This is a genomic window from Pseudomonas sp. 9.2(2024) (genome assembly GCF_039695385.1).
Taxonomy (GTDB): Bacteria; Pseudomonadota; Gammaproteobacteria; order Pseudomonadales; family Pseudomonadaceae; genus Aquipseudomonas; species Aquipseudomonas paraglycinae.
The window spans coordinates 2812501-2870171 of sequence record NZ_CP155585.1 but is presented as its reverse complement, the minus strand read 5'-3'; the positions used below and the strand labels follow the sequence as shown (position 1 = coordinate 2870171).

Annotated in this window: 40 protein-coding genes, 2 rRNA genes and 1 pseudogene (2 of these 43 only partly in view); 18 read left to right on the top strand and 25 right to left on the bottom strand. The window is 61.5% G+C overall.

Going from position 1 to position 57671, the window contains the following annotated elements; genetic code table 11:
- Both ABFB52_RS12820 and ABFB52_RS12815 read right to left on the bottom strand, forming a co-directional pair.
- A protein-coding gene (locus ABFB52_RS12820) for a non-ribosomal peptide synthetase (protein WP_129973862.1) crosses the window boundary here: on the bottom strand, positions 1-3069 show its 5' portion. 1044 nt of this gene lie to the left of the window's left edge; 3069 of the gene's 4113 nt are visible here — the first part of the coding sequence; it begins with the start codon at positions 3067-3069; the stop codon falls past the left edge of the window.
- Positions 3066-12074 carry a non-ribosomal peptide synthetase gene (locus ABFB52_RS12815; RefSeq protein WP_129973861.1) on the bottom strand — a complete coding sequence of 3003 codons (9009 nt, stop codon included), beginning with the start codon at positions 12072-12074 and terminating at the stop codon, positions 3066-3068. Before ABFB52_RS12815 ends, ABFB52_RS12820 begins: the two co-directional genes overlap by 4 nt.
- An 812-nt stretch (positions 12075-12886) precedes the next feature.
- Between ABFB52_RS12815 and ABFB52_RS12810 the strand changes: the two genes are divergently transcribed.
- The 3 genes from ABFB52_RS12810 to ABFB52_RS12800 all read left to right on the top strand — a co-directional run bounded on the left by ABFB52_RS12810 (position 12887) and on the right by ABFB52_RS12800 (position 15318).
- The gene (locus ABFB52_RS12810) at positions 12887-13291 is read left to right on the top strand and encodes a hypothetical protein (protein ID WP_085747537.1); all 405 of its coding nucleotides are present in this window, start codon (positions 12887-12889) and stop codon (positions 13289-13291) included.
- A 40-nt stretch (positions 13292-13331) separates the two neighbouring features.
- A complete protein-coding gene (locus tag ABFB52_RS12805; protein ID WP_085747538.1) occupies positions 13332-13748 on the top strand; it encodes an organic hydroperoxide resistance protein in 417 nt (138 codons plus the stop codon).
- A 136-nt stretch (positions 13749-13884) separates the two neighbouring features.
- Complete coding sequence (locus tag ABFB52_RS12800; protein WP_085747539.1) at positions 13885-15318, top strand: catalase; 1434 nt, start codon at positions 13885-13887, stop codon at positions 15316-15318.
- A gap of 70 nt (positions 15319-15388) precedes the next feature.
- Here ABFB52_RS12800 and ABFB52_RS12795 read toward each other — a convergent pair whose 3' ends face one another.
- Both ABFB52_RS12795 and ABFB52_RS12790 read right to left on the bottom strand, forming a co-directional pair.
- Positions 15389-16138, bottom strand: coding sequence for a creatininase family protein (locus ABFB52_RS12795; RefSeq protein WP_011333687.1), 750 nt, complete (start codon positions 16136-16138; stop codon positions 15389-15391).
- Between the two features lie 134 nt (positions 16139-16272).
- Positions 16273-17088 (bottom strand): helix-turn-helix transcriptional regulator, encoded by an 816-nt coding sequence (locus ABFB52_RS12790; protein WP_129973860.1) that lies wholly within the window; start codon positions 17086-17088, stop codon positions 16273-16275.
- A gap of 134 nt (positions 17089-17222) precedes the next feature.
- On the opposite strand from ABFB52_RS12790, the gene ABFB52_RS12785 reads away from it, so the two are divergent.
- Positions 17223-18437 carry an MFS transporter gene (locus tag ABFB52_RS12785; RefSeq protein WP_129973859.1) on the top strand — a complete coding sequence of 405 codons (1215 nt, stop codon included), beginning with the start codon at positions 17223-17225 and terminating at the stop codon, positions 18435-18437.
- Positions 18438-18483: 46 nt separating this feature from the next.
- On the opposite strand, the gene ABFB52_RS12780 is transcribed toward ABFB52_RS12785, so the two are convergent.
- The 4 genes from ABFB52_RS12780 to ABFB52_RS12765 form a co-directional block, all read right to left on the bottom strand.
- Entirely contained in the window at positions 18484-19260 is a 777-nt protein-coding gene (locus ABFB52_RS12780; RefSeq protein WP_129973858.1) for an alpha/beta hydrolase, read from the bottom strand.
- Positions 19261-19284: 24 nt separating this feature from the next.
- Positions 19285-19794, bottom strand: a complete 510-nt coding sequence (locus ABFB52_RS12775) for a cytochrome P460 family protein (RefSeq protein WP_129973857.1) — start codon at positions 19792-19794, stop codon at positions 19285-19287.
- A gap of 24 nt (positions 19795-19818) precedes the next feature.
- Entirely contained in the window at positions 19819-20862 is a 1044-nt protein-coding gene (locus tag ABFB52_RS12770; protein ID WP_129973856.1) for an alpha/beta hydrolase, read from the bottom strand.
- Positions 20863-20933: 71 nt separating this feature from the next.
- Positions 20934-22268, bottom strand: coding sequence for an epoxide hydrolase family protein (locus ABFB52_RS12765; protein ID WP_129973855.1), 1335 nt, complete (start codon positions 22266-22268; stop codon positions 20934-20936).
- Positions 22269-22484: 216 nt separating this feature from the next.
- Between ABFB52_RS12765 and ABFB52_RS12760 the strand changes: the two genes are divergently transcribed.
- Positions 22485-23714: an MFS transporter gene (locus ABFB52_RS12760; protein ID WP_129973854.1), complete on the top strand. Its 1230-nt coding sequence runs from the start codon at positions 22485-22487 to the stop codon at positions 23712-23714.
- Here the strand turns inward: ABFB52_RS12760 and ABFB52_RS12755 are convergent.
- On the bottom strand, positions 23701-24666 hold the full coding sequence (locus ABFB52_RS12755; protein WP_178082634.1) for a quinone oxidoreductase: 966 nt from the start codon (positions 24664-24666) through the stop codon (positions 23701-23703). The genes ABFB52_RS12760 and ABFB52_RS12755 overlap by 14 nt on opposite strands.
- Before the next feature lie 338 nt (positions 24667-25004).
- Between ABFB52_RS12755 and ABFB52_RS12750 the strand changes: the two genes are divergently transcribed.
- The 3 genes from ABFB52_RS12750 to ABFB52_RS12740 all read left to right on the top strand — a co-directional run bounded on the left by ABFB52_RS12750 (position 25005) and on the right by ABFB52_RS12740 (position 28030).
- Complete coding sequence (locus ABFB52_RS12750) at positions 25005-26966, top strand: PAS domain-containing sensor histidine kinase (protein ID WP_256656684.1); 1962 nt, start codon at positions 25005-25007, stop codon at positions 26964-26966.
- Positions 26966-27337, top strand: a complete 372-nt coding sequence (locus ABFB52_RS12745) for a response regulator (protein ID WP_102686655.1) — start codon at positions 26966-26968, stop codon at positions 27335-27337. The genes ABFB52_RS12750 and ABFB52_RS12745 overlap by 1 nt, the downstream gene beginning before the upstream one ends.
- Before the next feature lie 78 nt (positions 27338-27415).
- Complete coding sequence (locus ABFB52_RS12740; RefSeq protein ID WP_129973851.1) at positions 27416-28030, top strand: response regulator; 615 nt, start codon at positions 27416-27418, stop codon at positions 28028-28030.
- Here the strand turns inward: ABFB52_RS12740 and ABFB52_RS12735 are convergent.
- The 3 genes from ABFB52_RS12735 to hchA all read right to left on the bottom strand — a co-directional run bounded on the left by ABFB52_RS12735 (position 28017) and on the right by hchA (position 32615).
- Complete coding sequence (locus ABFB52_RS12735; protein ID WP_129973850.1) at positions 28017-30899, bottom strand: winged helix-turn-helix domain-containing protein; 2883 nt, start codon at positions 30897-30899, stop codon at positions 28017-28019. The two genes, ABFB52_RS12740 and ABFB52_RS12735, sit on opposite strands and share 14 nt — an antisense overlap.
- 121 nt (positions 30900-31020) lie before the next feature.
- A complete protein-coding gene (locus tag ABFB52_RS12730) occupies positions 31021-31740 on the bottom strand; it encodes a PA1136 family autoinducer-binding transcriptional regulator (RefSeq protein ID WP_129973849.1) in 720 nt (239 codons plus the stop codon).
- Complete coding sequence (gene hchA, locus ABFB52_RS12725) at positions 31737-32615, bottom strand: glyoxalase III HchA (protein ID WP_129973848.1); 879 nt, start codon at positions 32613-32615, stop codon at positions 31737-31739. The genes ABFB52_RS12730 and hchA overlap by 4 nt, the downstream gene beginning before the upstream one ends.
- A gap of 164 nt (positions 32616-32779) precedes the next feature.
- On the opposite strand from hchA, the gene ABFB52_RS12720 reads away from it, so the two are divergent.
- On the top strand, positions 32780-34639 hold the full coding sequence (locus tag ABFB52_RS12720; protein ID WP_129973847.1) for an ABC transporter ATP-binding protein: 1860 nt from the start codon (positions 32780-32782) through the stop codon (positions 34637-34639).
- 40 nt (positions 34640-34679) lie between these two features.
- Here the strand turns inward: ABFB52_RS12720 and ABFB52_RS12715 are convergent, their stop codons facing one another.
- The 4 genes from ABFB52_RS12715 to ABFB52_RS12700 all read right to left on the bottom strand — a co-directional run bounded on the left by ABFB52_RS12715 (position 34680) and on the right by ABFB52_RS12700 (position 38145).
- Positions 34680-35060 carry a nuclear transport factor 2 family protein gene (locus ABFB52_RS12715; RefSeq protein WP_039771019.1) on the bottom strand — a complete coding sequence of 127 codons (381 nt, stop codon included), beginning with the start codon at positions 35058-35060 and terminating at the stop codon, positions 34680-34682.
- A 73-nt stretch (positions 35061-35133) separates the two neighbouring features.
- Positions 35134-36237: an alkene reductase gene (locus ABFB52_RS12710; protein WP_129973846.1), complete on the bottom strand. Its 1104-nt coding sequence runs from the start codon at positions 36235-36237 to the stop codon at positions 35134-35136.
- 109 nt (positions 36238-36346) lie between these two features.
- Positions 36347-37606 carry a cation:dicarboxylase symporter family transporter gene (locus tag ABFB52_RS12705; protein ID WP_129973845.1) on the bottom strand — a complete coding sequence of 420 codons (1260 nt, stop codon included), beginning with the start codon at positions 37604-37606 and terminating at the stop codon, positions 36347-36349.
- Between the two features lie 113 nt (positions 37607-37719).
- Positions 37720-38145: a VOC family protein gene (locus ABFB52_RS12700; RefSeq protein ID WP_085747586.1), complete on the bottom strand. Its 426-nt coding sequence runs from the start codon at positions 38143-38145 to the stop codon at positions 37720-37722.
- A 104-nt stretch (positions 38146-38249) separates the two neighbouring features.
- Between ABFB52_RS12700 and ABFB52_RS12695 the strand changes: the two genes are divergently transcribed.
- Positions 38250-39128: a LysR substrate-binding domain-containing protein gene (locus tag ABFB52_RS12695; RefSeq protein ID WP_039771013.1), complete on the top strand. Its 879-nt coding sequence runs from the start codon at positions 38250-38252 to the stop codon at positions 39126-39128.
- A gap of 11 nt (positions 39129-39139) precedes the next feature.
- Here the strand turns inward: ABFB52_RS12695 and ABFB52_RS12690 are convergent, their stop codons facing one another.
- A complete protein-coding gene (locus ABFB52_RS12690; RefSeq protein WP_256656683.1) occupies positions 39140-40123 on the bottom strand; it encodes an alpha/beta hydrolase in 984 nt (327 codons plus the stop codon).
- 190 nt (positions 40124-40313) lie between these two features.
- Here ABFB52_RS12690 and ABFB52_RS12685 point away from each other — a divergent pair, with 190 nt between their 5' ends.
- A complete protein-coding gene (locus ABFB52_RS12685) occupies positions 40314-41147 on the top strand; it encodes an oxidoreductase (RefSeq protein ID WP_129973844.1) in 834 nt (277 codons plus the stop codon).
- 21 nt (positions 41148-41168) lie between these two features.
- Entirely contained in the window at positions 41169-42107 is a 939-nt protein-coding gene (locus ABFB52_RS12680) for an AraC family transcriptional regulator (RefSeq protein WP_129973843.1), read from the top strand.
- Positions 42108-42111: 4 nt separating this feature from the next.
- Here ABFB52_RS12680 and ABFB52_RS12675 read toward each other — a convergent pair whose 3' ends face one another.
- Complete coding sequence (locus ABFB52_RS12675; protein WP_085747560.1) at positions 42112-43044, bottom strand: AraC family transcriptional regulator; 933 nt, start codon at positions 43042-43044, stop codon at positions 42112-42114.
- A 588-nt stretch (positions 43045-43632) separates the two neighbouring features.
- Between ABFB52_RS12675 and ABFB52_RS12670 the strand changes: the two genes are divergently transcribed.
- The 4 genes from ABFB52_RS12670 to ABFB52_RS12655 all read left to right on the top strand — a co-directional run bounded on the left by ABFB52_RS12670 (position 43633) and on the right by ABFB52_RS12655 (position 47567).
- Positions 43633-44982, top strand: a complete 1350-nt coding sequence (locus ABFB52_RS12670) for an MFS transporter (RefSeq protein WP_102717362.1) — start codon at positions 43633-43635, stop codon at positions 44980-44982.
- Between the two features lie 99 nt (positions 44983-45081).
- The gene (locus ABFB52_RS12665) at positions 45082-45774 is read left to right on the top strand and encodes a fumarylacetoacetate hydrolase family protein (protein WP_039771001.1); all 693 of its coding nucleotides are present in this window, start codon (positions 45082-45084) and stop codon (positions 45772-45774) included.
- A 39-nt stretch (positions 45775-45813) separates the two neighbouring features.
- Positions 45814-46578 (top strand): SDR family oxidoreductase, encoded by a 765-nt coding sequence (locus ABFB52_RS12660; protein ID WP_129973842.1) that lies wholly within the window; start codon positions 45814-45816, stop codon positions 46576-46578.
- A gap of 32 nt (positions 46579-46610) precedes the next feature.
- Positions 46611-47567 (top strand): 2-hydroxyacid dehydrogenase, encoded by a 957-nt coding sequence (locus ABFB52_RS12655; protein ID WP_085747564.1) that lies wholly within the window; start codon positions 46611-46613, stop codon positions 47565-47567.
- A gap of 56 nt (positions 47568-47623) precedes the next feature.
- Here ABFB52_RS12655 and ABFB52_RS12650 read toward each other — a convergent pair whose 3' ends face one another.
- Both ABFB52_RS12650 and ABFB52_RS12645 read right to left on the bottom strand, forming a co-directional pair.
- Positions 47624-49750 carry a TonB-dependent siderophore receptor gene (locus ABFB52_RS12650; protein ID WP_129973841.1) on the bottom strand — a complete coding sequence of 709 codons (2127 nt, stop codon included), beginning with the start codon at positions 49748-49750 and terminating at the stop codon, positions 47624-47626.
- Between the two features lie 145 nt (positions 49751-49895).
- The gene (locus ABFB52_RS12645; protein WP_134023107.1) at positions 49896-50480 is read right to left on the bottom strand and encodes a TetR/AcrR family transcriptional regulator; all 585 of its coding nucleotides are present in this window, start codon (positions 50478-50480) and stop codon (positions 49896-49898) included.
- A 209-nt stretch (positions 50481-50689) separates the two neighbouring features.
- Here ABFB52_RS12645 and ABFB52_RS12640 point away from each other — a divergent pair, with 209 nt between their 5' ends.
- Both ABFB52_RS12640 and ABFB52_RS12635 read left to right on the top strand, forming a co-directional pair.
- Positions 50690-51367, top strand: a complete 678-nt coding sequence (locus ABFB52_RS12640) for a type 1 glutamine amidotransferase domain-containing protein (protein ID WP_102686638.1) — start codon at positions 50690-50692, stop codon at positions 51365-51367.
- A gap of 117 nt (positions 51368-51484) precedes the next feature.
- A complete protein-coding gene (locus ABFB52_RS12635; protein ID WP_129974367.1) occupies positions 51485-52609 on the top strand; it encodes an alkene reductase in 1125 nt (374 codons plus the stop codon).
- Here the strand turns inward: ABFB52_RS12635 and ABFB52_RS12630 are convergent.
- The 5 genes and pseudogenes from ABFB52_RS12630 to ABFB52_RS12610 all read right to left on the bottom strand — a co-directional run.
- Positions 52588-52833, bottom strand: a pseudogene (locus tag ABFB52_RS12630) (diguanylate cyclase); the annotation flags it as partial. The gene ABFB52_RS12635 and the pseudogene ABFB52_RS12630 overlap by 22 nt on opposite strands.
- A 14-nt stretch (positions 52834-52847) precedes the next feature.
- The gene (locus tag ABFB52_RS12625; protein ID WP_102686635.1) at positions 52848-54392 is read right to left on the bottom strand and encodes a class I SAM-dependent methyltransferase; all 1545 of its coding nucleotides are present in this window, start codon (positions 54390-54392) and stop codon (positions 52848-52850) included.
- An 80-nt stretch (positions 54393-54472) separates the two neighbouring features.
- Positions 54473-54928 (bottom strand): VOC family protein, encoded by a 456-nt coding sequence (locus ABFB52_RS12620; protein ID WP_085747571.1) that lies wholly within the window; start codon positions 54926-54928, stop codon positions 54473-54475.
- 124 nt (positions 54929-55052) lie between these two features.
- Positions 55053-55168 (bottom strand): 5S ribosomal RNA (gene rrf / locus ABFB52_RS12615).
- A 151-nt stretch (positions 55169-55319) separates the two neighbouring features.
- A 23S ribosomal RNA gene (locus ABFB52_RS12610) occupies positions 55320-57671 on the bottom strand (it continues 539 nt past the right edge of the window).

Sequence of the window (57671 nt, the reverse complement as noted above, 5' to 3'; positions counted from 1 at the left end):
AACCTTGCCATTGGCGGTCAGAGGCAGCGCGTCGAGCCACAGATAGCTGCCGGGGATTACGGCTCTGGGCAGGGTTGTCGCCAGATGGGCGTGCACCGCTGCTTCGTCCACGGGCTCTGCCACCACGCAACAAGCTACCAGCCGCTGGTCCTGCGCCGCTTCGCCGACCATAAACACCACGGCGCTGCGGATACCGGCAAACGCTTCGAGCCGGGCCTCGATTTCGCCCAGTTCCAGGCGCACGCCACGCAACTTGACCTGGAAATCATTGCGCCCGAGAAATTCCAGCTGACCGTCCGGGCGATAACGCGCCAGATCGCCGCTGCGATAGAGCCGATCACCTGCCACAAATGGGTTGTCGATAAAGCGCTCGGCACTGAGCTGCGCCAGCCCCAGATAACCCCGGGCCACGCCGACGCCGCCAATGTGCAGATGCCCGGTCACGCCAACCGGCACCGGCTGGTCGCGGTCATCAAGCACGTAAAAACGATTGTTGGAGATTGGCCGGCCGATCGGCAGTTGCCGGGCCGGCACTTCGGCACCGGGCTCCAGGGTCCAGATGCTGTTGATCACCGTGGTTTCGGTCGGGCCGTAAACGTTGTGCAGCCGTGCATGGGGCAGACGCTCCTGAAAGCGCCGCGCCAGGGCTGGCGGCAGTTCACCGCCGCCGCTGAACACATCGGTCAGCGACGTACACTGGCTGACCTCGTCAACCTCCAGAAACAGCTGCAACATCGCCGGCACGAACACCAGCGCCGTGACCTCCTGCTCGCGTACCTCGCGGGCCAGATACGCCGGTTCGTAATGCCCGCCGGACCGCGCGATCACCAGCCGACCGCCGGTTGCCAACGGCCAGAAGGTCTCCCACGCCGAGGCATCGAAACCGAACGGGATCTTGTGCAGCATCGCCCCCGCTTCGCCGCAGACCTGCAAACACCACAGCAGCAGATTGCTCAAGCCACGGTGGGCGACCATCGCGCCCTTGGGCAAACCGGTGGTGCCCGAGGTGTAGATCACGTAGGCGAGATGGTCAGGGGTGACGCCGACATTGCGTGGGTCGAGATTGTCGGCAGGCAACGACGCCCAGCTCGCGGCATCTTGTTCAAGGTCGAGGATTGGCACTTCCCAGTTCGACCCTTGCACGGCCTGACGCAAAATTCCGTGCGCCGAACCGAGGGTCAGCAGCACCGCCGGCGTGCTGTCGCCGAGCATATGGCTCAGGCGTCCCAGCGGATAATCCGGATCCAACGGCACGTAGGCGCCACCGGCCTTGAGCACCGCCAGCAGCGCCACCGGCAATTCCAGCGAACGCTCGATGCACACCGCCACGCGCACATCCGGGCCGACGCCCAAGGTGCGCAAATGCCGCGCCAGTCGGTTGGCCAGGGCATTGAGTTCGGCGTAGCTCAGGGATTCACCCTCGAACACCACCGCGCAGGCCTGAGGGTTGCTCGCGGCCTGCGCTTCAACCAGTTGATGCACGCAGGGCGCCGTTTGCGTCAGTGGCGCGGCGCGGTTGAAGTCCACAAGCACTTGCTGACGCTCAGCCTCATTCATCAGCGGCAAGGCATTGATCGGTTGCTTGGCGTCGGCGGCGATCTGTTCGAGCAGGTGACGGTAGTGCCCGCTCAGGCGTTCGATGGTTGCGATGTCGTAGAGGTCGGTGTTGTATTCCACCAGCAAGTCCAGCCGCCCTTCCCGCTCGACCCATTCGAACGCCAGATCGAACTTGGCTGTGGCGCTGCTGGTGCCGTACGGCGCCAGTTCCAGGCCAGGCATCTGCACCGCGTTACCTGGCGTGTTCTGCAACACGAGCATCACCTGAAACAACGGCGAATGACCGGGATCGCGCTGCGGGTTGACGGCCTCCACCACGCGGTCGAACGGCACGTCCTGATGGGCGTGGACGTCGAGCATCTGACCCCGCACCTCGCGCAGCAGCTCGGCGAAGGTTTGCTGCGGATTCAGGCGCTGACGCAGCACCAAGGTGTTAACGAAATGGCCGATCAGCGGCTCGACTTCCGGACGATTACGGTTGGCGAACGGCGTGCCGATGCACAGATCCTGCTGACCGCTGTGGCGCCACAACAACACAGCCAAAGCACCGAGCAGTACGTTGAACAGCGTGCCTTGGGTCTGCCGGGCCAGCGCCGTGAGTTCACGCAAGGTGCCGCCATCGACGGAGGAACTGAACGTGGCCCCGACATAGCGCTGCACCAACGGACGCGGCCGGTCGGCGGGCAAGGTCGACAACAGCGGCGCGTCGTCCAGGGTGCGCCGCCAGTGATCGAGCTGTGCGTCCAGCACGGCGCCGCCCACTCGCTGTTGCTGCCAGCAGGCGTAGTCGGCGTATTGCACCGGCAGCGGCGCAAGCGTCGGGGTTTCGCCACGCAGATAATCGCCGTACGACGTGGCGACTTCGTGCAGGATCACGCCCATCGACCAGCCGTCGGCGATGATGTGATGCACGCTGTACAGCCACAGGTATTCATCGTCGGCCACGCGCAGTAACGACGCCCGCAGCAACGGCCCGCTCGCCAGATCGAATGGCGCCCGGGCGTCCTGCTCGACGGCGGATCGCACGTGCTGCTCGCGGTCTTCGGCAGACAAATGGCGCAGATCCGTTACCGACAACGACAGCGGCATCGATGCATGAACAACTTGACGCGGTTCACCGTCCACGCTGCAAAACGTCGTGCGCAGGACTTCGTGCCGGGCCACCAATTCGTTCAGCGCCCGCTCCAGCTGCGCGACATCCAACTGCCCTTTCAGTGTTACCGCCGTCGGCACGTTGTAGAACGGGTTGCCGGGTTCCAGTTGATCGAGAAACCACAGTTGCCGCTGCGAGAACGACAATGGCCAGGACGCGTGCGCGCCGGCACGGCGGGGAATCGCCGCGTCATCGTGCCCGCCGAGCAAGGCGATCAGTTCCTGTTTGTGACGCTTGAGCGCCTGGGTCAGCTCTTCGGTGAGAAACCCGCGCGGCGCCTTGCAGCGCAGCCTGTCACCGTCCACTTCGAGCACCACGCCATGGCGAGCGAACAACGCCAGCAATTGATCGGCATTCATACTTCGAACTCCTCCATGTCTTCGTCGTCCAGGCTGGCGGTCGCAGGCTCGATGGCAAACGCCTCGACCGGCGCGCGGTGTTGTTCATCGGCTGTGCGCAGCCCGCCGATCATCGAGTAGATCAATTCATGGCTTGGCCCCAGATCGAACAGCGTCGTCAGTTGCTGTTCCTCGACCGAGCCGATGCCGCACAGGCCCAGGCCGTGCTCGACGGCGGTCATGCTCAGCAACTGGGCCATCGCCCCGCTTTCGATGTGGCAGAAGTCGCGGCTGCGCTCGCCATACAGCGGGCGAATCGCGGCCATGTCGGCGATGAAGAACAGCGAGAACGCGGCGTTCTCGTACACCGGTCGGTTGACGAAATAGTCGTAGGTGTCCGGGTCGAGCGCTCCGCTCTGGAGCGCCAGCAAACGATGCTGGCGGGGATCGTAGTAATACGCGCCACCGGGCACGCCGAGCACGCGATCCGGCTTGACGTAGAGGTACACCTGAATCGGGTAAAGGCCACCCGCCGACGGGAACTGGTATTTCACTTCGCCGTCGAGTTGCCCCTGGGCCAGCGCTGCCAGTACGTGCGCGAAGGCCTGAGTGGCGATCGGTTGCAGATCGTATTGACGCACCGAGCGGTAATCGCTCAAACGTCGGGCGAAGGCCGGGTCTTGCGGCAGATCCAATGCCACTGCCGGCAAGGCTTGAGCGAAGTCGCGGCGCCCACGCTGTTCGGCTTTGAACTGCGCCCGCTGCTGTGGATCCTCGATGATGTCCTGCACGGGCTCCGGCGCCTGCTGCACGTTGCCGAGCAGATCCTGACGCGCCCGGTTCTGGCGGTACATGCCGAGCAGGTGCAGCAACGTCGGCTGGGCCAGCAGTTGTGCCACGTGCGGGCGGAACTGCAACGCGCCGGACAACGCGTTGCTGATCCGGACGATATCGATCGATGTTGCGCCGAGGTTCAGCAGGTTGGCGTTGGCGGCGATGGATTCGCGCTTGAGCACGTCCTGCACGATTTCCACCAGCCGCTGTTCCTGCGGGCCGTCGACTTCCAGCGCCGGCCCTTGCTCTTCGATTTGCTCTGGTTCCGGCAGGCGTTTCTTGTCGACCTTGCCGTTGGACGACAACGGCCAGGCCTCGACGAAAGTGAACGTGGCCGGAATCATGTAGGCCGGCAGTTTGTCGCTCAGGTAGGCGCTGAAATCGCTGGCCTGCAACGCCGGATCGGCCTTGAGCACGTAGCCCGCCAGACGCTTCTCGCCCAGCGTGCTGCCAAGAATCCGCACCACCGCGCTCTGCACGCCGGGATGGCGATTGAGCGCGGCTTCGATCTCACCCAGCTCGATGCGATAACCCTGGACCTTGACCTGATTGTCTTCGCGACCGAGGAATTCGATGTTGCCGTCCGGCAGCAATCGGCCCAGGTCACCGGTGCGATAAAGCCGTTCGCCGGTCACTGGGTGATCGAAGAAACTGCCCGCGCTGAGTTTTTCATCGCGCCAGTAACCTTTCGCCAGACCGATGCCGCCGATGTACAGCTGCCCCGCGACCCAGGTCGGGCGCACTTGCAGCGCTTCGTCCAGCACATAGAAGCGCTGATGATCGAGGGCCTTGCCGTAGGGAATGCTGCGCCAGGCCGGGTCGACGTGCTGTACCGCGTAACAGATCGACCAGATCGACGCTTCGGTGGCACCGCCCAGGCTGATCAACTGCAACTGCGGCTGCAAAGCCCAGGCCCGCTCAGGCAAGGTCAGGGGAATCCAGTCGCCGGACAGCATCGCCACCCGCAGGCTGGCAGGCAACGCGCCGCCCTCACCCTCCACGTATTCGACCAGCATGCCGAGCAGCGCCGGCACCGAGTTCCACAGGCTGACGTGATGACGCTTGATCAATTCGAGCCAGTGCGCCGGATCGAGGGTCAGTTGCGGGTCGAGGATGACCACCGCCGCGCCCACGGCCAACGTGCCGAAGAAGTCATAGACCGACAGGTCGAAGCTCAGCGACGAGATCGCCAATACACGGTCGTTCGGGCCGACGGCAAAGCGCCGGTTGATGTCGAGCAAGGTGTTGACCGCGCCGCGATGGTCGATCACCACGCCTTTCGGCTGACCGGTGGAGCCGGAGGTGTAGATCACGTAAGCGAGGTCGCTTTCGTCCACCTGCACCGGTTGCAGTGGCAGTTCATCGTTCGAGACTTCATCGGTGACCGCGATGGCCGTGACCTGCGCCGGCCATTCGATCCTGTCGAGCAGCGCCGGTTGGGTCAGGGCCAGACTCGCCTCGGCCCGCTCCAGAATATGCCGCAGCCGTTCCGCCGGTTGCGTCGGCTCGATCGGCAGGTAAGCGCCGCCGGCATACAGAATCGCCAGCGTTGCGACCACTTGTTCCCAGCCGCGCTCCATCACTACCGCCACCAAGCGGTTCGGCAGCACGCCCTGTGTTTGCAATCGGGCGCCGAGTTGTCGGGCCTCAAAGCGAAGCTGGGCGTACGTCAGCTGTCGCGTGCCGATCACCGCCAGTGCGTCCGGTGTGGCAAGGGCCTGACGTTCGAACAGTTCGTGCATCAATGGCAGCGTTTGCTGATGGTCGACCGGTGCCGGCAAGCGTGCCTGCGGCAGCAGTTGTGGCGTGTTTGCGCTCCAGGCCGCCGGCTCGCAGAGGCTGTCGAGCAGGGTGTTATAGGCGACGAACATCTGCTCGATCATGCCTTGCGGGAACAGTTCGTCGATGCTGTCCCAGTTGAACAACAGGCGTCCTTCCAGCTCCAGCAACGTGTGGTCGAGCCACACTTGCGGGGTCTGGGTGATGCTGTGCATGTGCCTGGCGTTCAACGCGTCGGCGAGGTTGAACTCGGCCAACTCCGGCGCCGCTTCCGACAGTGTGCTATTGAACACGATCGGCATCGCCGTCTGCTGCACGCCCCGGGCCTGGGACAATTCACGCAGCACCCGCACGCCGCTGACCACCGAATGGTCGATGTCGCGCCACAGTTGCGCCTGCACGGCGCGGGCCTTGTCGGTAAAGGTTTGTGTTCCGTCAATGCCGACTTCCAGCAGCACCAGCGAAGTGAAATCGCCGATGATTTCGTCGACATCGGTGTGCAGCGGCATACGGTTGAACAGCGGCAGGCTCAGGGTGAAACGCGGCGTGCGGCTCCACAGCGCCAGCACTTCGCTGAACGCGGTAAGCAGCATCACCGACGGCGTCACCGCAAACTGTTTGGCCACGGCTTTGAGCTGCGTCCACTGCGCCGCCGACATGTCGCGGTCGCGGCGGGTGAAGTGCGGGTTGGCGATGCTTTCGGGCTGGCGTACCAGCGGCAGGTCCGGCGCAGGGGCCAGTGTGGTCACCCGTTCACGCCAATAGCCCAGCGCTTGCTCGTAGCGGCGGCCATTACGCAGTTGCTGTTCAGCCAGCACATAGTCGCGGAAAGTCAGGCCCGGTTCCGCCAGTTCCAGGTTCGGATCGACGTAGAACGCCATCAGTTCGCGGGCGAGAATCTGCGTGCTCGCGGCGTCGACGATCAGCGCGTCGAGGCTGATGTGCAAATGGGTGATGCCGTCATCGAGTAGCGACAGGCTGAACTCGAACAGCGGCCAGCGACTGGCGTCCAGCACCTGATGGGACTGGCGTTCGCGGGTCGCTTCCAGCGTGCGCTGCGCCACATCGGCGGGCAAACCGCGCAGATCGCTGCGCGGCATGCGATAGGTCGGCACCTGCGCCAGCACCTGTTGCGTGCCGTCGCTGAGGAACACCACGCGCAGCATGTCGTGGCGCAGGATCATGCGGTTCAAGGCTTGTTCGAAACGCTCGGCGTCGAACTCGGGAATGCGCAGTTCTTCGTAACCGTGGGCACTGACGCCACCGAGGCTGACCGTGGCCTCGCGACCGAACCAGTAGGCTTGCTGGATATCGGTCAGAGGGAACGGTTCATGTCGATTGTCGCGATCCGGTTCGATCTGAATGAACGCCGGTTCAACGCTTTGCTCTTCACGCGACACCTGCGCCGCCAGATCCAGCAACACCGGGGTCTGGAACAGGCTGCTCAGGGACAGTTGCGCGCCCATGCGCTGGTTGATCGCGTAGATCATCCGCGTCGCCAGCAGCGAGTGGCCGCCGAGGTCGAAGAAGTTGTCGTGGATGCCGACCCGCTCGCACTTGAGCACTTCGGCCCAGATCTCGGCCATTTGCCGTTCAATGTCGTTGCGCGGCGCTTCGTAAGTCGCGCCGGCGCTGCGTTCCGGTGCCGGCAGCGCCTGGCGGTCGATCTTGCCGTTGCGGGTCAGCGGCAATTGCGACAGGCGAACCCAGGCACTCGGGATCATGTGTTCGGGCAACTGGCGTTGCAGTTCGGCGCGCAAGAATTCGCTGGTCGCGGAGCCGACCACGTAGGCCACCAGACGCTTGTCCCCGGCCACGTCTTCACGCAGCAACACGGCGGCTTCCTGCACACCGGGTTGTTGATGCAGCAGGCTGTCGATCTCACCGAGTTCGATGCGGAAGCCGCGCAGTTTCACCTGTTGGTCGATGCGTCCCAGGTATTGCACGTTGCCGTCGGCCAGGAATGTCGCGAGGTCGCCGCTGCGGTACATCCGCGCGCCCGGCTCGCCACTGAACGGGTCCGGCAGGAAGCGTTCAGCGGTCAGGTCCGGACGGTTCAGATACCCTCGGGCCAGGCAGGCGCCGGCGATGTACAACTCGCCCGCCACGCCGACCGGGACCGGATTCAAATGCTCGTCCAGCACGTACAGCCGCGCGTTGGCGATGGGACGGCCAATGGGCGGCGCGTCCGGCCAGGATTCGGCCTCATTGCAGTCGAGGCTGAACTGGCTGACCACGTGGGTTTCGGTCGGCCCGTACTGGTTGTGCAGTTGCGCGCCACCGAGTCCGCGAACAAAACCGCGCAGCTCGTCATTGATTTGCAGGGCTTCACCGGCGGTGATGATTTCGCAGCCGCCGGCCGGCATCGGCGCACCGGCCTCGGTCAGGCCGGCGAGTTGCTGCAACACGGCGAACGGCAGGAACGCCCGCTGCACGCCTTCGGCCACCAGAGTCGGGCGCAGCGCGGCGAGGTCCTTGCGGCTGTCTTCGGTCATCAGCAACAGGCTGCCGCCCTGGCACAGCGTGCTGCAGATTTCCTGGAACGAGACGTCGAAGTTCAGCGAGGCGAATTGCAGCACGCGTTGCGGTGCCGTGGCTTGATCAAGCTGCCAGGCGATCAGGTTGTCCAGCGCACGACGGTTGTGGGCCACGCCTTTCGGGCGTCCGGTGGAGCCGGAGGTGTAGAGCACGTAGCCGAGGTTTTCCGGGCTCACATTGACGTGCGGATCATCCGTCGGGTGTTGCGCCCATTGCGCTGCGTCGGTGTCCAGGCAGCAGATCTTCGCCTCGTTGGCCGGCAGCCCGGACACCAGGCTCGATTGCGTCAGCAGCAAGGTCGGCGCGGCATCGCTGAACATGAACGCCAGCCGCTCGCTCGGATAAGCCGGGTCGAACGGTACGTACGCCGCGCCGGCCTTGAGGATCGCCAGCAGGCCGATGACCATTTGCGGCGAGCGCTCCAGGCACAAACCAATGCGATGATCAGGGCCTACGCCTTGCTCAATCAGGTAATGCGCAACGCGGTTGGCGGCGCGATTCAGTTCGCCGTAGCTCAGTTGCTCACGGTCAGCGAGCAGCGCTACGGCGTCGGGCGTTTGCCGGGCGACGGTTTCGAAGCGCGCCACGCAACCGGGCAGTGACGTGGTATCTCGCGCGGTACGGTTCCAGTCATGAACGATCTGCTGGAGTTGCTCGGCGTTCAGCAGCTGGATCCTTGCCAGCGACTGTTGGCTGTCCTCGACCATCTGCGTCAGCACCCGGCGCAGGTACTCGCCGAACTGCTCGACGGTGTCGCGCTCGAACAAGCCCGAGGCATATTCCAGACCGCCGACGATCTGCCCGTCACGCTCACTGAGCGCCAGTTGCAGATCGAACTTGGCCACGTGATGACTGCTCTCGACCGTCGTAACGTCCAGCCCGGTCAGCAGCAGGTCGGAATCCTGATCCTGTTCCCAGGCAAACAACACCTGAAACAGCGGACTGTGGGCCAGACTGCGCGGCGGATTGAGCAATTCCACCACTTGCTCGAACGGCAGATCCTGATGTTCCTGAGCCTCCAGCGCCACTCGCCGCGCCTGTTGCAGCCATTGCGCCACCGACGGCGTCCCGGACTGAGTCATGCGCAGCGCGAGGGTGTTGACGAAGAAACCGATCAGCCCTTCCAGTTCCTGCTGCGGGCGGTTGGCCGATGGCACGCCGATCACCACATCGCTTTGCCCCGACAGGCGCGACAGCAGCAGTGAAAAACCGGCCAGCAGAGTCATGAACAGCGTGGTGCCTTGCTGCATGCCCAGGGCTTTCAGGCGTGCGGTCAAAGCGGCGTCGAAGACCAACGGAACAAAGCCGCCGAGGTAATCCTGCACGGGCGGGCGCTTGTGATCGGTCGGCAACTCCAGCAGCACCGGCGCGCCGCTGAGGGTTTCGCGCCAGTAACGGCTCTGCTGCTCCAGCACGTCGCCGGACAGCCATTGCTTTTGCCACACGGCGTAATCCACGTACTGCACCGGCAAGGGCGTCAGCGGATCGTCGCGATCCAGCAACGCCGCTGCGTACAGCTGCCCCAGCTCGCGGGTGAGCACGCCCATCGACCAGCCGTCAGAGATGATGTGATGCTGGGTCAGCAGCAACAGATGGTCATCCGCCGCCAGTCGCAGCAGGCTGACCCGCATCAACGGGCCGCGGCTCAGGTCGAACGGTCTGGCGCCCTCCTCGTCGATCAAGCGGGTCAGACGCTCTTGCGCATCGTGCCCCTGCACGTCAGTCACCGTCAGCCGGATGCTGTGCGCCGGCGGCGAAACCCGTTGTCGCCCTTCCCCTTCAACGGCAATGAACGTGGTGCGCAGCGCAGCATGGCGCGCCACCAGCTGATTGAAGCTGCGTTCGAGTGCCGGCACGTCCAGCGAACCGCGCAAACGCAGGTTAAGCGGCATGTGGTACGCCGCGTTGCCACCCTCCATTTGCGCCAGAAACCACAGGCGCTGCTGAGCAGACGACAACGTTTGCGCGCCCGTGCGTTCAAGGGCCGTGATGGCCGGGCGAGCCGTAGCCTGACTGGCTTGCAGCCGTTCGGCGAACTCCGCCAGAACCGGCGCGGCAAACAGGGTCGAAGGCGCGACTTCCAGCTCCAGCGCATGACGAACCTGCGCCAGCACGCGCATCACCAGCAGCGAGTGACCGCCGAGGGCGAAGAACTGATCCTGGCGCCCCACCCGCTCGATGCCGAGCACGTCGGCCCAAATCGCGGCGAGCGCGGTTTCCAGCGAGCCTTCGGGTGCCTGGTATTCCTGCTGATCGAACGCCTCGACGTCCGGTGCCGGCAGATTTGGCCGGTCAACCTTGCCGTTGGCGGTCAGCGGCAGTGCATCGAGACGCACGAAAGCGGTCGGCACCATGTAGTCCGGCAGGCTGATTTGCAGTTGTTCGCGCAGTAAGCGCGGGCTCAGCGTTGAGTCTGGTTTTTCGCAGTAGTAGGCGACCAATCGCGGTTCACCGGGACTGTCCTGGCGCAGCAGCACCACGCTTTCCCGCACGCCCGGGATGTCCGCCAGCCGGGTTTCGATTTCCCCCAGTTCCAGACGCAGGCCGCGCAACTTGGCCTGGGAATCGTTGCGGCCGAGAAATTCCAGTTGGCCGTCGGCCCGGTAACGCGCCAGGTCACCGGTGCGGTAAAGGCGTTCGCCCGCCACGAACGGGCTGTCGAGGAAACGTTCGGCGGTCAGTTGCGGAAGGTTCAGATAACCGCGCGCCACACCAACGCCACCGATGTACAACTCACCCGCGACACCCTCGGCAACTGGTGCGCCGTCAACGTCGAGCAGGTAAATCCGGGTATTGGGCAGTGCCCGGCCAATGGGCAGCACCGCGTCGATCTGGCTGCTGTCGGTGAACTCGAAACAGGTGCTGTCGATGCTCGCTTCGGTCACGCCATAAGCCTGGACGATCTGCACGCGATCACCGCACAGCCTGCGCAATTGCCGCGCGCTGTGGGCGGTCCAGATGTCCGAGCCGCAGACCACGGTGCGCAGGAACGACAGGTCATGGCCGCTCTCTTCGACCCACGCCAACAGCGGATTGAGCAGCGCCGGGACGAAGTCGGCAAAGCCGATACGCGCGTCACGCATCAGGCGATACAGGGCCGGCGGGTCCATCAGAGTGTCCCGTGGGCAGAGCACCAGCGTGCCGCCAAAACCCAGTGCACGGATCAGGTCGGCGCTGAACACGTCGAAGGAAAAACCGGCCATTTGCAGGTGGTTGATCGGCTCGCCCAATCCATAGAGCTGCTCCCAATCGGCGCTCACGGCGACCAGTCCGCGATGCTCGACCATCACGCCTTTCGGGGTGCCGGTGGAGCCGGAGGTGTAGATCACGTAAGCCAGGTGCCGGGGTGTCAGGCCGATTGAGTGAGGATCGAGGTTGTCTGCCGGGAGCGAAGCCCAATCACTGGCGTCGGCCAGATCCAGCACCGTCGGTGCAGTCGCCGACTGTTCGAGCACCGCCCGCAAAACATCGCGCGCCTGGCCGTGGGTCAGCACCACCGGCGGTGCGCTGTCGGCCAGCATGTGCGCCAGCCGCGCCTGCGGATAGGCCGGGTCCAGCGGCACATAGGCGCCGCCGGCCTTGAGTACCGCAAGTACGCCGACCAACATCTCCAGCGAACGCTCCAGACACAGCCCGACCCGCACGTCCGGCTCGACCCCGAGGTTGCGCAGGTGATGGGCCAGCCGGTTGGCGCGGGTGTTCAGTTCACGATAACTGAGCGCCTCCTGCTGCCAGCGCGCGGCGATCGCCTCGGGGTTGCGCAGCACCTGCGTTTCAAACAGACCGTGCACGCACAGGTCAGCATCGAACGGTTTCAAGGAGCAAACGTCGGGCTGCGCGGGATTCGTCCCACGCAAGGAAGTGTTATCGAGCATCGGAGGCTACCGTCCATGACTACATTATTTTTGTGATCAGGCCGGGACAGAAATGCCCCGCCAGTCAGGCCCCGGCATCAGATGCCGGCACGGTCATTCGAATTCAGGAGGATGGCGCGGCGCGCGCGTGCAGACTCGCGTTGAACGCGGGCACACGCAGAAATTCTGGGGGAGACAGGCTGGAGAAAAACGCCGCCGCGCGGTCGGCGCAGGCAACTGGAAAGTGGGCCGGATCATTGGCGACATCCGTCGCACCGTTCATTGCATCGTCGATTGCAAACCGCGTGACCAATTGAAACCTCGACTTCCATTTGAGGGTCAACGACGAGGAACAACCTGCGCGGGGATGACAGCGCCAGGGTGGTCCCGATCGGCTGCGACTGCCGGGTCTGTAGACGCACGGCAATCTTCTGGCGCCGGGTTTGTGACCCGAAGCGCCGGCGGATAATAACCACGTTTTTTGTTAGGGAGGCAAACAAAATGTAGGAAATTTGCGAAATAAATATCGGACGTTTCCTACCTGATTGTGACGATGGCAAAGGGACAGGGATGTCAAAAATGCTCCTACACCGCCCCGCCGTTTCTTCCAGGCAGAGGGCATGAAAAAACCGCGCAGAGCCTTGATCGACCAGCGGAAAAATCACCCTTTCAAGCACTGCAACAGACGAGCGCTAACAAGCGCTAACAACGCATAACTGGTAGTCATTCGGCTGTGAAGGCAGGCTTGAATCTCACCGCTGAACGCCGGGCCACCTGCAAATCTTTTCGGCAGCCGCGCTCATTCGAACAATGGTTTTGCGAGGGATTCGACCATGGCTGAAGGTTATCGCCACACTTGCCTGTGCGAGTCAGGCCGGCTCGGCAACGACGAACTGTATGCCTTGGTCGCGGGCGCCGTCAGGCATGGCCGGGGTGAGGCGCAACAGCTGTTCGCGACGGTGACGCCGTTGCTCATCGCCTTTTACGAAGGTCAGGTGCAGGCCGGGCGGATCCGTCGCGAAGACACCGGCGGCCTCGTTCAGCAGGCCTTCAGGGCGCTCTATCAGGAACAGGCCGCCCATGACCCGAGCTTTCCGTTTCGCGCCTGGCTGATCGAGATCGCCCGCTCGACCCTGCTCAACAATATTGGCCATCGCGGCGCTGAAGTCGTGGCCACGGCCGACGCGCTGGCGGGTGCATCTGCACGCGATTGTCATGAACCCACGCGGGCCACATGAACCGCCCTCCACGCTGAGAAATGCTCTTCAGGGAATGCCCATGATCGATATCGAAAAAACCCTCTACTCCGCCCATACCTGCACCACAGGTGGCCGCGAGGGCACAGGACGCAGTGACGATGGCCGACTGGATCTCAAGCTGTCGCCACCGGGTGCGCCGGGCACCGGAACCAACCCCGAGCAATTGTTCGCCGTGTGCTGGTCGGCCTGCTTCCTCGGCTCGCTGCGCCATGCCTGCAACGCGCGCAAGATCGGTTTTCCTGCACAAGCGATGGTTAATGCGCAAGTCGATCTGGCTCATGGGGAGCAAGGGTTCTTCCTGCAGGCCCAATTGGCGGTCTCGCTGCCGGATATCGAACCGCAAGTGGCGCTCCAGCTGATCGACGCAGCGCACCAGAACTGCCCCTACTCCAAGGCCACGCGCAACAACATCAAGGTCAGCATCACCCTCGCCTGATCCGTCTTTTGCCGACAGCAAAACGCAATCCATTCCAACCACACCTTCGTACTATCCGGCGACACCATGGTGCAATAGATCGCGCCCGGGGCTTTTGATGTGATGGCGGGAAACCGACAAAAGCCAGGAGTTGCGCATGAACAAGCTGACGACTGCTGCGGGCGCGCCCGTGGTTGATAACAACAACGTACAGACGGCAGGCCCGAGAGGCCCGATGCTGTTGCAGGACGTCTGGTTGCTGGAAAAACTGGCGCACTTCGATCGGGAAGTCATACCCGAGCGGCGCATGCACGCCAAGGGTTCGGGCGCGTTCGGCACCTTCACCGTCACCCACGACATCACCCGTTTCACCAAGGCCAGGCTGTTTTCCAGCGTGGGCAAGACCACCGATGTGTTCGTCCGGTTTTCGACCGTGGCCGGCGAGCGTGGCGCGGCGGACGCCGAGCGTGACATCCGCGGGTTCGCCATCAAGTTCTACACCGAGCAAGGCAACTGGGATCTGGTGGGCAACAACACGCCGGTGTTCTTTCTGCGCGATCCGTTGAAATTCCCCGACCTCAACCATGCGGTCAAACGCGACCCGCGCACCAACATGCGCAGCGCCCGCAACAACTGGGATTTCTGGACCTTGCTGCCGGAGGCGCTGCACCAGGTCACGATTGTCATGAGCGACCGCGGACTGCCGCGCACCTACCGCCACATGCACGGTTTCGGCAGCCACACCTTCAGTTTCATCAGCCCGGCGAACGAACGATTCTGGGTGAAGTTCACCTGGAAAACTCAACAAGGCATCGAGAACCTGACCGATCAACAAGCCGCGACCCTGATCGGCGATGACCGCGAAAGTGCCCAGCGCGACCTGTACAGCGCCATCGAGGAAGGCCACTTCCCGCAATGGAAGCTTTACGTGCAAGTGATGCCGGAACTGGACGCCGAGACCTACCCGATCAACCCGTTCGATCTGACCAAGGTCTGGCCTCACGCGGATTACCCGCTGATCGAAGTCGGCGTGCTCGAACTCAACCGCAACCCTGACAACTACTTCGCCGACGTCGAACAGGCGGCCTTCAACCCGGCCAACGTGGTGCCGGGCATCAGTTTTTCACCGGACAAAATGCTCCAGGCGCGCCTGTTCTCCTACGGCGATGCACAGCGCTATCGCGTCGGCGTCAATCATCACCAGATTCCGGTGAACGCCCCGCGCTGCCCGGTCAACAGCTACCACCGGGACGGCCAGATGCGCACCGATGCGAACGCGGGCAGCACAATCGGCTATGAACCCAACAGCTACGGGCAGTGGGCCGAGCAACCGGATTTCAGCGAACCACCGCTGGCCCTGAAAGGCAGCGCCGGGCACTGGAATCACCGCGAGGACGACGACTACTTCTCGCAACCGGGTGCACTGTTCCGGACCATGTCCCCCGCCCAGCAACAGGTCTTGTTCGAGAACACCGCACGCTCGATCCATGGCGCCAGCGCAGAGTCGAAACAACGACACATCGACCACTGCACCCGGGCAGATCCGGCGTATGGCGCAGGAGTTGCGCACGCCATTGAGGCACTGGGCTGATCTGCAATGACGCTGGCAGGGAGCCGAAACAACAACGCCCGGATTATCCGGGCGTTGTTGTTTGTACGAATCAGTCAGGCAGTGATTCGCGGCTGAAGGCCTGCACCTCCTGCACCAGACCGCGAGCGGCCATTTCCACCAGTTGCCGACCCTTTTCCGGCGAAGCCTGCGCCGGGTCCGAGCCCATGCGGCCGTCCGGGTGACGGGCGCGGAAATCCGCCGCTTCACGGATCGGCCCCCAGTTGGCGATCTGCGGCGAGTAGTCGGCCGACTTGATGGAATCGGGGTAGGCCCATTGGGTCACGGCGATTTCCGAAGGCGTCGCGTGAATGCCGTGGCCGGTCGGGAACTGCTCACGCGCCAGCTCGTTCACCCCTTCCAGATCCCACCAGTTGCACAGCTTCAGTGCAAACCCGGCTTTGCGTCGGGCGAAACTCGCTTCGGCGTACAGCTCCGAAAACGCCGCTTCGATTGACGCGATGTTGCCGCCGTGGCCATTGAGGAAAAAGATCTTTTCAAAGCCGTGGGCGGCCAGCGAGCGGGTCCAGTCGGCGATGGCGGCGATGAAGGTCGAAGGCCGGAGCGAGATGGTGCCGGGAAACCCGAGGTGATGCTGCGCCATGCCGATGTTGAAGGTCGGGGCAATCAGGATGTCGGCGCTTTTCTGCGCTTCATGGGCGATGATTTCCGGGCACATCCAGTCGGTGCCCAGCAGGCCGGTCGGCCCATGCTGTTCGTTGGAACCGATGGGGATGACGATGGTGCGGCTGCGTTCGAGGAATTGCGCTATTTCGGACCAGGTCGATAGGTATAAAAGCATCAGGATTTCTCACTCTTCGAAGGTTCCTCGCGGAACGAGGGTGGGTGTTCAATGCACCTGCAACAGCAGCGTCATTGATACCACCCGCCTCCCTTCGACGACAGAATACGAAGGTATCGGAATCCCGGAACGCGCTAATCGCGAACGAGAAATTCACGGGGCGATTCACCCATCACCCGTCTGAACATGGCACTGAAGGCACTCTGGCTGGCGTAGCCCAGATCCCGGGCAATCACCCCGACGGATTGCCCCTTGTCGAGCCGATCGATGGCGGTCGCCAGCCGCACCTGTTGCAGCCAGTGGCGGAAATTCAGGCCGGTTTCATTGACGAACAGGCGAATCAGCGTGCGCGAACTGGCACCGACCCGGTCTGCCCAATAGCCGATCGAATGGTCTTGTCCGGGATCCTGCAGAATCGCCTCGCACACCGTGACCAGTCGCCTGTCGGCCGGCCACGGCACTTCGATCGGCAACGTCCGGGCTCCCTGCAATTCACTGAGTATCAACGCCACGATGTGCGCGTTGCGGCCTTCCTGCGGGTATTCGATCGGTTGCTCGGCCAGGGCCAGAATCAACTCGCGCAGCAGTCCGGGGATCTCCAGTACTTTGCAGTGATGGCCCAGCCCTGCGCAGACTTGCGGCTCGATGTAGATCGAACGCATCTTGACCGCGCTCAGCATCAATTGGTCGTGGACCATCCCGGGCGGAATCCACAGCGCGCGCTTCGGTGGCAGGATCCACAACCCGCGCTCGGTAGCCACCCGCATCACGCCGTTCGAGGCATACAGCAACTGCCCGTGCCGATGCACGTGCGGCTCGTTGTATTCGCCGGTGGCCTGATCACGCACCAGCACGGTCATTACGCGCGGCACGTCCTGATAGTCGGGATAACGTTCGCTGCGCGGCGCGGACTCACGCTGGGCGATGACCTTGCGCACCTCTCGTTTCATCGGCTGGCGTCTCCTGAAAACAGACCTTGATCGTGTTAAAGCGGCGATTGTCACTTTGGCGACAAATCCTGGCATTTGCCATGGCCGGCCCATTGTTAGCCTTGCGCTCATTGTTCATCAATGAGGCTTTTCCCATGGCAATCACCCGCAATCTCTCCGGCCACCAACAGAGCGTCACGGCGGTGATCGGCCTGCTGATCCTGTCCATCGCCCTGCGGCCGCCGATCATTTCGGTGGGGCCGATTCTGCTGTTGATCCAGCAGCACTTCCAGTTGAGCTACACCCAGGCCGCGCTGCTGACTTCGATTCCCGACATCTGCATGGGCGTGTTCGCGCTGGTGGTTCCGAGCCTGGCCAGGCGCTTCGGGATCGATCGCAGTGTGGTGGTCGCCCTGACGTTGTTGGGTGCCTCCACCTTATTGCGGGCGATCTCGCCGAATGCATTCTTCCTGCTCGGCAGTACGTTCTTCGCCAGCATCGGCATTGCGGTTGCCGGCGCGATGACCGGCGCCTGGATCAAGACCCACTTTGCTCAGCGACCAGCGCTGTTCATGGGCATCTACGCCGGCGGCCTGAGCCTTGGCGCGACTCTGGCGGCAGTGCTCAGCGCGCCGATTGCCGAGCTGGCGCAGGACTGGCGAGTCAGCGCCGGAGTCTGGAGCGTGCTGTGCCTCACCGCCATCGCCGGCTGGGTGTGGATGGCACGCCGTTTTGCGACACCGGCGCCCGGCGTGAAATTGCCGTCGAGCGCGAGCAAACGCTTGCCTTGGGGCAATCCGCAGGCGTGGCTGATCGCGTTGAATTTCGGTGCCGGGCAATTCGTGGTCTACGCCCTCTTCGCCTGGATGGCGCCAGCGTCGGTGGAAGCGGCCACGTCGAGTGTTTCCCCGGGCGTCCTGCTGGGCATTTTTACCGCGGTGTTCGCCGTGGCCAGCGTGGGTGCGGGCCTGATTCCGGGCAAGGCCCACGACCGGCGCGGTTTGCTTGGGCTGTCGGCGTTGCTGGCCCTGCTCGGGGTGGGCGGCATGGCGTTCCTGCCGGCGTACTGGCCGATGCTCTACGTGGTGCTCGCGGCCATCGGGCTGGGCATGGGTTTCACCGTGGCCATGACCTTGCCGCTGGATCACGCCCGCACCAGCGAACAGGCCGGATTGTGGACGGTGTTCATGTTGTTCATCGGTTACCTGATCGCCGCGCTCGGGCCGCTGTTGTTCGGTGCCCTGCGCGAATACGCCGGACACTATGGCCCGGCGTACACCTTGCTGTTCGCGGTACTGCTGTTGATGCTCGGCATCACACCCCTGCTCAGACTGGCACCGGCTGGATCGCCGCAGGTGTCCGTTGCCTGAGCCGGGGGTGACAGCCCTGCGACGCGCCTCGGCACGTCGCAGACTTTCAGTTGGCCGCCGCGGCTTTTTCAATCAGCCGGGCCACGGGTGCCGGGTTCGACACCATCACTACGTGAGAGCCACCCTTTACCACCTCGACCGCCTTGGCATCCGCACGCTTGGCCATGAACGCCATCGCCTGGGGCGGGATGTTCTTGTCCTTGTCGCCGTAGATGTACCACGACGGAATGTGCTTCCAGGCCGGCGTTCCGGCCTGCTCGTTCAGCGCCGCTTCGGTGACCGGACGTTGAGTAGCCGCCATCAGCGCCGCTTGTGCAGCCGGGACGTCGGCGGCGAATTGATCGTGGAACTTGCTCTGCTGGATGTACAAGTCCTTGCCGCCGTCGGCCAGCGCAACGGGTGGCGCCAGCGTTGGCCCGAGGGTGCTGCCGGGAAACTTGCCGGCCAGCCCGGCGACGGTTTCACCGGACTCGGGGGCAAACGCGCTGACGTAGACCAGCGCTTTGACATTGGCATGATCGTTGGCCGCATCACTGATGACGTTGCCGCCATAGGAGTGACCGACCAGCACCACCGGCGACTGGATGCTGCTCAGCAATGCCGATACCGCTGCGCCATCGCTCTTGACGCCGCGCAGCGGATTGGCGGCGGCGATCACCGTGTAGCCATCCTTCTCGAGAATTTTCGCCACGCCGTTCCAGCTCGACGCGTCGGCAAATGCGCCGTGCACCAGCACCACCGTGGGTTTGGCGGTTTGGGCGAAGGCATTGGCGCCCAGGCACAGGCCCGCAGCGATGCTCAGTGCAATCAGTGTTTTTTTCATCTGGATGTTCCTCGTATGACGGATTCAGGGAGCGTATCGAGTGAAGACAAAATCGTGGTTCTGCACCCGCGCCTGATGGCAGGCAAAGCAGGTCTGGTGCTGGGCTTCATCGGCGGGTTTGCCATCGATGAACCGGCCGAATCCCCAGCCACCGGTCGAGGCGTATTTGCGCGAGTCCTTGACCATCACCTGAACGGTGGTGGCCGCCCCCGGAATCGAGGCCGGCTCGAACTCCGGCGACTGCACGTGTTTCCACGCCAGCTTCACCAGCACCGTGCCGTCGGGAAACGGCAGCGATGCGCTCTGGTAAGCCTTGAGGGCCCGGTCATTGCCCAGCACCGCGCGCAGTTCATCCAGCGGCGCGGCTTCCTGGGCCGGGGCAATCAGCGCCCACTGGCGATAGTTTTTCGGCAGCTTCACGCCGTAGATCGGCGACGCTTCGCCGTCATCGGCCTGACCCAAAGCGACGCCGGTGGCCGCCAGTGCCGCGAGCGCAATGGCCGCTGGCAACACGGCCCAATGGTTGAGTTTCATCGTCGGATCCTCTTCGGCCAGCGATCAGAGATGATCGGCATCGATCACCGCCTGAGCGAACGCCTGCGGCGCTTCCTGCGGCAGGTTGTGGCCGATGCCGCCGCTGATCAGCCGGTGTTCGTACTTGCCGGTGAAGCGTTTGGCGTAGGCCTCGGCCGGTGGGTGCGGCGCGCCATTGGCGTCGCCTTCGAGGGTGATGGTCGGCACGCCGATCGAGGGAAATGCCGCGAGTTTTTTCTCCAGCGGATCGTATTGCGCTTCCCCTTTGATCAGCCCCAGGCGCCAGCGGTAGTTGAAGATCGACACGGCGACGTGATCCGGGTTCTGCAACGCCGCGGCGCTGCGCTCGTAAGTCGCGTCGTCGAAGGTCCACTTCGGCGAGGCCAGCTGCCAGATCAGTTTGGCGAAGTCATGGGTGTTCTTTTCGTAGCCCAGACGGCCACGCTCGGTCGCAAAGTAGAACTGATACCACCACTGCAACTCCGCCGCCGGCGGCAGCGGCGTCTTGCCCGCTTCCTGGCTGCCGATCAGGTAACCGCTCACCGCCACCAGCGCTTTCACCCGCTCGGGCCAGAGCGCTGCAACGATGTCGGCAGTACGCGCGCCCCAGTCATAGCCGCCAAGCACGGCCTGCTTGATCTTCAGGGCGTCCATGAAGTCGATCAGATCTTTGGCCAGCGCCGCCGGCTGGCCGTTGCGCACGGTTTTGGCGGACAGGAAACGCGTGTCGCCATAGCCGCGCGCGTACGGGATCAGCACCCGATAGCCTTTATGCGCCAGTGCCGGCGCCACGTCGGTGTAGCTGTGAATGTCGTAGGGCCAGCCGTGCAGCAGGATGACCACCGGACCGTCGGCGGGACCGACTTCGGCGTAGGACACGTCCAGCAATCCAGCCTTGACGTGTTTCAGCGCGCCGAAGGAAACGTTGGTGCCGGCGGTAATGGCGTCGATCTTGCCGGCGGGCACTTCAGCGGCGCTGGCGTATGCCGAAGCGATGCCCAGCGCAAGCGCCAGGATCGAAACGGCGAGCACGCGCCGGGATGGGGTTACAGCGTTAGAGTCAGTCATGCCGGGTCTCCCTCGTGAACCGCCGGGCGGCGGTTCCGGGCTTTGGATTGAAGGGCTTGCGGATTGAAGGGCTAGCGCGCTGCCTGAGCAGCGGTTTTCTGCGCCGCCGCGCGCAGTGGACGGAAGGCTTCGCGCAGTTCTTCGCTGAACAGTTGCGGTTGCTCCCATGCCGCGAAGTGACCGCCCTTGCTGACTTCGCTGAAGTAGGCCAGCGACGGATAGGCGCGCTGCGACCAGACTTTCGGCGCGCGGTAGATTTCGTGCGGGAACACGGTGATCGCCACCGGCACCTTGATGTCGGCGGTCTTCTGCGCGGCGGCGCTGAAGTTATTGTTGTTGTTCTCCCAGTAGAAACGGGAGGACGACGCCCCGCTGTCGGTCAGCCAGTACAGGCTGATGTCGTCGAGCATTTCATCGCGGCTCAGGACTTTCTCGGGCTGACCGTCGCTGTCGGTCCACGCGGCGAATTTTTCGTACATCCACGCGGCCGTGCCGGCGGGCGAGTCGGCCAGCAGATAACCGATGGTCTGCGGCCGGGTCACCATCATTGCGCCGTAAGCGGCGTTACGACCGAAGAACTGGCTGAGCGAATTGAAGGCAGTCACCTCCGGTGCAGTCAGCCCTGCCGGTGCCGGGTCGCCGCTGTTGATCGGCTTGACCAGTTCCGGCGGCACGGTGGCCGGCATGTTCAGGTGAATGCCCAGCAAACCGGGCGGCGCCAGGCGACCCAGTGCATCGGAAATCACAGAACCATGATCGCCACCCTGGGACACGTAATGGCTGTAGCCCAGACGTTTCATCAGCACATCCCAGGCCTTCGCCACCCGGTCAGGGCCCCAGCCGAGCTCGGTCGGCTTGCCGGAGAAACCATGGCCGGGAATCGACGGGATCACCACGTCGAACGAGTCCTCGACTTTGCCGCCATAGGCCACGGGGTCGGTCAGCGGGCCGATGGTCTTGAGGAATTCGAACTGCGAACCCGGCCAGCCGTGGGTGAGGATCAGCGGCATCGCATTGGGATTGCGCGAGCGCACATGGATGAACTGGATGTCGACGCCGTCGATGGTGGTCACGAACTCCGGCAAGGCATTGAGCTTCGCTTCGGCCTTGCGCCAGTCATAGCCGTCGCCCCAATACTTCACCAACGCCTGGACCTGCGCCAGTTGCACTCCCTGGGACACGTCGCCGACCGTTTCCTTGTCCGGCCAGCGAGTGTCGGCGATGCGTTTGCGCAGGTCGCTCAACTTCGCTTCGTCAACATGGATGGTGTACGGGCGAATGGCTTGCGACGGATCCGCGGCCCAGGCGCCACTGCTGCCAACGAGTACGGCGAGGCCGAGCACGCCGCCCCTGATGGATGACGCCAGGCAATGGCGCCAGGTAAGACCGGACGAAAGCGCAACCATGATGGATCTCCTTGTAGTCATTATTCGAAAGGCATCGCCAATCGGATCAGACCACTGCGCTGGCACCGGGGCGATTACACGATGGTGTCGGTCGATACCTTGGTATGACGCGCAGGCCTGGCGCACAAAATCGCGCTCGAATTCAGCAGCGGTTAACGGGCAGAATGCGGCGGGGAAAAGACCCATTTGAATCACAGAGCGGAACAAGGATTGCGGATGCGTGGGGAAACAGCGCTCGAACGCCTGAGCGGCACGCCATCGTCCACCTCGCAGTGGTGGGTGATCGGGTTGTGCATGCTGTTCAACGTGATCGACGGACTCGACGTCATGGCCATGGCCTTCACCGGCAGTCGGGTTTCGGCGCAGTGGACGTTGAGCGGCGCGCAACTGGGCCTGTTGTTGAGCGCAAGTCTGGTCGGAATGGCGCTCGGCTCGCTGCTGGCCGCGCCCAGGGCCGACCGCTTCGGGCGCAGGCCGTTGTTGCTCGCCGGATTACTGCTTAGCGGCCTGAGCATGTTGCTGTCGTTCTGGAGCCCGGATCATCACGTGTTGATGTTCCTGCGTTTGCTGACCGGCATCGGCACGGGGGCGGTGCTGGTGGGGGCGAACGTGCTGACGTTCGAACACGCCAGCCCGCAGCGGCGCAATCTGGCCATCGCATTGCAATCCCTCGCCTTCGCCATGGGCGCGAGTCTGGGCGGAGTGCTGGCGCATGTACTGAATGATTTGATGGGCTGGCGGTATGTCTTTCTTGCCGGAGGTTGCATCACGCTGGCAGCCGCGCTTGCCGGCGTCTTTTGGCTGCGAGAGTCGCCGTCATTTCTGGCACTCGAACGCCGCACGCCAATCGCTACAGCGTCGCCTGACAACCCCAGCCGACCGCTTTCGCCCGGTCAGTGGCAACAGACCACATCGCTGGCACTGGCACTCTTTCTGTTGATGTTCTGCTTTTACTTCGTCATGAGCTGGACCCCGAGCCTGCTGGTCCACAATGGTTTTACCGACCAACAAGGCGCCCGGATCGGAGTGTTATTGGCGTTGGGGGGGATGCTCGGTGCCCTGCTGCTGGGACTGGCGGCCAATCGTTTCGGCTGCCGGCGATTGTTGTCGGGGTTTCTGCTGCTCAACGCCGCCCTGCTGCCATTGATGCTGCCGGCCACTCGCGTCCCCGGTCTGGCGACACTCGTGGCAGTCACGCTGGGGCTGATGCTCAATGGTGCGGTCGCGGCTCTGTATGTCCTGGCTCCTCAAGCGTTCTGCACCTCGGTTCGTACGACCGGTGTCGGCGTGGTGCTGGGGATGGGGCGTCTGGGGGCGATCATTTCGCCGCTGGTCGCCGGTTTTCTGCTGGATGCCGGATGGACCGCACAACACCTGTTCACTTTTTTCGCCGGTAGTCAGGTGTTGGCGGCCCTGCTGATCTGGCGTGGCGTCAAGGGACGATGATCAGCTTGCCCGTCGTGTTGCGCGACTCGATATCGCGATGAGCCTGCTGCACTTCGTCCAGCGAATAACGCTGGCCGATAAAGCTTTTCAGTTTACCGGTGCTGACCCACGCGAACAGTTGCCGGGACTTTTCCAGCAGCACTTCGCGGTTGCGCACGTAGTGCATGACCGAGGGGTACGTCAGCTTGATGCTGCGCGGCATGCTGAAGATATCGATCGGCGGTGTCGGATTCATGAACGGTCCGTACAAGGCCAGGGTGCCGAAGTAGTCCAGCATCTCCAGCGAGTCGGCGAAACCTTCCGCGCCCGTGCCGTCGTACACCACATTCACCCGCTGCCCGTCGGTCAGGCGCATGACCTGTCCGGCAATGTTTTGCGCTCGCCCGATCACTACATAGTCAGCCCCGGCCGCGAGCACCGCCTCCACTTTGTCGGCATGGGACACCCGGCCAATGACCTTGCCGCCCCGCAGTTTGATCAACTGGGTCAGCATCAATCCCACGCCTCCCGCCGCCGCGTGCACAAAGGCCACGTCACCCGGCTGGATCGCATGCACCTTGTCCACCAGATCGCTGGCGGTCAGGCCCTGCATCATCAGGCTGGCGGCGGTGGCAAAGTCGATATCGTCCGGCAGCGGCACCAACTGGCTGACCGGGGCGATCACCTGTTTGGCGTAGCTGCCCGGCACGTAATGCCAGGCCACGCGGTCACCGACAGCGAACTCCGTTACCTGCGGGCCGCTGGCCAGGACGACGCCGGCGCCTTCTGCACCCAGCGTCAGCGGTAGCTCCCAGGCAGCGCCGAGCCCGCGTCGGGCACCGGTGTCCATGAAATTGATGCCCGCTGCCATGACCTTGACCAGGACCTGTCCGGGCCCCGGTTCTGCCAGTTGAATGTCCTGCACCGTCAACACTTCAGGCCCGCCAAAGGCCTCGATTACCACTGCTTTCATAATGTTCTGCCCTGTCATCGGGACGACCGGTCCTGCTGCCTTTCGGGAGGCAGGAGCGCGGACGTCACGTTGCTTTCACTCAACGTCGAAGGACGTTGAAACCAGGGCCAAGAGTGAGCGGGTGGTGTATCCGCGCAGTTTCGCGAACAGGCTCATTTGCATGCTTGTATGGCTCGAAGGGCCGTAGATACAGTGGCTTACAAAAGCGCCACTGTGATGCCCGTCGCAGTGTACGACGGCAGCCGATATTCGCTACAGGCGACACCAAAGTATGATGGGCGAGTGCCAGCAGAAGGCGCATCTTTGTTCAACGGTGACTGCACACAATGAGAATCGGTATGACGAACGAGCAGGAGCGCGTCATCGAGGACGGTCCAGACCGCGCCAGTGACGAGATCATGCCCATGCCGGGGGGCGAAGCCATCATCGACAGCATCCCGGCCATGGTCGCCTTCATGACGCCTTCCGGTGAGCTGGAACAGGTCAACCGGCAAATCATGGACTACATCGGCGCCCCGCTTCATGAACTGAAAAAATGGCAAGCCGGCGAGACCGTGCACCCGGACGACCTGCCCTCGGTCATCGCCGCCTGGATGCATTCAGTCGACACCGGCACGCCCTATGAAGTCGAACATCGCATCCGACGCGCCGACGGTGTCTATCGCTGGTTCCATGTGCGCGGCCTGCCGATCAGAGACAGCGAAGGCACCATCACACGCTGGTGCGTGCTGCAGGTCGACATCGACGAGCGCCGGCGGGACAAGGCCTTGATCGCCAGTGCCCTCGCTGAAGTCAGCGCATCGGAAGAGCGCTTGCGCGGGATCATCGATGCCGTCCCCGGTTTTGTCTGGAGCGCCTCGCCCGAAGGCAGCGTCGGCTTCGTCAATCGACGCTGGTGCGACTACACCGGCATGTCCCTCGAACAGGCCTGCGGCCATGGCTGGACGGCGTCCATCCACCCGGACGACGCACCGGGCCTGGCAGTCTATTGGCAAGGGATTCTGCAATCGGGCAGCGACGGTGAATACGAGGCCCGACTGAAACGCTTCGACGGTATTTACCGCTGGTTCCTGATCCGCGCCGTGCCCCAGCGCGATGACACGGGGCGGATCGTGCGCTGGTACGGCGAAAACACTGACATCGAAGACCGCAAACGGGCGGAAGTCTTTCTGGCCAAGGCCCAACGCCTGAGCGCTACCGGTACGTTTTCCTGGCGGGTGAGCACCGACGAGATCACCTGGTCGGACGAGGTCTACCGCATCCTTGAACTGGACCCGGACACCCCGCCCGGCTTCGAGGCGATCTATCGCCGCGTGCATCCGGACGACATCTCCAGCCATCGGGAGATGATCAAGCGCCAGCGCCGCAAGGGGCGTGATTTCGAACACGAACACCGGCTGCTGATGCCCGACGGCACGGTGAAATACGTGCGGCTGGTGGCGCACTCGATCGCCCATGCGCCGGACGGTTTCGAGTACATCGCCGCCCTGCAGGACATCACCCAGCGCCGGCTCGCCGAAGAGGTCTTGAGCAAGGCGCGCTCGGAACTGACGCACCTGGCCAGAGTCGCCAGCCTTGGCGCGGTCACGGCGTCGATTGCCCACGAGGTCAATCAACCGCTGGCCGGCATCATCACCAACGCCAGCACCTGCCTGCGCATGCTCGGCGCCGACCCGCCGAATGTCGACGGCGCCAGGGAAACCGCGCGCCGCACCATTCGCGACGGTAATCGCGCCGCCGATGTAATCAATCGTCTGCGGGCGCTGTTCTCGAAGAAAAGCATCACGATTGAAGACGTCAATCTGAATGACGCGGCACGGGAAGTCATCGCCATGCTATTGGGCGAGCTGCAACGCAACGGCGTGGTGCTGCATCCGCAATTTGCCGAAGCCCTGCCGCTGGTCAGGGGCGACCGGGTCCAGCTTCAGCAGGTGATCCTCAACCTGATCATGAATGCCGCCGAGGCCATGAGCGCGATCCACGGTCGGCCCCGACAATTGATCGTCAGCACCGGGCTTGGGGCGGACGAGAGCGTTTACCTGGCGGTGAAAGACAGCGGCAACGGCGTCGATCCGCAGGACATCGAGCGCATCTTCAACGCGTTCTACACCACCAAAAGCTCGGGCATGGGCGTCGGTCTGTCCATCAGTCGCTCGATCATCGAGCGCCACGACGGGAAGCTGTGGGCCAGCGCCAACGACGGCCCGGGTGCGACGTTTACCTTTGCCATCCCGAATTCGACGGACTTGCCGCAAACCGATAACCGCGACCTCGCCGATCGCACCGTGGAGAATGATTGATGGGTACGCATTTGCTCGTATCGGTGGTCGATGACGACGAATCGGTTCGTGAATCGCTGCCGGACCTGATCAAGGAATTCGGCTTTGCCGTCCAGGCATTCGCCTCGGCGCAGGCGTTTCTGGCATCGCCCTATCTGGACTTGACCCATTGCCTGATTCTCGACGTGGCCATGCCGGGGATGTCGGGCCCGGATCTGCAACGGGAGCTGCTGCGCCGCGACTATCGCATTCCGGTGATTTTCATCACCGCGCACGGCGACGACAGCGAACAGGCGAAGCTGCTGAACAGTGGCGCCGTGGAGTGCCTGTTCAAACCCTTCAGCGAAGCCCAATTGCTCAAGGCCCTGAGCGCCGCCTTGCCCCTCGACTGAGCGTGAAGCCGAACAGAACAAGGAATCGACATGTTGAACGCGAACAACGCAATCGCCCCTTCCCGTGGAGCATTACCGATGAGTGATGTCACGCCCGTCGTATTCGTTGTCGATGACGACATTTCCGTGCGCGAGTCGCTGGAGCTGATGATCCGCTTCGCCGGATGGCAGCCACGGCTGTTCGAGTCCGCCCAGGATTTTCTCGACGCGCCCCGAACGCTGGTGCCCAGTTGTCTGGTGCTGGACATCAACTTGCCCGACCTGAGCGGCCTGGATCTGCAGACCGCCCTTGCCGACGAACGCCACAACATGCCGATCATCTTCATCACCGGCTACGGCGATATTCCGCGCACGGTGCGGGCCTTGAAGGCCGGCGCGGTGGAGTTTCTGACCAAACCGTTCAATGACGAGGTGATCCTCGCCGCCATGGCCGATGCGCTGCAAAGCAGTCGTGTGGCGTTGGAAGGAGAAAAGAACCTGCGCTCACTGCTCGAGGCCTACAAGACCCTGACGCCGCGCGAGCAAGAGATCATGGCTTCAGTGGTCAGCGGGCGGCTCAACAAACTGATTGCCGCCGACCTCAACATCAGCGAAATCACCGTCAAGGCCCATCGCGGCAAGGTGATGCGCAAGATGAAGGCCCGTTCGCTGGCGGACCTGGTGAAAATGGCCGCCCTGATTACGCCGGCGTGACCGGCAGGCTCTGCCAGAAGCTTTCCAGCCGGCGCAGATCAAGGCTGTCGAAGCCTTCCGAAGCCCGCTCGCGGCAGGCACCGAGCAACGTCCGGGCCTGATCCGGTTGCCCCTGTTCAAGCCAGAACCGGGCCAGATCCATCGAAGACCGCAACTCCCACGCCCAGGCGCCCTGCTCGCGGCTCAGCGCAATGGAACCCTCAAGAACGGCCAGCATGGCCTGAACATCGTCGGTGTGGATGACCTTGAGAATACCGGCCTTGATTCGCAGCAACTCTGGCAGTGCAAAGGCATCACCGCTTCGCCGGCAGTGAGCGATGGTGCCGTCAACCAGGGTCAGTGCCTTTGGGTGTTGGCCCACCAGCATCAGGCCTTCGGCCAGTGCGATTTCGAATGAGGTCGTGAGCAGTTCGTAACGCATGCCACGCAAGCGCGCCAGACTTTCCTCCAGCATGGCAACTGCATCCCCCGGCTCCTCGGCGCGGATGGCGATCGCCGCGCGCAACCCGTGGCAGGCGGCAATGTAGGGGCCGAGTGCGTTGGTTTCGGCGATGGCGCTGAACCGCTCGAGGCTCGCAGTTGCCTTCGCCAGATCACCGGTCCAGATATAGATGCACAAGATCCAGACCATGGCGATGCAGTAGGTGACCGGATGCTGCAGTGCCGACGCTTCAGCCTCTATCTGCTCGACCCAACGCCGGGCCTGATCGGGATAGCCCTGCAGCCAGAGTGAACGCGCCAGCGCCAGCCCCGTGCGATTGCGGTGATCGAAGCCGTAGTAGATCGTGTTGCTGGGATGGGACGGCAAGCTGTTGCGCAGCGAGCTTTCCAGTTCCTGACGGGCCAGACGCTGGTTGCCCAGCAGATGATGGGAGATGCCGGTCAGCGATGAAGCAATCGCGATGGCGGCGGGCTCGTTGAGGATGTTGCCGACCACGGCTGCCTGCTCGGCCCAGGCCAGCGACGAAGGGAAATCACCGATGCGCTCGTAGAAGATCTGCAAGCGGCCCAGCAGCCTCAGCTGTGAGCCGTAGTCGTTCAACGCGACTGCAATGTCCTGCGCCCGGAGCAAGGCTTTTTCGGCGGCCTCACTGTTGCCCCGGGTGAACATCAGCACCAGACCGAGCGCGGCTTGCAGTTCCATTTCGGTGGGCGTGCCATAGTACCCCAGTTCCAGCAGTTCCACTGCCCGGGAACACCAGGTTCGGCACTCGACCAGCAATGAAAAATGCAGAAACAACGGCGCGCTCGCGGCCGCCAGCGGCAACGCCAGACCCGGATCACCGTGGGGGCCGAAGCTCCATTCCAGCGCACCGCGAACGTTGCCCAACTGGCTGGCCAGACGCGCCGAATGACGGAAAATTTCGTCGGGCGCAGTCCCCAGATGGCCGAGCAGATCCATATAAAACGCCGCGTGCCGGAACGCCAGCGCATTGACCTCGGCCTCTCCCCGCGCCGTCAATTTCTCCCGGGCGTAGGCGCGCGTCATCTCCAGCAAGCGATACGAATCCGTCGAGTCGCTGTGATCGACTGTGACCAGTCCCTTGCACACCAGATCATCGAGGATCGCGGCCGCCGTGGCGCTTTCGTGTTGCGATTCGGCAACCACCTGAGCGGCAGCTTCCTGGGAGAACGGCCCGACGAAGACCGAAAACCGCTCCAGCGCCAGGCGCTCTTGCGGCGACAGCAGGTCATAACTCCAATCGAGCATGGCGCGCAGGGTCTGATGGCGGGGAACGGCGGTCCTGCGCCCCGACCAGCCCAGGGAGAAGCGCTCGCCGAGCAGCGCGTGGGTGGCCTTCAATCCGTGGCTGGCGACCCGCATCGCCGCCAGTTCGATCGGCAGCGCCATGCCCTCCAGCCGCTGGCAAATGTCCGCAATCATTTGCCCTCCGTCCGCTTCCAGCAACAGCGCGGCATTGCTCGACGATGCGCGTTCGACAAACAGCTTGATGGCCGGGAATGCCAGCAATTCTTCAACGCAAAGGTGTTGCGGCTCACGGGGAAATTCCAGCGGATTGAGCCAGTGCACGTATTCGCCACGTACCCGCAGCGGTTCGCGACTGGTCGCCAGAACCCCGACATCCGGCGCGGTATCGCTGATCTGTTCCAGGAGGGTCGACACCGCGTCGATCAGGTGTTCGCAGTTGTCGATCACCAGCATCAGCCGCTGCTCACGCAAATGCGCGAGCAGGACGAACATCGGGTCTTCCGCCTGCACCGGGATGTCCAACGATCGGGCCAGTGCCGACGGCACTAGCGCGCAGTCTTCCACTTGCGCCAGATCGACGAAGCTGACGCGTTCATAGCCCTGGGCGGCGATGCGGTGCGCCACTTCGATGGCCAGGCTGGTCTTGCCGACGCCGCCGGGGCCGACGATGGTGAACAGCCTCGGTTGCTGCATGTGGTCGATGACCAGTTGCAGATCGGTCTCGCGGCCGATCAATTTTGCCCGTGGCGGCAGACTGCAAACGCCATCAGTGGCTCGGGGCGCGATGGGCGCCGGTTGAACAGCGGTCTGTTTTCTTTCCAGCGGCGCGACGAAGGCATAGCCCACGCCCACCTGGGTCGCGATATACCGCGCCTGTTCCTCGCCATCGCCGAGAATCCGCCGCAGCCCGGTCATATGAAAGCGCAGGCTGCCTTCGGCCACCACGCTGTCGGGCCACACCTTGTCGATCAGGTCGTACTTGGACAGCACGCGTCCCGGTTGCTCGAGCAAGGCGATCAACAGATCCAGCGCCCGCCCGCCGATCTCGACCGCCACCCCGTTGCGGGTCAGCAGTCGTTTGCCTGGAACGACACAGAAAGGACCGAAAATGAATTGGGTCGTGAGGGATTCGTGCAATGCGCCCGGAAAAGACTCCACGAGGATCGATCTCTCTAAAAAACGTAGGGGGCGGCGCCGGTTACAGACAGCCGGCGCAGGCCCTTTGCATCATAGGAGTTTTGCACCACCGTTCAAGCACGGGACCGGCTGAGTGAGAACCTCACCCCTTTATTTCACCCTTGCGAATGGCAATCTTGATGGCCTGAGCGGTGGTGGCCACGCCCAGATGCCGACGAGCCGAACGCAGGTGATTTTCCACCGTGCGCCCGGACAGACCGAGGGTGGCAGCGATGTCGGCCTGCCGCCGACCGGCGGCGACCCACGCCAGCACTTCGCGCTCACGGGTCGACAGTTTGCCGGACGCCTCGTCCAGCGGCGCTTCGAGCAAGCGTCGTGCGGAGTAAAACGCCACTGTGGCGAGCATGCCCAACGCCAGACGAACTCGCGCCGAGGCATCGATCTGCTCACCACCCAGGCTCATGGCGCCTTCAAGCCCCTGCGGGCCGAAGACCGGAATCTGCAATCCATGCACGCCCGGGCCGCTTGGCACGCGAACCAGCCGATAAAGTTCGCCGCTCTCCTCCTGCACCTTGCTCCAGAAGAACGATTCGCGGGCGTCCAACAGGTGGCGAGTCACGGGGCAGCGCTGAACGTAGGTCTCGGCGTCGACGCCAGTACCATCACCAAACCAGTCGCCTTCCACCCAGTAAATGCGCTCAACCACGTCCTCCGACGCCGAGGTGGCGGAAAACAGGACGAACCGATCGTAACCATAGGCCCCGGCGAAACCGCGAACGGCCTTCTGGATCGCCACTAGCGTGGGCGCCGCCTCGATGTCGAGGGCGGCGCGCAAGAGTGCCTCGGCAGGTCCGGAGCTCACCCCGACGTGACCTCTTTCAGGACCGCGGCCGCCGCCAGTTTGCCCAGTGCGTTGCCCGCCAGCGGACTGTCACCGGTCAGCAGTTTGCGATCCTGAAGCGTGGCCCCGGAAATGTCCTGGTTAGTGATTTCCACACCGAGCGCCTGCAACTGCTCGCCGAACTTCCAGGTCAGGTGGCCGGGCATGTAACCGATGTCAGGGGTTGTAGCGTCCAGCGCATCGGGAAACGCGCAGATCCGGTAACCGTTGAAGATGCATGAATCTTTTGTTTCGCCGAGGCCGGCCGCCAGCAGCGCCGCCGGGCCGTGGCACAGGGTGATGACGAATTTGTCCTTGGCGACGGCCCATTGCAGGACTTTCTTCACGTCCTCGCTTTCCGGCAGGCCGATCAGCGCGCCGTGCCCGCCGGGAATGAACACGCCGATGTAATCCGAGTCCTCGCCCAGCGCTTCTTCGATCACCTGAGACAGCTTGAGCGGACGCTTGAACTGATCGCGGTATTGCTCGTAGAAGCCCTTCACTTCGGCGTCTTCGGAGGGCATGGCCCAGAATTCGAACTTGACCGGATTGCCCGACAGCGTCGCGACATCGAAGCCGAAACCGGCCTTGTCCAGGTGATACATCGGCAGCAGCGTTTCAACCGGGTGATTGCCCGTGGAGAACATCGTGCCGTTGTCGGTCAACAGATAGCGCTCGTCCGCACCGATCATCAGAACCTTCCAGCGCCCGCCCTTGTAACGGTTGGGGTACTCGGCATCACTGAGATCGGATTTGGGCGAAGTGAACTGGCTGAGGGAATACGGCGAGGGGAAAAACGCGTTGTCCTCGGCCGGATCGGGGGTTGGGCGCTTGTCGTCAGTCTGCGTGGTAGCCATGGTGCTCTCCATCGAGTGGGTCAATGTCGGAGTTCATGCTAGTAAGGCGTCAGCATTACAACAATGAGGGTTTTCCCTCAAAAAATCATGCGCTGAACCTGCAGCCCCTCAATGTGATCGATAAGTGGCAGAATCCCCGCAACTGATGAATTCGGAGACCCACAATGCTTCGCCTGTTTGAACAACGGCTCGACCCCTTCCCGCCCGACGAAGCGCCGCCACCGCCGGTCGGTCTGGCGCGATTCCTGTGGGCCTGCACCCGTGGCGCTCGCGGTTATATCCTCGCGCTGGCGCTGCTCAGTGCCGGTGTGTCGATCTACGAAGCCTGGTTGTTTTCCTTTCTGGGTCAGGTCGTTGACCTGCTTTCGGCCTGGCAGGCCGGCGGCGATGTGAACGGCCAGGAGAGCCGTGTGCTGTGGGGCATCGGCCTCGTGCTGCTGACCAGCGTCGGGCTGGTGGCGCTGCGCACCATGGTTCAGCACCAGGTGTTGGCGATCAATCTGCCGCTGCGGCTGCGCTGGGATTTCCACCGGCTGATGCTGCGGCAGAGCCTTTCATTCTTTTCCGATGAGTTTTCCGGCCGGGTCACGACCAAGGTGATGCAGACGGCACTGGCCGTGCGCGAGGTGCTGTTCACCGTTATCGAAATCGCACCGGGCATCGGCGTTTACTTCATAGCGATCATCGCCCTGGCCGGCGGTTTCGCCCTGAAACTCATGCTGCCGTTCATTGCCTGGGTCGCACTGTTCGGGCTGGCGATGCTGTACTTCGTGCCACGCCTGGGCCAGGTCGGGCAGGAACAGGCCCATGCGCGGTCATCGATGACGGGCCGGGTTTCGGACGCCTACACCAACATCACCACGGTGAAACTGTTCTCCCACTCCAAACGTGAAGCGCATTTTGCGCGGGCGGCAATGGAGGATTTCAAGCAGACCGGTTTCCGCCAGATGCGTCTGGTCAGCCAGTTCGAGATCGTCAATCAGGCGCTGGTAGTCGGGCTGATCATGGGCGCCGGCGGCTATGCCTTGTGGCTTTGGCATCAGGGCGAAGTCGGCACCGGGGCGGTGGCGGCGATCACGGCCATGGCGTTGCGCATCAACGGCATGTCGCACTGGATCATGTGGCAGATGACGTCGCTGTTCGAAAACATCGGCACCGTGCAGGACGGCATGGACACCCTGACCCGTGGCCCCAAGGTGCAGGACGCGCCGGACGCCGGCGTGCTGGTACCTTCCGGCGGCGCCGTGGAATTCGACAACGTCAGCTTCAACTACAACGGCGAACGCCAGGTGCTCGACGGCTTGAGCCTGAGCATCCAGCCGGGCGAGAAAATCGGTCTGGTGGGCCGCTCCGGCGCCGGCAAATCCACGCTGATCAACCTGCTGCTGCGCTTCTATGATGTGGACCGTGGCGAGATTCGCATCGACGGGCAAAACATTGCACAGGTGACCCAGGACAGCCTGCGCAGCGCGATCGGCATGGTCACTCAGGACACGTCCCTGCTGCACCGCTCGATTCGCGACAACATCGCCTACGGCCGACCGGACGCGACCGACGAACAGATCCAGCGCGCGGCGGCCAATGCTCAGGCCGCCGGCTTCATCAACCAGCTCAGCGACCGCCAGGGCCACACCGGCTATGACACGCTGGTGGGCGAACGCGGCATCAAGCTTTCCGGTGGCCAGCGCCAACGTATCGCCATCGCCCGGGTGATGCTCAAGAACGCCCCGATCCTTCTACTGGACGAAGCGACCAGCGCGCTGGATTCCGAAGTCGAAGTCGCCATTCAGGAAAGCCTCGATGAAATGATGCAAGGCAAAACCGTGATCGCGATTGCGCATCGACTGTCGACGATTGCGGCGATGGATCGACTGATTGTCATGGATGAGGGGCGCATCATCGAGCAAGGCACCCACACCGAACTGCTGGCGAAAAACGGCACCTATGCGCGGTTGTGGCAGCATCAGAGTGGCGGGTTTCTGGGTGAGGATCAGGGGCTGACCGAGGCGATGGATCAGGCGTAAACGGTGCTGCCCCGGTACTGCCGGGGCAGAAGACGAGGGCTCAGGCGCTCGGGTGGGTGTGGTAGATCTTGCTGACGATCGTCCACTTGCCGTCTACCTTCAGCAGGTTGAAGAAGTCGGTGAAACGGAACCCCGACACGTTGTCGGTATCGACCCGGGCACTCGCGGCCGTGCCGACGATGTCGATGCGGACGATCGCGGCTTCGGCTTCAGGAGATGGACGGAACGCGCTGTCGATGACGTCATACAGATTCTGGATCGCGCCGCCGACGAGCTTGCCGTCGTCAACCCCGAACATGGTCGCCTGCGCATTGAACGCGGGCTTCATCAAGGCGCTGTCAGCCTTTGCTCCACCTTCGTTGTACTGGCTGAGGACTTCGACGATTGCGTTGTATTCCTGCACGTAAGTTGGATGACTCATGATGAACTCCTGTTTGCTGTGAATGTTTTTTCAATCAATCCGCCCTGCGCCGATCCGGTTCAGGGCGCACACATCAATGGTCAGCCGTTGGCCAGTCGGTGTAGCCCTTGGCGCCGCCGCCGTAGTAGCTCTCGCGTGGCGCGATGGTCAGTTCGGTGCCCCGACGCAGGCGCTCCACGAGGTCGGGGTTGGAAATGAACAGGCGCCCGAACGCCACCGCGTCAATCCGGCCCTGCGCCCGGCGCTCCAGTGCCATCTCGAGGTCGTAGTTGTTATTGCCGATGAAGGGGCCTTCGAACTGCGCGCTCAATGCATCCATATCAACGCCATCAGGAACCGTTCGCGAAGTCGCGGTGGCGCCTTCGACGAAGTGCAGATAGGCCAGATTGAGCCGGTTGAGCTGCTGAATCAGATATCCGTAAGTCGCCATGACATTGCTGTCGGGAGGCGTGTTTCCGGCATCGGGCGTGACCGGCGAAAGACGGATGCCGACGCGGTCACTGCCCCAGATCGAAATCACCGCTTCAGTGACTTCAAGCGTCAGTCGGGCGCGGTTCTCAATGGTGCCGCCGTACCGGTCAGTGCGCTGATTGGTCGAGTCACGCAGAAACTGGTCGAGCAGATAGCTGTTCGCCGAATGAACCTCCACCCCATCGAAACCGGCACGCCTGGCATTTTCAGCGGCGCGCTTGTATTGCTCGATGATGCCGGGAATCTCCGACGTCTCCAGCGCTCGGGGCATCGACACTTCGACAAAGCCGTTCTCGGTGTAGGTGCTGCCTTCTGCCTTGATCGCCGAGGGCGCAACGGGAGCGGCACCGTCGGGCTGTAACTCGACGCTGGAAAAACGCCCCACGTGCCACAACTGGCTGACAATCCTGCCACCTGCGGCATGGACGGCGTCCGTGACTTTTCTCCAGCCCGCCACCTGCGCGTCCGACCAGATCCCCGGCGTCATGGCATAGCCACGCCCCTGCGCCGAAATGTTTGTCGCTTCGGCAATGATCAGGCCGGCACTCGCGCGCTGTGCGTAGTAAGTCGCGTGCAGTTCGTTCGGAACGCCGTCTTCAGCCATCCGGCTGCGAGTCACGGGCGCCATGACAATCCGGTTGGCCAATTGCAGGGCGCCCATTTGCATGGGAGAAAAAAGATCCGTGTTGCGACTGTTATCAATCATGTTGCATACCTTCAATATCAGACCGGTCGTCTAGTAACTTGATGAAAAAAATCGCCTGTACATCAGCAGGCGTTTACTCGTGCAGCACCGTCAGTGCTCCTTGTGATCGTCAGGCCTTTTGTACGTCCGGGCGGGTGCGCGAAGGCTCAAGAGTCACCCTCTCCCATTTGGCGATCACCAGGGGCGCGATCGCATTGCCCAACACATTCAGGGTGGTGGTGCCGCTGTCGATAATCCTGAAGATACCGGCGATCAGTGCCACGCCCTCCAGCGGGAGACCGGCAGACGCCAACGTGGCCGACAGGATGACGATGGCGAATCCAGGCACCCCGGCAGCACCTTTGGAAGTCAGCACCATGGTCACCACCAGCAGGATTTCCTGAGAAAGCGACAGATCGATTCCATAAAGCTGGGCGATGAAAATTGTCGCCACGCCGAGGAAGATCGACGCGCCATCGAGGTTGAACGCGTACCCCACTGGCACCACAAAACTGACAATGCGCCGTGGTACGCCGTAGTTCTCCAGCTTGCTCATCAACTGCGGCATGACCGCTGCAGAGGCAGCACTGGAGAACGCAAGAATCAACTCGTCGCGGAAATACCTGATCAACTTGAAGATGTTCTCGCCGATCAGGTAACTGATTCCTCCGAGCACTACCAATGCGAAGACGATCAGCGCCAGATAAACCACACCAATCAACTTGAGCAGGGGCAACAACGAGGCAAAACCGAAGGTAGCGACGGTCGCACCGATCATGCCGAACACCCCTATCGGGGCATAGGCCATGACGATCGAGACGATCCTGAACATCGCATCTGAAATGCCTTGGACCAGCGCAACCACAGGTGCACTTTTCTCCCTGGGCAATGCGTTGAGCGCGACACCGAACAACACCGCGAAGAACAGCACAGAAAGCAACTTCGCCTCGGACATCGCCACCAGAACGTTATCCGGAACGATGTTTTGCACAATCACGAGCGCGCCCTTCGTAGGCTCCATCGTGATGGCGGCAGCACCGTGTGCGATGCCCGAAATATCGGTGCCCGTACCGGGTTCGAAGAAGTTCGCGAAACACAGGCCGATCACGATGGCCAGGCCGGTGATCGCAAAGAAATAGCCCAGCGACTTGATGCCCATCCGGCCGAACGACTTGTTATCCCCGCCTCCGGCGATACCCAGGATCATGCAACAGAACACGATAGGCACGACCACCATCTTCATCATCTTGATGAAGATATCGCCAAGCGGTTTCAGGATCTCCGTGCTGACCCACGACTGATACTGCGGATGGGTATTGAAGTACCAACCAACGAGCACGCCAAGCAACAGCCCGGCAACGATTTGCCACACCAGGGGAATACGTTTCATGTCTAGCCTTCTTGTTGGAATGAAAGGACTGCATCAATCGGCAGTTGCTAGAGTCATGAGCTTCCAGCTCACTTGAGATCAAATGGCACAACGCCGTTGTGCCATTGCGTTTCTTACTTGGCGAAGAGCTGGCTCATATCCTTGAAGGCCTTGAATTCGAGGGCATTGCCGCAAGGGTCGAACAGAAACATGGTGGCTTGCTCGCCAACCTGTCCTTTGAATCGAATGTAAGGTTCGATCACAAATTCGGTACCGAAAGACTTGAGGCGCTCTGCCAGCGCTTCCCACTCTTCCCATCCCAGGATGATGCCGAAGTGAGGAACAGGAACGTCGTGCCCGTCGACCGGGTTGCTGTGAACGCTTTGCTGAGAGTCGGTTTTCGGGTGTTCGTGAATCACCAGTTGATGCCCGTAAAAGTTGAAGTCGACCCATTGGTTGCTGGAACGACCCTCTTCCAGGCCGAAGACCTCACCGTAAAAAGTGCGGGCTGCAGCCAGGTTGTACACGGGGATGGCGAGGTGGAATGGCGAAAGGCTCATCAGGACTCCGATACGGTTTTTGTGGTTGGTGAGCACATCGTAGGGCGACACTGACAGCAAAAAAATCAATATATATTTCTCAGAAACACAACTAATATTTGTGAATGATCAAAGAACTCAAGACCCTCATTGCCGTCGCCCGGGAAGGCACTTTCGCGGCCGCCGGCAACCGGATCGGCCTCACCCAGGCGGCGGTGAGCGCCCAGATTCAACGTCTGGAAGCCGAGCTCGGCTTTGAAATATTCGACAGAAAAGGACGCTCGGCCCACCTCAACAGGATGGGCCAGCAAGTCCTGCTTCAGGCGCAGGAGCTGCTTCGTCTTTACGACAACCTGGGATCGACCACCGTCGGTCTTTCCACCCGCATTCTGGTCAACGTCGGCGCAATCGCCTCAGTCCAGCGATCGTTTCTCCCGGACGCACTCGCCAGGTTTCACCAGCAGTGCCCGGAATGCCGAACGCGTGTCGTGCCCGGTCTTTCCATGGAGCTGGTGAACCTGGTGGATACTGGCGAAATCGACATGGCGGCGATCATTCGGCCGCCCTTCTCGCTTCAAAGCGATCTGCGCTGGACCACGCTGGCGCTTGAACCCTACCGTCTGATCGTGCCCAAGGACGTACCGGGAGAAGACTGGATCGAACTGCTCTCAAGCCTGCCGTTCATTCGCTATGACCGCTCCTCCTTCGGCGGCAGGCAGGTCGATCGTTTCCTGCGACAGATGCATTTCACTTTGCGTGAAGTCTCTGAGCTGGATGAGCTGGAGGCCATCATCAGGCTGGTGGAAAATGGCGTAGGGGTCGCGCTCGTGCCGCAGACGGCCACCCATCAGCAATGGCCGTCAGGTGTGCGGGCGCTTGATCTCGGCCAACACACCTTCCATCGTGATATCGGACTGGTGCACAGGCCTCGGCGAAGTTTCACCGAGCCTGTCAGGACATTGGCTGAACTTATTCTCGAGCAATTCAAGGTGGCGGCTGAGTGAGGGTCGATGGCTCACCCCTCAACAAGCCGCCCCGCAACCCACGCACGACTATACCCAAGCACTTTCCCCGCCAACCCCAGCGGAAAATGAATCACCCCATGTGCGGTTTCCGGCAACAGATGCACCTCCACTTCCGCCGCCCTGCCCCAACGCTCAGCCAACTCAAGCGTGTCATCCCTGAGCGGATCCAGTTGCGCAGCAAACATCAACGCTGGCGGAAAACCGGTGAAGTCACCGTACAGCGGAGACAACGGCGCCTGCCGGCGTTCTTCATCGTTCAACCCCGGCGTGAGCATTTGTAGCGCTTCAACCATCCCCGGCCCGTCCAGCAGCAAGGTATCGGGCCCGGCGTTGCGTACGCTGGGGGTTCCGGTCAGGTCGTAGACGCCGTAATACAGCAGCGCCCCGCTCACCCGTTCGAGCAGGTCCGGCCACTGTTTGAGTTGCAACAGGGTCGCGGCGGCGAGATGGCCGCCTGCCGACTCGCCCACGACGATGACGGGCAGGTTCGCAAACTCGCGGCAGTCATCGCTCAGCAGCCAGCGGGCCGCCGTGAGGCAGTCCTGCATGACGCCCTCGATCGGAGTCGAGACCACAAGCCGATAGTCGACCGAGACCACTGCCACATCGCAGGCTTTCACCATGGCGATGTTGAGGGGATCGTTCATCTGCGCGTTGCCGATGACCCAGCCGCCGCCATGGAAATCCAGCACTACGCCTTTGGCCTTTGTATTTGGCCGAATAATCCGCACCGGCACTGACGCGCCGTCGACACCCACCACTTTTCGTTCGGCCTTGAGCCCGTGCTTGAGCAACTTTCTTGCGCCGCCCAATTGGCTTAGGCGCAACAACAACTGAATCGCCCGTGGGGTGATGCGATTGCGGATGCGAAAGCGCGGCAGCCGGGCAAGCTTGCGGTTGAACGCGCGCAATTGCGCCAACTCGTTATCGTCTGCGGGCCAACGGGTTGATGTCTTCATTTCGTCCTGGCTCATCGGCGGTTGTTGCGCAGGATATCAGCGGTTGCGGTCTGTTCCAGCCTGGATGCCTGGAGCAACGCAAAAAGCTCATTGGCCGTTTGTCGCGCCGTTGATAGGAATAGGCAATGATCAAAGACAAACCGACATAGGTGAGTGTTTCTTCGATGGATACCATGAGTTGAAACCGCATTAACTGGAGCCCGTCATGACCACCACCAAAACCCTCTTCATCACCGGCGTCAGCAGCGGCTTCGGCCACGCGCTGGCCAAAGAAGCGCTGGCTGCCGGCCACCGCGTCATCGGGACCGTGCGCAACGAAGCCGATCTGCAAGCCTTTCAGGCTCTTTCTATCGATAATGCGTACGGCGTGCTGCTGGACGTCACGGACTTCGACCGCATCGAAGGCGTCGTGGCGACCGTCGAAGCGACCCACGGTCCGGTCGATGTGCTGGTCAACAACGCCGGCTACGGCCACGAAGGCATTTTAGAAGAATCGCCGCTGGAGGACATGCGCCGCCAGTTCGACGTGAATGTGTTCGGCGCGGTCGCGGTGACCAAGGCGTTTGTGCCGTTCTTTCGCCAGCGGCGGGCGGGTCATATTCTCAATATCACGTCGATGGGCGGCACAATCACCATGCCGGGTATCGCGTACTACTGCGGCAGCAAGTTTGCGCTCGAAGGTATCTCCGATACCCTGAGCAAGGAACTGGCGCCGTTCAATATCTTCGTGACCGCCGTCGCACCGGGTTCATTTCGAACCGACTGGGCCGGTCGCTCGATGCAGCGCACACCGCGCAGCATCGCCGACTATGACGCCAGTTTCGATCCGGTGCGCAAGGCCCGCGAAGACAAAAGCGGCAAGCAACTCGGTGATCCGCGCAAAGCGGCGCAGGCGATGTTGCAAATCATCGCCAGCCCTGCTCCGCCAGCGCATCTGTTGCTGGGCAGCGATGCATTGAACCTGGTGCGCGACAAGCTGAAACGTGCCGCCAGCGAGATCGATCAATGGGAAGCGCTGACCCGTTCCACCGACCATTGAACGGCCCACAGAGAGAACCCGATGAAACAGGCCGACCCAAGCACTTCGCGCATGGTGCAGCTCATGGAAACGCTGGCACCGGTCGAGGGCTATAACCTCAGTGCGTTGGAGGGCGTGCGCTTCCTGCGCTCGAACCGACCACTGACCCGCACGCCGGTGCTGTACGACCCCGGCATCGTGATTCTCTGTCAGGGACAGAAACGCGGGTATCTGGGCGATGACGTTTACGTCTATGACGCCCAGCATTACCTGGTGGTGTCGGTTCCGATCCCCTTCACCATGGAGACCGACGCCTCTGAAGACGAGCCAATGCTCGCGATCTATATGCAGCTCGATTTCCAGGTGGCCAGCGAGTTGATGCCGCAGGTGGATGAGGTTCACGGCCCGAGTGATGCGCCACCCAAGGGCATGTTCGCCTCGCCGATGGACGACCGCCTGCGCGCATCGACGCTACGTTTTCTCGAAGCCATGAGCAATGCGGGCGAAGCGCAGATATTGGGGCCGTCGCTGTTGCGGGAAATCTATTACCGCATCCTGACTGGAGAACAAGGCGGTTCGATGCGCGCCGCACTCAATCGACAGGGACACTTCGGCAAGGTGACGCGGGCGATCCGCAAGATCCACAGCAGCTATCAGGAGCGCCTGGACGTCGAGCAACTGGCCCGCGAAGCGAGCATGAGCGTGCCCAGTTTTCACCTGCACTTTCGCAGCGTGACGGACGCCTCGCCCATGCAATACCTGAAGTCGACACGCCTGCATCAGGCGCGACTTTTGATGTTGCGCCATGCCATGACCGCGTCAGCGGCGGCGTTCAGTGTCGGCTATGAAAGCGCTTCGCAATTCAGCCGCGAGTTCAAACGCTTCTTCGGCCGAACGCCGCAAGCGGAGATCGAGTGGATGAAGGCAACGTATGCGTTGCCTGCGCCGACGTCGGCCTCGGTTTATGTTTCGTCGCATTAGCCGATCAGGCATCTACAGGTGACTGCGGGGTGTCTGGGTCCAGTTGCCGACGGCGGAACTGTCCAGGTGGCTGGCCGTGGATCTGGCGAAAGCGCCGGGAGAAATAAGCTTCATCCGCAAAACCACACAGCCTCGCCACCTCGCCCACTGGCCGGGCTCCATTGAGCAGGTAATTGCGCGCCGCGTGCATTCTGCGTTCCAGCACCAGCTCGGTGAAGGTCTTGCCGATTTCCTTGCGCAGCCAGTGCGTGAGGTAAGTCGGTGACAGGTAGGTCGCCGCCGCCACCTTGATCAGATTGAGATCGGGGTCGGCAATATTCTTGCGCAAGTACTCGAACATCCGGCTCAGTGCATCCCGTCGACTGGCCTGTGCTGCGTTTTCTTCCGCCAGGCGCTTGAGCGGTTCGGCATACAGGACGCACACCTTGCCCACCAGTTGCAGCAGCAATCCCTTGAGCACTTCGCGCGTACCGAACTGACGATTCTCGTCCAGCCTGCGCATCTGTTCGATCAGGCCACAGACCTCGTTGAAATCCTCATTCCCCAGAATGAAATCCAAATGCTCCTGAAAGCGAAACGGCGACAGTTCGGGCGCCAGGAGAATCGATACCTCCTCCAGATCCATCGGGTCGCACTGCAAATGCGGCAACAGAAAGGTCTGGGAAAAGTTGATCACCATGAAATTGCTGTCCGCCGGATGCGGGATCACATGCACACGGTGCGGCAGGATAAACGCCAGTGCGTTACGCGGAAACGGACGAACCGCGTTGCCAATGTGCTGCACCGTGTCGCCGCCGAGGTTGATCTGGATCTGGAAGTATTCGTGTCGGTGCGGGCCAGTCTCGGCGCGGCGACCTTTCTTGTCACGAATGTAGAAATCCATCATCTCGCTGCGTTGCTGCATGACGTAGGTGGGCACACGGCATTGTGACGTCATTTCTTGAGAATCCTCGACAGGTTACTTGGGCAGGTTTTCCTGGCGTTACCGAGTTATCGGCTTGGCTCATCTTGAAGGTTCGGCGCCGCCCCTTCAAGCAGTCATACGACGACGCCAGACTCAGTGTTTTTTCTACACCGCCACTGCCAATGATCACTGTCCAAAAAACGCGTCCGCAAATTCAGTATTTTTTCCTTTTAAAAACAGTCGGATAGAAAATAAACCAGAGAGCATCTGGAAAATTTACTGTGTGGACTTTTTTTGGACAGGTTTATCCGACGCGCCCTTCTCCGGAAAAAATGATCTAACACCTTGATTGATTTCAAGAGGTTGTACGACCACTGTATTTCCCACGCCCAACCTCTTTCAAAAACAACAGAAGGTGCGCACGTCATGAATCCGCTATTGCTCCCCGCCGCCCCTCCCCACCCTTTACCGACGATGCCAGCCGGAAGACGTCCCTGAACGTCTGACCCTGGCCGTTTTTGCCATTGGTTTCAACTTCGATTGCCTTGCCCCCGAACAGCGGGCAACGGCGTCGGCTGTCCGCAAACAACTCGACACTTCTAACAATAACGAGGTCCACTCATGTCGAATTCACACACCTCCCCCACCACCGCCCCGCCGTTGATTGCCGGCGACAGGGACGCCGCCTCTTCCCGGCGACTGCCGACGCGGCGACGCTGGTTCATGCTCTCGCTGCTGCTGATTGCGACGATCATCAATTACATCGACCGGGTGAACATCTCGATCGCCGCCCCGTTCATGGCCAAGGACCTGGGTCTGGACAAGATCGAAATGGGGCTGATTTTCTCTGCCTTTGCCTGGACCTACGCACTCGCTCTCGTGCCGGCCGGATTTATCGCCGACCGCTTCGGCTCACGCTTCACCTACGGGGTTTCACTGATCAGTTGGTCGACCGTCACGGTGTTTCAAGGCTTCGCCACGGGTTTCGCTTCGCTGTTCGGCTTGCGTCTGGCCGTCGGGGCGATGGAAGCGCCGGCGTTTCCGGCCAACAGCCGTGCGGTAACCGTATGGTTTCCGGCGCGGGAACGGGGACTGGCCAGCAGCATTTACGTCTGCGGGCAGTACCTGGGCACGGCACTGTTTACCGGTGCCCTGCTGTGGCTGGCCACAACCTTTGACTGGCGCCATGTCTTCTACAGCACCGGCGCGCTCGGCATCGTCTTCGGTGTGCTGTGGCTGTATCTGTATCGCGATCCGCTGAACTGCAAGAAGGTCAGCAAAGAAGAGTTGAAATACATCGAGGCCGGTGGCGGACTGGTCAAGAGCAGCCAGGAACGCACCCGCTTCAACTGGCGGCAGATCGCCGAGCTGTTCAGCTATCGCCAGGTCTGGGCCATTTGTATCGGCAAGTTCGCCAGCACCTCGGCGCTGTACTTCTTCCTCACCTGGTTCCCGACCTATCTGATTGAAGAACGCCATCTGACCACGATCAAGGCCGGGATCTTTGCCGTGATGCCCTTCGTGGGCGCAACGGTCGGCATCCTGCTCGCCGGCATCGTCTCCGACCTGTTGATCCGTCGTGGCTATTCAATGTCTTTCGCCCGGAAACTGCCGCTGGTAGTCGGGTCGATGCTGGGCATGTCGATCGTGCTGGTGAATTTCACCGACTCGAACGTCATCTGCATCGCCGTGTTGACCATTGCCTTTTTCGCTCAGGGCATCGCGTCGTCCTCGTGGGCGGCGGTGTCGGAGGTGGCGCCCAAGGAACTGATCGGGCTGACCGGCGGAATCACCAGCCTGGCCGCGAACATCGGCGGCATCGTCACTCCGATCGTGATCGGCGCCATCGTCCACGCCACCGGCTCGTTCGCCTGGGCGTTCTGGTTCATCGGCGCCGTGGCGCTGATCGGCACCCTCTCCTATTCCTTGCTGCTCGGTCGCCTGTACCGCATCGAGTTGAAAACACGCTGAAGCCAGAACAACCGGTTTCTCCAATTGGAGGCGGCTTTCGTCCAACTTCGCCAGCGATTGCCGCCGTACGCTGCACTCTCACACAGGACTTCCAGCAGGATGAACATGACCGAATACGTCTTTACCCCGGATCTGCCAGTGACCTTGCCGATTGTCGGCAGCGAGCAACGCTTTCCCGTCGGACGCGTCTTTTGCGTCGGCCGCAACTACCCATGGCCGGACACCCTGGGCCAACCGCGCCAGCCACCGGTGTTCTTCATGAAACCGGCAAGCAGCGTGGTGGACGCTGCCGGCGAAGTGATCTTCCCGTCACTGACCGAAGAGTTCGCCCATGAAATCGAACTGGTCGTGGCCATCGGCGAAGGCGGTGCGCAGATTCCAGAGAGCCAGGCGCTGGCCTATGTCTGGGGCTACGCCGCCGGACTGGATCTGACCCGTCGTGACGTACAGCGCCTGGCCAAGCGCGACGGTTTGCCATGGGAAGGTGCCAAGGTGTTTGACGGCGCCGCACCGATGACCGCCATTGTGCCGGTCACTCGGACCGGTCGGCTCGAAGGGGAATTATGGTTGAGCGTGAACGGTGAGGAACGCCAGCGCGATCGTCTCGACAGCCAGATCTGGTCGGTGAGTGAAGTCATCAGCCGCATTTCGCAATCCGTAACACTCAAGGCCGGCGACCTGATCATGACCGGCAGCCCCGCTGGCGTCGATGTCTTGCAACCCGGCGACGTCATCAGCGCCGGGATCGACGGCATCGGCCAACTCGAAATGCGCGTCGGCCCACGGCCTTGAGTCTGTCCTTAAGTGATTGGAAAAAAGGAGAACAACAAGATGTCTGACACTCAACCCTTGAAAGTTGCCCTGGTGACCGGCGCCGGTAGCGGAATCGGCCGTTCCGTGGCCTTGGGCCTGCTGGCCGACGGATACACCCTGGTGCTGGCCGGACGCCGACCCGAACCCTTGCAGGCGTTGGTCGATCTGGCGGCCAGCGAAGGAAACGAAGCGCTGGCGGTGCCCACCGATGTACGCGACCCGGCCAGTGTCGATCAGCTGTTTGCAACCATTGCCGAAGTCTACGGACGCCTGGACGTGGTCTTCAACAACGCCGGGGTCAATGCCCCCGCCGTGCCGCCGGACGAACTGACGTTCGAGCAGTGGCGAAACGTGATCGACACCAACCTCAACGGGGTTTTTCTCTGCGCCCGTGGCGCGTTCGGGCTTATGCGCCGGCAGCAGCCACAGGGCGGACGCATCATCAACAACGGTTCGATTTCGGCTCACACCCCGCGTCCTTTCAGTAGCGCGTACACCGCCAGCAAACACGCGGTATTGGGATTGACCAAATCACTGGCGCTGGATGGTCGGGAATTCAATATCGCCTGCAGTCAGATCGATATCGGCAATGCCTTGACCGAAATGTCGGTGCGCATGACCAAAGGCGTGCGCCAGGCCAACGGCAGCATCGCCGTGGAGCCGATGGTCGACGTCAAGCACGTCGCCGACGCCGTGCGCTACATCGCCGGTCTGCCCCTGTCGGCCAACGTCCTGAACATGACCGTCATGGCCACTGCCATGCCGTTTGCCGGCCGCGGTTGAGCCGGCTTTTTTATTGCGTAAGTGAGGTTTACATGAAGCCAGAAGTCTTGCAGCTGAGCCCGATCCTGATTCCGCAAATCAATGCCCGTCTCGGCGAACTGTTCACGATCAGGCGTTATTTCGAGCAGGCCGACAAAGCGGCGTATTTGCAGGAACACGGCGCCAACATTCGCGGCGTGATCACCGGTGGTCACACGGGCATCAGTCAGGCGTTGATGGCGCAACTGCCCAAACTGGAAGTGGTGGCGGTCAACGGTGTCGGCACCGATGCGGTCGACCTGGCCTACGCCCGGGATCGCGGGATCCGCGTGACGGCGACCATCGGGGCTCTGACCGAAGACGTGGCCGACCTGGCCATCGGCTTGCTGATCGCCGTGTGCCGTGGGTTGTGTACCAGTGACCGTTACGTGCGCTCGGGCCAGTGGCCGCAGAGCCCGACGCCGCTTGCACCGCTGCCGCTGGCACGTCAGGTGTCCGGCATGCGGATCGGCATCGTGGGCATGGGCCGGGTCGGCCGAGCGGTCGCCACTCGCGCTGCTGCGTTTGGCTGTCCGATCAGTTACACCGACCTGCAACCGATGAGCGATATCAGCCACACCTTCATCGCCGACCTCAAGCAATTGGCCCGCGACAGTGATGCGCTGATTCTCGCGGCGGCCGCCGACAAGGCCGAAGCCATCATCGATGCCTCCGTGCTGCAGGCCCTGGGCAAGGGCGGCTACCTGATCAACGTCGCCCGGGGAAAACTGGTCAACGAAACCGATCTGGTGGCGGCCCTGACGGCCGGTGAGATCGCGGGTGCGGCGCTGGATGTTTTCGTCGATGAGCCCAACGTTCCTGAAGCCTTGTTTGCCCAGGAACAGGTGGTGCTGCAACCGCACCGCGCCAGCGCGACCCTGCAGACCCGCACCCGCATGGGCGAGATGGTTGTGGCGAGCCTGGTGGACAGTTTTGCCGGAAAGACTCCGCAAGGGTGTGTGACCGGCTGAGCCCCACAGTCATCGGGGGCCGCTGCCCCCGATGATGGATTTCAGACCCGATCGGACTACAACGTGTAGGAAATGCCGACCTGCACCGTTCTCGGTGCCCCCGGATAGGCGTAGACGTTACCGAATGCGCCCTCGTCGTAGTCCCGGTCAAACAGATTCTTCAGGTCGAGGTTGAGGCGTACCTTGTCATTGACCTTGTAGTAGCTGAGCAGGTCGACAACGGTGTAGCTCCCCATCGAAAACGCGGTGTTCGCCGTCTGACCCGCGCGCTCATCGACATATTTGAGGCCTGTTCCCAGACCCAGACCACTGAGGGCACCGTCCTGGAACTCATAGACGTTGAGCAGGCTGAAGCTGTTTTTCGGGATGTTCATCAGTTGCGTGCCGGAGCGGATCACGTTGTCCTTGGTCACCTCGGCATCGACGTAGGCGTAACCACCGATGACACGCCACTCGGGGGTCAGGTTGCCGGCGACATTGAGGTCAAACCCGCGGCTGCGCACTTCCCCGGCAGCCACGCTGAACGTCGAGTCCACCGGGTCAGTGGTCAGGACATTGCGCTTTTCAATCTGATAGATCGCCGCGTCAACGCTCAACTGATGATCCAGCGCTTCCCATTTGACGCCCATCTCCCAGGACTTGCCTTTCTCCGGTCCAAAGCCCCCGCCCTGTCGGCTCGCGCCGGTATTGGGCTTGAATGAACGCGCGGTGTCCGCGTAAACCGCGAGGGTGTCGGTCAGGTCATAGGTCACACCGACGCGGGGCGTGACGGCATTGTCACTGGCCTGCCAGTTCTTGCCGCCGGGCACGTAGGTTTCGTAGTCGTGTTCGAAGCGTTCGAAACGTGCGCCGGCCAGGACTTTCAGCTGATCGGTCAGAGCCACCTGATCCTGTACGAACGCGGCGTAGGTCTTGAGATTTTCCTTGTCGTGGGTCGGGGTGCGCGTCAGTGCCGGACGGGGCTGCCCATACACCGGATTGAAGATGTCGATCGGATAGGCACTCACCGCGCCGCTGGAGCGCTGGATGATCGACTGGTAGTCGTAATCTTCGTATTCGATACCGGTGAGCAAGGTGTGCTGCAGGCCGCCCGTGGCAAAGTGACCGGTCAGGTTGAGCTGGGTGTCCTTGTCCGTCCACTCCAGCTTGCGGTAGTTGAAGTTTCGTCCCAAAGTCCGGCCGTCGGCGGCAATGCCGTTGGCTTCGATGGCATTGCCCTGCAAGGTTCCGTCGAGCCACTGGAAACCACCGCCCAGTGTCCAGTCGTCATTGAGCACATGCTCGAAGCGCAATTGCGCCATGTTGTTGTCGTTGTGCAACTTGCCAGCGCCCGGCTCACCGAAGAAGGTGTCGCGGGAGGCGGTGCCGATCTGCCGGGGATAACGCGTCGCGCCCCGGTCCAGCGGATGATTGTTGCGCATGAAGTCGCCCTCGAAGATCACTCGGGTGTCATCGCTGGCCTGCCAGGTCAGCACCGGGGTCACGCCGTAGCGTTCGGTTTCGACGTGATCGCGGAAGGTATCGCCGCCCTCGCCCACCACGTTCAGGCGATAGGCCAGACGTCCCTCTTCATCGAGCGGACCGGAAGCATCCAGAGTACCGCGGCGCATGCCTTGGTCATTCAACTGGCTGCCGAGTGTGACCGTGCGCTCGGGCAACGGTTGTTTGGAAACGACATTGAAGGTGCCACCCGGATCGCCACGGCCGTAGAGCATGGTCGCCGGACCGCGCAGGACCTCAAGACGCTCGATGGTGTTGGCATCCGGCATGTTCGGATACCCGCGATTGATCGGGAAACCATTACGGTAGAACTCGCCGGTGGTAAATCCGCGCACGGTGAACGTGGTCAGTCCCTGGCCGCCGAAATTGTTGGCTCGCCCTACTCCGCCCGCGTAATCCAGTGCGTCCTGCAGCCGGGTAGCACCGATGTCTTCGACCGCGTCTTTAGTGACGACACTGATCGACTGCGGGGTTTCATGGATCGAGGTATCGGTTCGGGTGGCGCTGGCCGAACGGGTCGCGCGATATCCGTGTACCGGGCCGTCCGCTCTTTCGTAATCCGCGGTACCGACCACATCGGTTGCCTCCAGCTCCAGAGCTGACGCTGTTGAACCGGAGGGCTCGGCCCACGCAAAGGGAGACAACGTTTGCAACACACAGATGGACAGCAGAGTTCGACGCATGGGGGGAGAACCTTACAGATAGGCCAGAACGAAGGGGATAACTGCCAGCAAAAACGCGGCGGATGGTATACCACCCGCCGCGCAATTGATAGGCATTCCCATTCGTTTGTGCAGCTGACTCTCACCTCTTGCGTCTATTTCCTGCTCACACGCTCAACAGGCGTTTCGTGGTCGCCATTGACGTACTCAACGACTGTCCTGTGCGTTGCAGTTTGTTCAGCAAACTGGCCCCCAGCCACAGTTGATACAGGGTTTCAGCCAGTTGCCGAGCATCGCCCTCAGGCAAGCTTTTTTCGACCTGGCCCTGTTCGATGCACTCGCTGATGCGCGCCACCACTCGCTCTGCACCATCACGCAAGGTCAGGCGCATGGTTTCGGAAAGGTCAGCCACCTCGGCGCTGAGTTTCACCACCAGGCATTCGTCGCCATGGCCTTCCAGGGTGCAGCGATCCTGCCAGCCTTGCCAATAATCCATCAGCCGTTCATAGGCGCTCAGGCCGGGCAGCGTCAGGCGTCGCTCCATGTCCGCCAGATAGTCGACGAAGTAATCCTCGAGCAAGGCCTGACCGTACAGTTCCTTGGATTTGAAGTAGTGATAGAACGAGCCCTTGGGCACGCCGGCGGTCTGCAGGATCTCGTTCAGGCCGACACTGGTGAAGCCTTTCTCGGCCATCATCCGGTGGCCGGTGTCGAGCAAATGTTGGCGGGTGTCGTCGTAGGTCGGTTTCATGGGGCACGAATTACCAGGCAATAGACCAGTCGTTTATCTCAAAGGAACGCGAGTTTGCCACACCTGTCCATGAAAAAGCTTCAGAGAAAAAATTACTAGACGACTGGTCTAATTGGAAACTATGCTGCGCCCCGACAAACTTTTTCCCGGTGTCGATCCTGTGCGAATCCCTTGCTCATGAACGCTGCCAGACCAACCCAGGGTGCTCTATGAAAATCTTGATGGTTTTGACTTCCCACGATCAACTCGGCAACACCGGCAAGAAAACCGGCTTCTGGCTCGAAGAGTTCGCCGCCCCCTACTACGCCTTCAAGGACGCCGATGCCGACGTCACACTGGTTTCGCCCGCTGGCGGCCAGCCGCCGCTAGATCCGAAGAGCGACGAGCCCGACGCTCAGACGGCTGAAACCGATCGCTTCCGCCAGGACCCTGCGGCCCAGCAGGCACTCGCGAGCACCGGCCGCCTGGCCGACGTCCGCGCCGAAGATTTCGATGCGGTGTTTTATCCAGGTGGCCATGGCCCGCTCTGGGACCTGGCCGAAGACAAGCATTCGATTGCCCTGATCGAAGCCTTCGCGCGCAGCAACAAGCCCCATGGCTTCGTCTGCCATGCGCCGGGGGTGCTGCGTCATGTCGTCGACGCAGACGGTAAACCGCTGATCCAGCATCGCGAAGTGACCGGTTTCACCAATTCCGAAGAGGCGGCCGTCGGTTTGACGGATGTCGTACCTTTCCTGATCGAAGACGAGTTTCAGCGTCTTGGCGGTCGCTATTCCAAAGTTGCGGATTGGCAAGTTCATGTCGTGACGGATGGAAAACTGGTCACCGGCCAGAATCCTGCCAGCTCGGCAGCTGTCGCCGAAAAACTGCTGAAGCTGCTGGGCTGAAGCTTTCCGCTACATCCTCGAACAACTGATCCGGACACCGTGTGTGCGTTGCACGGTGTTCTTTTTTCGCCACTTGAATAGTCGACTGGTCTAATAAGGCCATGAAAAGGTATTTCCATGAACCACAGCAGTTTCTTTACACCCGTCACCCTGGGCCGCCACATCCTGAAAAACCGCATAGTCCTGCCGCCCCTCACCCGCCAGCGCAGCACCCAACCGGGCAATGTCGCCAATGAATTGATGGCCGAGTATTACCAGCAGCGGGCCGGTGCGGGCTTGCTGGTGACTGAAGGCACTCAGATCGAACCCCGTGGCCAGGGTTACGCCTGGACCCCGGGCATTCATACACCTGAGCAAATTGCCGGTTGGCGCAAGGTCACCGAGGTTGTCCACGCCAGTGACGGCGTGATTTTCGCGCAGCTATGGCATGTCGGTCGCGTATCCCATACTGCCCTGCAACCCAATGGCGACGCACCGGTGTCGGCCTCCGCCATCGCCACCGACCGGGTCAGTGTGTTCATCGAAACCGCGCCCGGTGTGGGCGCTCTGGTTCCGCCGTCCGCGCCTCGAGCGCTGACCACCGATGAAGTCCAGGAACTGGTTCAGCTGTACATCCAGGCGGCGCGCAATGCCATGGACGCCGGTTTCGACGGTATCGAACTGCATTGTGCCAATGGTTATCTGGTGAACCAGTTCATCTCCGCCCACAGCAACCTGCGCACCGATCAATACGGCGGTTCGCTGCATAACCGTCTGCGCTTTCTGCGCGAAGTAGTGGCCGGGGTCGCCGAATGCATCGGCAAGGAAAAGGTCGGCGTGCGCTTTGCGCCGCTGTTCACCACCACCGATGAAGCGCGGACTTATCTGGGTATGGTCGAGGAAGACCCTCACACCACCTATATCGAAGCGATCAAGGTGCTGCAAGACGTCGGCATCGCCTACCTGTCCATCGCCGAAGCCGACTGGGACGACGCGCCAGTGATGCCGGAAACCTTCCGTCGAGCGGTACGCGACACCTTCAGCGGCGCGATCATCTACGCGGGCCGCTACAACGCCGAAAGCGGTGCGCGGTTGCTTGAATCCGGATTGGCGGACCTCGTGGCTTTCGGTCGCCCGTTCATGGCTAACCCGGACCTGCCCGCGCGGATCGCCAATGGCTGGCCGCTGAATTCGCTGAACCCGGCCACGGTGTATGGCGGCCATGCCGAAGGCTATGTGGATTACCCGGTGTACGGAGAGTAGCTTTCGCTGGCGACACTTTTGGCGAGCTGATTGCGGCCCGCCCCTTTGGCTTGATACAGCGCCTGATCTGCCGCAGCGATCAGGCATTGTACCGTGTCCAGTTGCGACCCTGTGGCGGCCGCAATGCCGATGCTCACACTCACTCGGCCGAATGGACTGGTCCGGTGAGCGATAGGCTCTTGCGCCAAGCGTTTCAGGATTATTTGCGCCACGACCGCTGCGCCGTCCCTCGTCTCGACTAGACGATTTTCAAAGCCTTGAGAATCACCAGCGTATTCTCGGCAAACGCTTGAGCCTGCCAGGTCAGTTCGGCAAGGTTTTCTTCAGCGGTGGTCAGGGCCCTGCCGTCCTTCAGAAGACCTTCGCCCTGGCCGCCGATGATGCCCCACGCCAGTTGCGCCCATTCAGCCGGGTGCTTTTTGCCTTGCTTGATCGAGATCAGGAACAACTGCTGGAAGCGGCTGACCGTCACGCCACCACCGGTCACCGGACTCGCCAGGGTCTGAATCCTGTTGCCGTACAACGAACGCTTGCACAGCTGCAGGTTGAGGGTGTTGCAACGGGCCTGCACCAGCTTTTCAGCCGCCTCGCTCTGACAGGGCGCTACAACGCTCATGCCGATCAGCACGTTGAGGGCCTGCTCGACGTCGCCATAGGCCAACGAGGGCACGAGATCCAGCAAATGCCGCAAGGTCTTCGGCACATAGGCGTCATCCGCCAGGGCTGCGAGTACCGGGCCATAGATCTCTGCCTGCAGCGTCGCTGCGCCCGCCGGACCGGTGACGTTGGCCGGCACGCTGTCGGCTGCCTGCAACAGGACGAAGCGCGTGCTGAGCATCCGCTCACGGTGCTCGGAGGCGGACAGCTTGTTGGCGCCACGCACATAAAGATCCCGGCGGAAACTCTGGTTCACAAAGTAGTCACGCGCCTGCTCACGCATGACGGGATGCTCGATACCTTCCAGAAAGTCCATGCCTTCGGCGCTCAGGTTGAGCGGGTCGACGGAGTCCAGCGGCACGGCTGTCGTGGCGTAATCGAGCTTGGCGGGTGCCAGGGCATCCACCACGTCGGTGAAATACATGCAGTTCCAGTCGCGGTTGAAATACTCATGGGCGACGTACTGGCGATCCTGACCCTTGATGCTCTGGAGCTTGGCGTCCAGCCCCGGTGCGGAGTTGGCATATTTAGGATTTGCAGCCAGCAGCGCTTCGGAAAATTGCAGCGCAGCGTCGATACGTTGATCAGGGCGCGCAGACGGCTGGCTGGCGAAACGGTCGTGCAGACTGAACAGTTGGCGCAACGGTGCCTGAGGCGACCAGCCCGGGAAGCAGTTGTAGCTGACGTAGAGCAGACCACCTGGCTTGAGATGACGGCGGACGAATTCCACGATCAGCTTATGGTTGTCGCGGCTGACCCAGGTCCAGATGCCATGCAGGCTGATGCTATCGAACTGAGGTAAGTCATGGCGGGCCAGCAACTGCTCGAAGCTGTCGTCATACAGTCGCGCATCGCTGCCCCAGTCTCTGGCCAGAGCGATGGCATGGGACGCCTGACCCGGGTGGAAGTCGGTACCGACATAGGAGCCTGGATTGCCCGCGGCATGGATGTTGATCGAAACGCCCTGACCAAAGCCCAGCTCACAGTGATAACCGTCGGTGCTCTCCAGCGTGGCGAAACCGCGCAGCAGCAGACAATAACGCTGGAAAACCGGATTGATTTCCCGGCTATACCCGTAGGTGTAGCCTTCGTCCGTGAAATATCCCTCGTTCCAGGCATTGCTCATGCGTGCACCCTACTCTGATATCGGAAATGAAAGTCGCTCTTATACGGGGTAGTGATGGCGTATCACAAGAGGGGAAGCTATCAGGCAAACGCGTCTTCGATAAATGCCTCTAGCGTCTCTTCCTCGAGGATTTCGATCGAGAAGTGGCCGAAGCGTTTGGGCAACCAGATGATGCGTGCCCCTGCCGGTGATTGGAGATGTTCGCGGACCAACGGTTTACCGTTTTCATCTTCGGGCTGTACGCCTTCAGCGACAAGCTCGTCGTAGGCTTTTTCGATATCGGGAGTCGAATAGCAGTGACGGTAGATCATGCCCTCGCCTGCGCTATCCAGGAGCTCCCGCAGATTCCCGGCCAATGGCTGAACCAGCATGAAACGCTCCTGCCCGATCAACGCAATCGCATAACGCACATGCAGGCCGCCCCGCTCCCACACCAGCGTCCTGGAGGTTCTCGCCTTTAATATTTGCGCGTAGTACGCGCAGGCTTCTTCGAGGTTATTGACGAGTACATCGACGTGACTGAACTTGAGTTGCATTGCCTGCCTCCTGCCGAACGGACGCACATGGTAACCAACAACGCGTGCTCAAACGTGAGCAAAAACTTTCCTGCGGGCAAAACAAAACCCCAACTGCTTTCGCAATTGGGGTTTCGGAATTTAATCTTGACGATGACCTACTCTCACATGGGGAAACCCCACACTACCATCGGCGATGCATCGTTTCACTTCTGAGTTCGGGATGGGATCAGGTGGTTCCAACGCTCTATGGTCGTCAAGAAATTCGGGTACTGAGTCGTGGCCAGAGGGCCTCGCTTCAGCAAATTGGGTATGTGACAGCTTTCGGTGTTTTGTGAGCGTCGAACTTTCGGTTCATTGCGTCTTCACACACCGCAATCTGGCCTTTCGACTCAAATTGCTTGGGTGTTATATGGTCAAGCCTCACGGGCAATTAGTATTGGTTAGCTCAACGCCTCACAGCGCTTACACACCCAACCTATCAACGTCGTAGTCTTCGACGGCCCTTCAGGGAACTCAAGGTTCCAGTGAGATCTCATCTTGAGGCAAGTTTCCCGCTTAGATGCTTTCAGCGGTTATCTTTCCCGAACATAGCTACCCGGCAATGCCACTGGCGTGACAACCGGAACACCAGAGGTTCGTCCACTCCGGTCCTCTCGTACTAGGAGCAGCCCCTCTCAAATCTCAAACGTCCACGGCAGATAGGGACCGAACTGTCTCACGACGTTCTAAACCCAGCTCGCGTACCACTTTAAATGGCGAACAGCCATACCCTTGGGACCGGCTTCAGCCCCAGGATGTGATGAGCCGACATCGAGGTGCCAAACACCGCCGTCGATATGAACTCTTGGGCGGTATCAGCCTGTTATCCCCGGAGTACCTTTTATCCGTTGAGCGATGGCCCTTCCATACAGAACCACCGGATCACTAAGACCTACTTTCGTACCTGCTCGACGTGTCTGTCTCGCAGTCAAGCGCGCTTTTGCCTTTATACTCTACGACCGATTTCCGACCGGTCTGAGCGCACCTTCGTACTCCTCCGTTACTCTTTAGGAGGAGACCGCCCCAGTCAAACTACCCACCATACACTGTCCTCGATCCGGATAACGGACCTGAGTTAGAACCTCAAAGTTGCCAGGGTGGTATTTCAAGGATGGCTCCACGCGAACTGGCGTCCACGCTTCAAAGCCTCCCACCTATCCTACACAAGCAAATTCAAAGTCCAGTGCAAAGCTATAGTAAAGGTTCACGGGGTCTTTCCGTCTAGCCGCGGATACACTGCATCTTCACAGCGATTTCAATTTCACTGAGTCTCGGGTGGAGACAGCGCCGCCATCGTTACGCCATTCGTGCAGGTCGGAACTTACCCGACAAGGAATTTCGCTACCTTAGGACCGTTATAGTTACGGCCGCCGTTTACCGGGGCTTCGATCAAGAGCTTCGCGTTAGCTAACCCCATCAATTAACCTTCCGGCACCGGGCAGGCGTCACACCCTATACGTCCACTTTCGTGTTTGCAGAGTGCTGTGTTTTTAATAAACAGTCGCAGCGGCCTGGTATCTTCGACCGGCGTGGGCTTACGCAGCAAGTGCTTCACCCTCACCGGCGCACCTTCTCCCGAAGTTACGGTGCCATTTTGCCTAGTTCCTTCACCCGAGTTCTCTCAAGCGCCTTGGTATTCTCTACCCAACCACCTGTGTCGGTTTGGGGTACGGTTCCTGGTTATCTGAAGCTTAGAAGCTTTTCTTGGAAGCATGGCATCAACCACTTCGTCGCCTAAAGGCAACTCGTCATCAGCTCTCGGCCTTAAGATCCCGGATTTACCTAAGATCTCAGCCTACCACCTTAAACTTGGACAACCAACGCCAAGCTGGCCTAGCCTTCTCCGTCCCTCCATCGCAATAACCAGAAGTACAGGAATATTAACCTGTTTTCCATCGACTACGCTTTTCAGCCTCGCCTTAGGGACCGACTAACCCTGCGTCGATTAACGTTGCGCAGGAAACCTTGGTCTTTCGGCGTGGGTGTTTTTCACACCCATTGTCGTTACTCATGTCAGCATTCGCACTTCTGATACCTCCAGCAAGCTTCTCAACTCACCTTCACAGGCTTACAGAACGCTCCTCTACCGCATCACTTACGTGATACCCGTAGCTTCGGTGTATGGTTTGAGCCCCGTTACATCTTCCGCGCAGGCCGACTCGACTAGTGAGCTATTACGCTTTCTTTAAAGGGTGGCTGCTTCTAAGCCAACCTCCTAGCTGTCTAAGCCTTCCCACATCGTTTCCCACTTAACCATAACTTTGGGACCTTAGCTGACGGTCTGGGTTGTTTCCCTTTTCACGACGGACGTTAGCACCCGCCGTGTGTCTCCCATGCTCGGCACTTGTAGGTATTCGGAGTTTGCATCGGTTTGGTAAGTCGGGATGACCCCCTAGCCGAAACAGTGCTCTACCCCCTACAGTGATACATGAGGCGCTACCTAAATAGCTTTCGAGGAGAACCAGCTATCTCCGAGCTTGATTAGCCTTTCACTCCGATCCACAGGTCATCCGCTAACTTTTCAACGGTAGTCGGTTCGGTCCTCCAGTCAGTGTTACCTAACCTTCAACCTGCCCATGGATAGATCGCCCGGTTTCGGGTCTATTCCCAGCGACTAGACGCCCTATTAAGACTCGCTTTCGCTACGCCTCCCCTATTCGGTTAAGCTCGCCACTGAAAATAAGTCGCTGACCCATTATACAAAAGGTACGCAGTCACAGAA

Excerpts from the sequence above, each read along its gene's own strand:
- ABFB52_RS12745 (WP_102686655.1), top strand. The coding sequence starts at position 26,966 with ATGGGTACGCATTTGCTCGTATCGGTGGTCGATGACGACGAATCGGTT.
- ABFB52_RS12645 (WP_134023107.1), bottom strand. The coding sequence starts at position 50,480 with ATGAAACCGACCTACGACGACACCCGCCAACATTTGCTCGACACCGGC.
- ABFB52_RS12695 (WP_039771013.1), top strand. The coding sequence starts at position 38,250 with ATGATCAAAGAACTCAAGACCCTCATTGCCGTCGCCCGGGAAGGCACT.
- ABFB52_RS12620 (WP_085747571.1), bottom strand. The coding sequence starts at position 54,928 with ATGCAACTCAAGTTCAGTCACGTCGATGTACTCGTCAATAACCTCGAA.
- ABFB52_RS12760 (WP_129973854.1), top strand. The coding sequence starts at position 22,485 with ATGCGTGGGGAAACAGCGCTCGAACGCCTGAGCGGCACGCCATCGTCC.
- ABFB52_RS12815 (WP_129973861.1), bottom strand. The coding sequence starts at position 12,074 with ATGCTCGATAACACTTCCTTGCGTGGGACGAATCCCGCGCAGCCCGAC.
- ABFB52_RS12795 (WP_011333687.1), bottom strand. The coding sequence starts at position 16,138 with ATGCTTTTATACCTATCGACCTGGTCCGAAATAGCGCAATTCCTCGAA.
- ABFB52_RS12780 (WP_129973858.1), bottom strand. The coding sequence starts at position 19,260 with ATGAAAAAAACACTGATTGCACTGAGCATCGCTGCGGGCCTGTGCCTG.
- ABFB52_RS12750 (WP_256656684.1), top strand. The coding sequence starts at position 25,005 with ATGACGAACGAGCAGGAGCGCGTCATCGAGGACGGTCCAGACCGCGCC.
- ABFB52_RS12790 (WP_129973860.1), bottom strand. The coding sequence starts at position 17,088 with ATGAAACGAGAGGTGCGCAAGGTCATCGCCCAGCGTGAGTCCGCGCCG.
- ABFB52_RS12690 (WP_256656683.1), bottom strand. The coding sequence starts at position 40,123 with ATGAGCCAGGACGAAATGAAGACATCAACCCGTTGGCCCGCAGACGAT.
- ABFB52_RS12765 (WP_129973855.1), bottom strand. The coding sequence starts at position 22,268 with ATGGTTGCGCTTTCGTCCGGTCTTACCTGGCGCCATTGCCTGGCGTCA.
- ABFB52_RS12785 (WP_129973859.1), top strand. The coding sequence starts at position 17,223 with ATGGCAATCACCCGCAATCTCTCCGGCCACCAACAGAGCGTCACGGCG.
- ABFB52_RS12705 (WP_129973845.1), bottom strand. The coding sequence starts at position 37,606 with ATGAAACGTATTCCCCTGGTGTGGCAAATCGTTGCCGGGCTGTTGCTT.
- ABFB52_RS12655 (WP_085747564.1), top strand. The coding sequence starts at position 46,611 with ATGAAGCCAGAAGTCTTGCAGCTGAGCCCGATCCTGATTCCGCAAATC.
- ABFB52_RS12640 (WP_102686638.1), top strand. The coding sequence starts at position 50,690 with ATGAAAATCTTGATGGTTTTGACTTCCCACGATCAACTCGGCAACACC.
- ABFB52_RS12720 (WP_129973847.1), top strand. The coding sequence starts at position 32,780 with ATGCTTCGCCTGTTTGAACAACGGCTCGACCCCTTCCCGCCCGACGAA.
- ABFB52_RS12715 (WP_039771019.1), bottom strand. The coding sequence starts at position 35,060 with ATGAGTCATCCAACTTACGTGCAGGAATACAACGCAATCGTCGAAGTC.
- ABFB52_RS12755 (WP_178082634.1), bottom strand. The coding sequence starts at position 24,666 with ATGAAAGCAGTGGTAATCGAGGCCTTTGGCGGGCCTGAAGTGTTGACG.
- ABFB52_RS12650 (WP_129973841.1), bottom strand. The coding sequence starts at position 49,750 with ATGCGTCGAACTCTGCTGTCCATCTGTGTGTTGCAAACGTTGTCTCCC.
- ABFB52_RS12775 (WP_129973857.1), bottom strand. The coding sequence starts at position 19,794 with ATGAAACTCAACCATTGGGCCGTGTTGCCAGCGGCCATTGCGCTCGCG.
- ABFB52_RS12770 (WP_129973856.1), bottom strand. The coding sequence starts at position 20,862 with ATGACTGACTCTAACGCTGTAACCCCATCCCGGCGCGTGCTCGCCGTT.
- ABFB52_RS12675 (WP_085747560.1), bottom strand. The coding sequence starts at position 43,044 with ATGACGTCACAATGCCGTGTGCCCACCTACGTCATGCAGCAACGCAGC.
- ABFB52_RS12685 (WP_129973844.1), top strand. The coding sequence starts at position 40,314 with ATGACCACCACCAAAACCCTCTTCATCACCGGCGTCAGCAGCGGCTTC.
- ABFB52_RS12680 (WP_129973843.1), top strand. The coding sequence starts at position 41,169 with ATGAAACAGGCCGACCCAAGCACTTCGCGCATGGTGCAGCTCATGGAA.
- ABFB52_RS12635 (WP_129974367.1), top strand. The coding sequence starts at position 51,485 with ATGAACCACAGCAGTTTCTTTACACCCGTCACCCTGGGCCGCCACATC.
- ABFB52_RS12800 (WP_085747539.1), top strand. The coding sequence starts at position 13,885 with ATGAACAAGCTGACGACTGCTGCGGGCGCGCCCGTGGTTGATAACAAC.
- ABFB52_RS12710 (WP_129973846.1), bottom strand. The coding sequence starts at position 36,237 with ATGATTGATAACAGTCGCAACACGGATCTTTTTTCTCCCATGCAAATG.
- ABFB52_RS12670 (WP_102717362.1), top strand. The coding sequence starts at position 43,633 with ATGTCGAATTCACACACCTCCCCCACCACCGCCCCGCCGTTGATTGCC.
- ABFB52_RS12700 (WP_085747586.1), bottom strand. The coding sequence starts at position 38,145 with ATGAGCCTTTCGCCATTCCACCTCGCCATCCCCGTGTACAACCTGGCT.
- ABFB52_RS12665 (WP_039771001.1), top strand. The coding sequence starts at position 45,082 with ATGAACATGACCGAATACGTCTTTACCCCGGATCTGCCAGTGACCTTG.
- ABFB52_RS12740 (WP_129973851.1), top strand. The coding sequence starts at position 27,416 with ATGAGTGATGTCACGCCCGTCGTATTCGTTGTCGATGACGACATTTCC.
- ABFB52_RS12660 (WP_129973842.1), top strand. The coding sequence starts at position 45,814 with ATGTCTGACACTCAACCCTTGAAAGTTGCCCTGGTGACCGGCGCCGGT.
- hchA (WP_129973848.1), bottom strand. The coding sequence starts at position 32,615 with ATGGCTACCACGCAGACTGACGACAAGCGCCCAACCCCCGATCCGGCC.
- ABFB52_RS12805 (WP_085747538.1), top strand. The coding sequence starts at position 13,332 with ATGATCGATATCGAAAAAACCCTCTACTCCGCCCATACCTGCACCACA.
- ABFB52_RS12810 (WP_085747537.1), top strand. The coding sequence starts at position 12,887 with ATGGCTGAAGGTTATCGCCACACTTGCCTGTGCGAGTCAGGCCGGCTC.
- ABFB52_RS12625 (WP_102686635.1), bottom strand. The coding sequence starts at position 54,392 with ATGAGCAATGCCTGGAACGAGGGATATTTCACGGACGAAGGCTACACC.